At 71.1% G+C, this 57671-nt stretch carries 47 protein-coding genes and 1 pseudogene (1 of these 48 running past the window's edge); 24 read left to right on the top strand and 24 right to left on the bottom strand.

Features of this window, described 5'->3' with window-relative positions:
* The 5 genes and pseudogenes from HHX41_RS33920 to HHX41_RS33940 all read left to right on the top strand — a co-directional run.
* Nucleotides 1-382: pseudogene (locus HHX41_RS33920) on the top strand (ATP-dependent Clp protease ATP-binding subunit); the annotation flags it as partial.
* 9 nt (nt 383-391) lie between these two features.
* Nucleotides 392-973: a hypothetical protein gene (locus HHX41_RS33925; protein WP_182909209.1), complete on the top strand. Its 582-nt coding sequence runs from the start codon at nt 392-394 to the stop codon at nt 971-973.
* A 162-nt stretch (nt 974-1135) separates the two neighbouring features.
* Nucleotides 1136-2221 carry an S-(hydroxymethyl)mycothiol dehydrogenase gene (locus HHX41_RS33930; protein ID WP_182909210.1) on the top strand — a complete coding sequence of 362 codons (1086 nt, stop codon included), beginning with the start codon at nt 1136-1138 and terminating at the stop codon, nt 2219-2221.
* Between the two features lie 91 nt (nt 2222-2312).
* The gene (locus HHX41_RS33935; RefSeq protein ID WP_211591976.1) at nt 2313-3404 is read left to right on the top strand and encodes an aromatic ring-hydroxylating dioxygenase subunit alpha; all 1092 of its coding nucleotides are present in this window, start codon (nt 2313-2315) and stop codon (nt 3402-3404) included.
* Between the two features lie 36 nt (nt 3405-3440).
* Nucleotides 3441-5774: an FdhF/YdeP family oxidoreductase gene (locus tag HHX41_RS33940; protein WP_182909211.1), complete on the top strand. Its 2334-nt coding sequence runs from the start codon at nt 3441-3443 to the stop codon at nt 5772-5774.
* Here HHX41_RS33940 and HHX41_RS33945 read toward each other — a convergent pair.
* On the bottom strand, nt 5752-6528 hold the full coding sequence (locus HHX41_RS33945) for an IclR family transcriptional regulator (RefSeq protein WP_220504662.1): 777 nt from the start codon (nt 6526-6528) through the stop codon (nt 5752-5754). The two genes, HHX41_RS33940 and HHX41_RS33945, sit on opposite strands and share 23 nt — an antisense overlap.
* 158 nt (nt 6529-6686) lie before the next feature.
* Between HHX41_RS33945 and HHX41_RS33950 the strand changes: the two genes are divergently transcribed.
* Nucleotides 6687-7136, top strand: coding sequence for a VOC family protein (locus tag HHX41_RS33950; protein WP_182909212.1), 450 nt, complete (start codon nt 6687-6689; stop codon nt 7134-7136).
* Nucleotides 7137-7304: 168 nt separating this feature from the next.
* On the opposite strand, the gene HHX41_RS33955 is transcribed toward HHX41_RS33950, so the two are convergent.
* Nucleotides 7305-7697 carry a hypothetical protein gene (locus HHX41_RS33955; protein WP_182909213.1) on the bottom strand — a complete coding sequence of 131 codons (393 nt, stop codon included), beginning with the start codon at nt 7695-7697 and terminating at the stop codon, nt 7305-7307.
* A gap of 170 nt (nt 7698-7867) precedes the next feature.
* Nucleotides 7868-8734: a formyltetrahydrofolate deformylase gene (gene purU, locus HHX41_RS33960; RefSeq protein WP_169982181.1), complete on the bottom strand. Its 867-nt coding sequence runs from the start codon at nt 8732-8734 to the stop codon at nt 7868-7870.
* A gap of 109 nt (nt 8735-8843) precedes the next feature.
* Here purU and HHX41_RS33965 point away from each other — a divergent pair, with 109 nt between their 5' ends.
* The 12 genes from HHX41_RS33965 to HHX41_RS34020 all read left to right on the top strand — a co-directional run bounded on the left by HHX41_RS33965 (nt 8844) and on the right by HHX41_RS34020 (nt 24639).
* Entirely contained in the window at nt 8844-9626 is a 783-nt protein-coding gene (locus HHX41_RS33965; RefSeq protein ID WP_182909214.1) for an IclR family transcriptional regulator, read from the top strand.
* Between the two features lie 197 nt (nt 9627-9823).
* Nucleotides 9824-10909: a glycine betaine/L-proline ABC transporter ATP-binding protein gene (locus HHX41_RS33970; protein WP_182909215.1), complete on the top strand. Its 1086-nt coding sequence runs from the start codon at nt 9824-9826 to the stop codon at nt 10907-10909.
* Nucleotides 10909-12888, top strand: coding sequence for a proline/glycine betaine ABC transporter permease (locus HHX41_RS33975; protein WP_182909216.1), 1980 nt, complete (start codon nt 10909-10911; stop codon nt 12886-12888). The genes HHX41_RS33970 and HHX41_RS33975 overlap by 1 nt, the downstream gene beginning before the upstream one ends.
* A 29-nt stretch (nt 12889-12917) precedes the next feature.
* Nucleotides 12918-13892 carry an ABC transporter substrate-binding protein gene (locus HHX41_RS33980; RefSeq protein ID WP_182909217.1) on the top strand — a complete coding sequence of 325 codons (975 nt, stop codon included), beginning with the start codon at nt 12918-12920 and terminating at the stop codon, nt 13890-13892.
* Nucleotides 13893-14135: 243 nt separating this feature from the next.
* On the top strand, nt 14136-16574 hold the full coding sequence (locus HHX41_RS33985) for an FAD-dependent oxidoreductase (RefSeq protein WP_182909218.1): 2439 nt from the start codon (nt 14136-14138) through the stop codon (nt 16572-16574).
* Nucleotides 16575-16600: 26 nt separating this feature from the next.
* Nucleotides 16601-17863 carry a serine hydroxymethyltransferase gene (glyA, locus tag HHX41_RS33990; protein ID WP_182909287.1) on the top strand — a complete coding sequence of 421 codons (1263 nt, stop codon included), beginning with the start codon at nt 16601-16603 and terminating at the stop codon, nt 17861-17863.
* Nucleotides 17860-19107, top strand: coding sequence for a sarcosine oxidase subunit beta family protein (locus HHX41_RS33995; RefSeq protein ID WP_182909219.1), 1248 nt, complete (start codon nt 17860-17862; stop codon nt 19105-19107). Before glyA ends, HHX41_RS33995 begins: the two co-directional genes overlap by 4 nt.
* A 12-nt stretch (nt 19108-19119) precedes the next feature.
* Nucleotides 19120-19398, top strand: a complete 279-nt coding sequence (locus HHX41_RS34000) for a sarcosine oxidase subunit delta (protein ID WP_182909220.1) — start codon at nt 19120-19122, stop codon at nt 19396-19398.
* Nucleotides 19395-22247, top strand: a complete 2853-nt coding sequence (locus HHX41_RS34005; RefSeq protein ID WP_182909221.1) for a 2Fe-2S iron-sulfur cluster-binding protein — start codon at nt 19395-19397, stop codon at nt 22245-22247. The genes HHX41_RS34000 and HHX41_RS34005 overlap by 4 nt, the downstream gene beginning before the upstream one ends.
* A complete protein-coding gene (locus HHX41_RS34010) occupies nt 22240-22839 on the top strand; it encodes a sarcosine oxidase subunit gamma (protein WP_182909222.1) in 600 nt (199 codons plus the stop codon). Before HHX41_RS34005 ends, HHX41_RS34010 begins: the two co-directional genes overlap by 8 nt.
* 87 nt (nt 22840-22926) lie before the next feature.
* Nucleotides 22927-23352 carry an aspartate 1-decarboxylase gene (panD, locus tag HHX41_RS34015; protein WP_182909223.1) on the top strand — a complete coding sequence of 142 codons (426 nt, stop codon included), beginning with the start codon at nt 22927-22929 and terminating at the stop codon, nt 23350-23352.
* Nucleotides 23353-23598: 246 nt separating this feature from the next.
* Nucleotides 23599-24639: a serine protease gene (locus HHX41_RS34020; RefSeq protein WP_182909224.1), complete on the top strand. Its 1041-nt coding sequence runs from the start codon at nt 23599-23601 to the stop codon at nt 24637-24639.
* 67 nt (nt 24640-24706) lie between these two features.
* Here HHX41_RS34020 and HHX41_RS34025 read toward each other — a convergent pair whose 3' ends face one another.
* The 8 genes from HHX41_RS34025 to HHX41_RS34060 form a co-directional block, all read right to left on the bottom strand.
* Nucleotides 24707-25465, bottom strand: a complete 759-nt coding sequence (locus HHX41_RS34025; protein WP_169982168.1) for a ribonuclease HII — start codon at nt 25463-25465, stop codon at nt 24707-24709.
* Nucleotides 25466-25678: 213 nt separating this feature from the next.
* Nucleotides 25679-27436 carry a cellulose binding domain-containing protein gene (locus tag HHX41_RS41315; protein WP_182909225.1) on the bottom strand — a complete coding sequence of 586 codons (1758 nt, stop codon included), beginning with the start codon at nt 27434-27436 and terminating at the stop codon, nt 25679-25681.
* A 63-nt stretch (nt 27437-27499) separates the two neighbouring features.
* Nucleotides 27500-30217 carry a glycoside hydrolase family 9 protein gene (locus HHX41_RS34035; protein ID WP_182909226.1) on the bottom strand — a complete coding sequence of 906 codons (2718 nt, stop codon included), beginning with the start codon at nt 30215-30217 and terminating at the stop codon, nt 27500-27502.
* A gap of 13 nt (nt 30218-30230) precedes the next feature.
* Nucleotides 30231-32975: a glycoside hydrolase family 9 protein gene (locus HHX41_RS34040; protein WP_182909227.1), complete on the bottom strand. Its 2745-nt coding sequence runs from the start codon at nt 32973-32975 to the stop codon at nt 30231-30233.
* A 240-nt stretch (nt 32976-33215) separates the two neighbouring features.
* Complete coding sequence (locus HHX41_RS34045) at nt 33216-33659, bottom strand: DoxX family protein (RefSeq protein ID WP_182909228.1); 444 nt, start codon at nt 33657-33659, stop codon at nt 33216-33218.
* Nucleotides 33660-34248: 589 nt separating this feature from the next.
* Nucleotides 34249-35145, bottom strand: coding sequence for a LysR family transcriptional regulator (locus HHX41_RS34050; protein ID WP_310742309.1), 897 nt, complete (start codon nt 35143-35145; stop codon nt 34249-34251).
* A gap of 17 nt (nt 35146-35162) precedes the next feature.
* Complete coding sequence (locus tag HHX41_RS34055; protein ID WP_182909230.1) at nt 35163-35600, bottom strand: ester cyclase; 438 nt, start codon at nt 35598-35600, stop codon at nt 35163-35165.
* A 148-nt stretch (nt 35601-35748) separates the two neighbouring features.
* Nucleotides 35749-36570, bottom strand: coding sequence for an SAM-dependent methyltransferase (locus HHX41_RS34060; protein WP_182909231.1), 822 nt, complete (start codon nt 36568-36570; stop codon nt 35749-35751).
* Nucleotides 36571-36688: 118 nt separating this feature from the next.
* Between HHX41_RS34060 and HHX41_RS34065 the strand changes: the two genes are divergently transcribed.
* Nucleotides 36689-37594, top strand: coding sequence for a MerR family transcriptional regulator (locus HHX41_RS34065; protein WP_182909232.1), 906 nt, complete (start codon nt 36689-36691; stop codon nt 37592-37594).
* A gap of 425 nt (nt 37595-38019) precedes the next feature.
* Here the strand turns inward: HHX41_RS34065 and HHX41_RS34070 are convergent, their stop codons facing one another.
* On the bottom strand, nt 38020-38529 hold the full coding sequence (locus tag HHX41_RS34070; protein WP_220504663.1) for an SDR family NAD(P)-dependent oxidoreductase: 510 nt from the start codon (nt 38527-38529) through the stop codon (nt 38020-38022).
* Between the two features lie 174 nt (nt 38530-38703).
* Here HHX41_RS34070 and HHX41_RS34075 point away from each other — a divergent pair, with 174 nt between their 5' ends.
* Nucleotides 38704-39045: an MmcQ/YjbR family DNA-binding protein gene (locus HHX41_RS34075; protein ID WP_182909233.1), complete on the top strand. Its 342-nt coding sequence runs from the start codon at nt 38704-38706 to the stop codon at nt 39043-39045.
* Nucleotides 39046-39146: 101 nt separating this feature from the next.
* On the opposite strand, the gene HHX41_RS34080 is transcribed toward HHX41_RS34075, so the two are convergent.
* From HHX41_RS34080 to HHX41_RS34105, 7 genes are all read right to left on the bottom strand, one after another.
* Nucleotides 39147-40373: an MFS transporter gene (locus HHX41_RS34080; RefSeq protein WP_182909234.1), complete on the bottom strand. Its 1227-nt coding sequence runs from the start codon at nt 40371-40373 to the stop codon at nt 39147-39149.
* Between the two features lie 302 nt (nt 40374-40675).
* Nucleotides 40676-40900 carry a tautomerase family protein gene (locus HHX41_RS34085; protein WP_182909235.1) on the bottom strand — a complete coding sequence of 75 codons (225 nt, stop codon included), beginning with the start codon at nt 40898-40900 and terminating at the stop codon, nt 40676-40678.
* 30 nt (nt 40901-40930) lie between these two features.
* Nucleotides 40931-41731: a thioesterase domain-containing protein gene (locus tag HHX41_RS39930; RefSeq protein ID WP_220504664.1), complete on the bottom strand. Its 801-nt coding sequence runs from the start codon at nt 41729-41731 to the stop codon at nt 40931-40933.
* A 14-nt stretch (nt 41732-41745) separates the two neighbouring features.
* Complete coding sequence (locus tag HHX41_RS34090; RefSeq protein ID WP_220504665.1) at nt 41746-44772, bottom strand: amino acid adenylation domain-containing protein; 3027 nt, start codon at nt 44770-44772, stop codon at nt 41746-41748.
* A gap of 180 nt (nt 44773-44952) precedes the next feature.
* A complete protein-coding gene (locus HHX41_RS34095) occupies nt 44953-45699 on the bottom strand; it encodes an arylmalonate decarboxylase (RefSeq protein WP_182909236.1) in 747 nt (248 codons plus the stop codon).
* 1128 nt (nt 45700-46827) lie between these two features.
* Nucleotides 46828-47697, bottom strand: coding sequence for an NAD(P)-dependent oxidoreductase (locus HHX41_RS34100; RefSeq protein ID WP_182909237.1), 870 nt, complete (start codon nt 47695-47697; stop codon nt 46828-46830).
* Between the two features lie 2 nt (nt 47698-47699).
* Nucleotides 47700-48296 carry a TetR/AcrR family transcriptional regulator gene (locus HHX41_RS34105; RefSeq protein WP_182909238.1) on the bottom strand — a complete coding sequence of 199 codons (597 nt, stop codon included), beginning with the start codon at nt 48294-48296 and terminating at the stop codon, nt 47700-47702.
* Nucleotides 48297-48528: 232 nt separating this feature from the next.
* On the opposite strand from HHX41_RS34105, the gene metE reads away from it, so the two are divergent.
* On the top strand, nt 48529-50802 hold the full coding sequence (gene metE / locus HHX41_RS34110) for a 5-methyltetrahydropteroyltriglutamate--homocysteine S-methyltransferase (protein ID WP_182909239.1): 2274 nt from the start codon (nt 48529-48531) through the stop codon (nt 50800-50802).
* Nucleotides 50803-50808: 6 nt separating this feature from the next.
* Here the strand turns inward: metE and HHX41_RS34115 are convergent, their stop codons facing one another.
* Nucleotides 50809-51483 (bottom strand): response regulator transcription factor, encoded by a 675-nt coding sequence (locus HHX41_RS34115; protein ID WP_182909240.1) that lies wholly within the window; start codon nt 51481-51483, stop codon nt 50809-50811.
* Nucleotides 51480-52820: a sensor histidine kinase gene (locus tag HHX41_RS34120; protein ID WP_259401516.1), complete on the bottom strand. Its 1341-nt coding sequence runs from the start codon at nt 52818-52820 to the stop codon at nt 51480-51482. The genes HHX41_RS34115 and HHX41_RS34120 overlap by 4 nt, the downstream gene beginning before the upstream one ends.
* 197 nt (nt 52821-53017) lie before the next feature.
* On the opposite strand from HHX41_RS34120, the gene HHX41_RS34125 reads away from it, so the two are divergent.
* Nucleotides 53018-54025, top strand: coding sequence for a carboxymuconolactone decarboxylase family protein (locus HHX41_RS34125; RefSeq protein ID WP_182909241.1), 1008 nt, complete (start codon nt 53018-53020; stop codon nt 54023-54025).
* 65 nt (nt 54026-54090) lie between these two features.
* Here the strand turns inward: HHX41_RS34125 and HHX41_RS34130 are convergent, their stop codons facing one another.
* The 3 genes from HHX41_RS34130 to HHX41_RS34140 form a co-directional block, all read right to left on the bottom strand.
* The gene (locus HHX41_RS34130; protein ID WP_182909242.1) at nt 54091-54873 is read right to left on the bottom strand and encodes a PhzF family phenazine biosynthesis protein; all 783 of its coding nucleotides are present in this window, start codon (nt 54871-54873) and stop codon (nt 54091-54093) included.
* Between the two features lie 11 nt (nt 54874-54884).
* A complete protein-coding gene (locus HHX41_RS34135) occupies nt 54885-56003 on the bottom strand; it encodes an acetate/propionate family kinase (RefSeq protein WP_182909243.1) in 1119 nt (372 codons plus the stop codon).
* 70 nt (nt 56004-56073) lie between these two features.
* The gene (locus tag HHX41_RS34140; protein ID WP_169982148.1) at nt 56074-56838 is read right to left on the bottom strand and encodes a trans-aconitate 2-methyltransferase; all 765 of its coding nucleotides are present in this window, start codon (nt 56836-56838) and stop codon (nt 56074-56076) included.
* A gap of 103 nt (nt 56839-56941) precedes the next feature.
* Between HHX41_RS34140 and HHX41_RS34145 the strand changes: the two genes are divergently transcribed.
* A complete protein-coding gene (locus tag HHX41_RS34145) occupies nt 56942-57481 on the top strand; it encodes a CGNR zinc finger domain-containing protein (RefSeq protein ID WP_310742306.1) in 540 nt (179 codons plus the stop codon).
* A 72-nt stretch (nt 57482-57553) separates the two neighbouring features.
* On the top strand, nt 57554-57671 hold the 5' end (the start) of the coding sequence (locus HHX41_RS34150; protein WP_259401517.1) for an SDR family NAD(P)-dependent oxidoreductase. 632 nt of this gene lie beyond the right edge of the window; only the first 118 of its 750 coding nucleotides appear in the window; the start codon lies at nt 57554-57556; its stop codon lies off the right edge, out of view.

A 57671-nucleotide genomic window follows, 5' to 3' on the forward strand; every position in this document is an offset into this window, starting at 1 on the left:
GTTCCTCAACCGTGTCGACGACATCGTGGTCTTCCACCAGCTGACGCCCAAGGAGATCATCCAGATCGTGGACCTGATGCTCGCCCAGGTGGCCGAGCGCCTCAAGGACCGCGACATGGGCCTGGAGGTGTCCCCCGCGGCCAAGCAGGTGCTGGCCGACCGCGGGTACGACCCGGTCATGGGCGCCCGGCCGCTGCGCCGGACCATCCAGCGGGAGCTGGAGGACACGCTGTCGGAGAAGATCCTCTACGGCGAGCTGCGGCCCGGCCAGGTCGTCAGGATCGACGTCGAGGGCGAGGGCGACGCGGCCACCTTCACCTTCGCCGGCGAGACCGCGCCCGCCGCCGCCGGCGCGCCCACCTCCGCCGCGTCGAACGGCTGATCTCGGCCGATGGCCGGACAGCAGGCCTTCTGGATCGACGGCCGATCCGACCGCGAACGCGCCCGTGACGGCGTCAGCCACTACTCCGAGCGCGTGCGGGAGAACATCGGCGAGTTCGAGGGGGTGTGGGGGGACATCGCCCCGGTCGCGTTCGCGTGCGCGGCCTGGCGGGTCGCCACCCCACCCCTGAGCTCGCCGGGGCTGGTCCGCTGGCACCGGCGGATCCTGTCCGCCTCCTGCGTGCGCAACGGCTGGGACGGGTCGCTGACGGCACGTGTCACGCTCGTCTCCCCACTGCCCGCGGCGCTCACGGTCTCGCGCGACTGGTGGCGCGATCGCGGCTGGCGTGGCTGGCCGGAGATCTTCGGCCAGTTCGTCGAACCCGCCGAGCAGGACCTCGCGAAGGTCCCCCATCTGCGTCCCACCCTGCTCGTGGACGCCCCCGTGCCCCTCGAAGACCTGCCCGCGACGCCGGACGGGCCCGCGCGCGACCTGGCCGAGACGGCGCACCGCGCGCTCACGGTCCTCGTCCGGGAACTGAACGACCTGCTCGCCCCGATCGTCACCCACCTGGAACAGGACCTCCGCTGAGGTGTTCCCCGCGCCGATCGCGGGGCCGCTCGCTCGCGTCGCGGAACCTCTTTCCCACCCCTTGACAGTGGCCCAGAGCGGCCTCAGTCTGTTGCGCATAGTGCTATGTGTTTCGTCTTGCACAACTCATGCACGCTGACTGATTCGAGGGAAAGAGAGACCATGGCGCACGAAGTCCGCGGGGTCGTCGCGAGGGGCAAGGGACAGCCGGTCAGCCTGGAGACCATCGTCGTCCCCGACCCGGGCCCGGGTGAGGCGCTCGTGGCCGTACAGGCCTGCGGGGTGTGTCACACCGACCTGCACTACCGGGAGGGCGGCATCAACGACGACTTCCCGTTCCTCCTCGGGCACGAGGCGGCCGGCGTGGTCGAAGCTGTCGGCGAGGGCGTGACCGACGTCGCCCCCGGCGACTTCGTCATCCTCAACTGGCGCGCGGTCTGCGGCGCGTGCCGGGCCTGTCTGCGCGGACGCCCGCAGTATTGTTTCGCCACCCACAACGCCACCCGGAAGATGACGCTGGCCGACGGCACCCCGCTGTCCCCGGCGCTCGGGATCGGCGCGTTCGCCGACAAGACTCTTGTCGCGGCCGGCCAGTGCACCAAGGTCGACCCGAGCGCTTCCGCGGTCGCGGTGGGCCTGCTCGGTTGCGGAATCATGGCGGGGCTCGGCGCGGCCATCAACACCGGCGGGGTGACCCGCGGGGACTCTGTCGCCGTCATCGGCTGCGGCGGCGTGGGAGACGCGGCCGTCGCGGGTGCGCACCTGGCCGGCGCCACCACGATCATCGCTGTCGACGTGGACGACACCAAGCTCGACTGGGCCCGCCGCTTCGGCGCCACGCACACCGTCAACTCGCGGGACACCGACGCGGTGGAGGCGATACGCGACCTGACCGGCGGGTTCGGCGCGGACGTCGTGATCGAGGCGGTGGGCCGTCCCGAGACGTACAAGCAGGCCTTCTACGCCCGCGACCTCGCCGGGACGGTCGTGCTGGTCGGCGTGCCGACCCCGGAGATGCGGCTCGAACTGCCGCTGCTCGACGTCTTCGGCCGCGGCGGAGCGCTCAAGTCCTCCTGGTACGGCGACTGCCTGCCCAGCCGGGACTTCCCCATGCTCGTCTCCCTCTACCAGCAGGGACGGCTCGACCTGGACGCGTTCGTCACCGAGACGATCGCGCTCGAGGACGTCGAGGCGGCCTTCGAGAAGATGCACCACGGCGAGGTGCTGCGCTCCGTCGTGGTCCTGTGACCGGCCTCCCCCTGATCATCTCGATCCCCGACGTGCGACGTACGACCTTCAGGAGCGACCAGTGAGCACCACGAGCCTGCCCCCCAGCCTGATGGCCACACTGCCGGGCGAGCACTACACCGATGCCCAGGTCTTCGCGCTGGAGCAGAAGCGCATCTTCGAGTCGATGTGGTTCTGCGCCGTCCGGGCCGCCGACCTGCCCAAGCCCGGGGCGTTCAAGACCGTTCAGGTCGGTTCCGAGAGCATCCTGGTCACGCGGGCGCGGGACAACTCGATCCGCGCGTTCTACAACGTCTGCCGCCACCGCGGCGCCCGGATCTGCACCGAGGAGTCCGGCGAGGTCAAGCGGGCCTTCCAGTGCCCCTACCACGCCTGGACGTACGACCTGGAGGGCAAGCTCATCGCGGCCCCCAACCTCACGAAGATGCCCGACCTCGACCGGGTCGAGTACGGCCTGGTCAACGTGGCGGTGCGGGAGTGGCTGGGCTACGTGTGGGTCTGCCTGGCCGACGAGCCGCCGTCGTTCGAGGACACCGTGCTCGGCGAGGTGCGCACGCGCCTCGGCGACGTGGCGTCCCTCGACAACTACGGCGTGGAGAACCTGGCGCTCGGCCGCCGGATCGTGTACGACGTGAAGGCGAACTGGAAGCTCATCGTCGAGAACTTCATGGAGTGTTACCACTGCGCGACCATCCATCCCGAGCTGACCGAGGTGCTGCCGGAGTTCGCCGACGGCTACGCGGCGCAGTACTACGTGGGCCACGGCGCGCTGTTCGGCGAGGACGTCCAGGGGTTCACGGTCGACGGCTCCGAGGGGCTCGACCGCATCCCGACAATCAGCGAGGATCAGGATCGGCGCTACTACGCCATCACGATCAAGCCGCAGGTGTTCGTCAACATGGTGCCCGACCACGTGATCATCCACCGGATGTTCCCACTCGCGGTGGACCGCACGGTGGTGGAGTGCGACTGGCTGTACCTGCCGGAGGTCGTGGCCGAGGGCAAGGACATCAGCCGGTCGGTGGAGCTGTTCCACCGGGTCAACGAGCAGGACTTCGAGGCCTGCGAGCGCACCCAGCCCTCGATGAGCTCCCGCACGTACGCCAAGGGCGGGGTGCTGGTGCCGAGCGAGCACCACATCGGCCTGTTCCATGATTGGGTGCGTGGCAAGCTCGGCGAGTGAGGTCGCCGGGCTCAGTGAGGTTGGAGGAGATGCGGGGTGACGCGTAAGGCGCCTCGGGAGGACGTCGGAGACGAACGCCTGGAGATCGGCTCGCCCAAAACCTGGGCGGGCGGGGTCCCGGCGGTCGGCCACGCACTCGGCACGGCGTACCGGCAGATGGGCGCGGGGCGGACGATGCTGACCCTGCTGCGGGTCAACCAGAAGTCCGGCTTCGACTGCCCGGGGTGCGCCTGGCCGGAGGGCGACGGCCACCGCAGCCCCGCCGAGTTCTGCGAGAACGGCGCGAAGGCGGTGGCCGAGGAGGCGACGGTCCGCCGGGTCACCCGCGACTTCTTCGCCGAGCACCCGGTGGACGAGCTGGCCCGGCGCAGCGACTACTGGCTGGGCCAGCAGGGCCGGCTCACCGAGCCGATGTACAAGCCGGCCGGCTCGGACCACTACGAGCCGATCTCGTGGGAGGACGCCTTCGGCGTCGTCGCGCGCGAACTGCGCGCGCTCGACCACCCCGGTCAGGCCGTCTTCTACACCTCCGGCCGCACCTCGAACGAGGCCGCCTTCGCCTACCAGCTTCTCGTCCGCCGGTTCGGCACCAACAACCTGCCCGACTGCTCCAACATGTGCCACGAGTCGAGCGGCTCGGCGCTGACCGAGACGCTCGGCATCGGCAAGGGGACGGTGCTGCTGGAGGACCTGCACCGGGCCGACCTGATCTTCGTGGTCGGCCAGAACCCCGGCACCAACCATCCGCGCATGCTCACCGCGCTGGAGCGGGCGAAGCGGGGCGGCGCGCGGATCGTGGCGGTCAACCCGCTGCCGGAGGCCGGGCTGCTGCGGTTCCGGAACCCCCAGCGGCCCTCCGGCCTCGCCGGGACCGGGACGGCGCTGTCCGACCGGTTCCTGCAGATCCGTCTCGGCGGCGACCTGGCGCTGTTCCAGGCGCTGTCGCTGCTCCTGCTGGAGGCCGAGGACGCCGCGCCGGGCACCGTGGTGGACCGCGAGTTCGTCGAGGCGCACACGCACGGCTTCGACGCCTGGGACGAGCACGTGCGCGGGCTCGATTGGGCCGAGGTGCTCGAGGCGACCGGGCTGACCCGCGCCGAGATCGAGGAGACGGCCCGCGACGTGCTGGCCGCCCGCTCGGTCGTGGTCTGCTGGGCGATGGGCCTCACCCAGCACCGCAAGTCGGTCCCGACGATCCGGGAGATCGTCAACTTCCTGCTGCTGCGCGGCAACGTCGGGCGTCCCGGCGCGGGCGTGTGTCCCGTACGCGGGCACTCCAACGTGCAGGGCGACCGGACGATGGGCATCTACGAGAAGCCCAAACGGGAGTTCCTCGACGCGCTGGAGAAGGAGTTCGGCTTCCCGCCGCCGCGCGAGCACGGCCACGACACCGTGGAGGCGATCCGCGCCATGCGCGACGGCGACGCCGAGGTGTTCTTCGCCATGGGCGGCAACTTCGTCTCGGCGACGCCGGACACCGCCGCCACGGAGGCGGCCCTGCGCCGCTGCCGGCTGACCGTGCAGGTGTCGACCAAGCTGAACCGGTCGCATGCCGTGTGCGGCGAGCAGGCCCTCATCCTGCCCACGCTCGGCCGTACCGAGCGGGACGTCCAGGCCGGTGGCGAGCAGTTCGTCACGGTCGAGGACTCGATGGGCATGGTGCACGCCTCGCGCGGCCGGCTGCGCCCGGCGTCGGACGCGCTGCTGTCGGAGGTGGCGATCGTGTGCCGGCTGGCCCGCGAGCTGCTCGGCGACGACCCGCACGTGCCGTGGGCCGAGTTCGAGGCGGGGTACGACGCGATCAGGGAGCGCATCGAGCGGGTGGTGCCCGGGTTCGACGACTTCAACGCGCGGGTGCGCAGGCCGGGCGGCTTCGCGCTGCCGAACGCCCCGCGCGACGAGCGCCGCTTCCCCACGGCCACCGGGAAGGCGAACTTCACGGTGAACACGCTGGAGGTGCTGCGGGTGCCGCGGGGCCGCCTCGTGCTGCAGACCATCCGCAGCCACGACCAGTACAACACGACGATCTACGGCCTGGACGACCGCTACCGCGGCATCAAGAACGGGCGGCGGGTGCTCTTCGTCCACCCCGACGACCTGGCCGAGCGCGGTCTCGCGGACGGCGACATGCTGGACATCGTCAGCGAGTGGCCGGACGGCGAGCGCGTGGCCGAGGGGTTCCGCGCGGTCGCCTATCCGACGGCGCGGGGCTGCTGCGCGGCGTACTTCCCGGAGACGAACGTGCTGGTGCCTCTGGACTCGGTGGCGGAGACGTCGAACACGCCCACGTCCAAGAGCGTCGTCGTACGGCTGCGCCGTGCCGCGGAAGGGGCGGCGGAGGAGACGGTCAGCCACCGAGGCGGTGACTGATCTCCTCGGCTCCCTTGACCAGGACGGGTGCCAGCTCGCGCATGCGCTTCTCACTGAACCGGTAGGTGGGCCCGGACGCGCTGATCGCCGCCACGACCTCTCCGTGGAAGGAGCGGACGGGAGCGGCGAGCGCGTTCAGGCCCACCTCCAGCTCCTCCAGGGACAGGGCGTAGCCGTGCTCGCGCACCTCCGCCAGCTCCCGTTCCAGGTCCTCCACCGAGGTCACCGTGTTCGGTGTGTGGCGCCGCAGGCCGGCCGCGCGCAGCAGGTCCGCGCGGCGCTGCCGCTCCACGCACGCCAGCAGGACCTTGCCGCTCGACGTCGCGTGCAGGGGCGTGAGCTGGCCCACCCAGTTGTGGGCGGTGACGGCGGAGGGGCCGCGCACCTGGTCGAGGTTGACCGCGTAGTGCGAGCGCAGGACGGCGATGTTCACCGTCTCGCCGATCTCCTCGGCCAGTCGCTGGCATACGGGCCGGCTCTGCTGGGTGACGTCCATCCGCATGGAGACGCTGCCGGCGAGACGGACGAGCCCGAAGCCGAGGCGGTACTTGCCGCGGTCCTCGGTCTGCTCGACGAGGCCGCGTGCCTCCAGGGCGCCGAGCAGGCGGAACGCGGTCGACTTGTGGACCTCGATCTCGGCCGCGATCTCGGTGACTCCCGCCTCCCCACGGCCGGCGAGGATCTCCATGATGCTGATCGCGCGATCGACGGACTGCACGCCGCCGCCGTTGGCGGCGGAGGCGTCGTTGCTCATGGCGAGACTGTAGCGCTTCACGCAACGCTGAGCCGGGGCGTAGTGAGATTCCCAGGGAGATCTTCTGGTTGGTCCGACGCGAGCGCCGGCGCCGTTTACCGCACGTGAGGTGGCCGGCGGGCCGGTAATTGTCGGATGGGTCCGGCAGGATCGCTGCCATGGTTTCCTATCAGCTGGTCATCGACTGTGCGGCACCGGAGCGGATGGCCCGGTTCTGGGCGGGCGCGCTGCGGTACACGGCGGAGCCGCCGCCGGGTGGATTCGACACATGGCGGGATTACTGGCGCACTGTCGGAGTGCCGGAGGACGAGCTGGGCGAGGGGGACGGCAGCGACAGCATCGTCGATCCCGAGGGGTACGGGCCGAGGATCTGGTTTCAGCAGGTGCCTGAGGGCAAGGTGGTCAAGAACCGGTTCCACCTGGATGTGAAGGTGGGCGGCAAGCGGGAGGACGTACCGCTGGAGACCCGGAAAGCGCGGGTGGACGCCGAGGTGGAGCGGCTTGTCCAGGCGGGGGCGTCCGTTGTGCGGGTGCTGTCGCAGCCCGGGATCGATCACTATGCGGTAGCGATGGTGGATCCCGAGGGAAACGAGTTCGATGTGGTCTAGCGCCGTACGACGGTCGCGTCGGGGCGCTGGAGGCCCGGTGTGAGCGACAAGCCGTCTCCGGGTTGTGCGGAAACGCTCGGCCGGGAAAATCCCGGCCGAGCGTCCCGAACGGACGCGGTCCCGGTACACCGGGCGCAGCGCTCCGGCCTTTCGGTGCAGGGGAGCGGGTCAGTTCTTGGGCGCCAGGCAGAGCACGTAGCCCGCCTTGCCCCTCTCACCTTCCCAGAAGGACTGGTCCGCCTTCGGGTAGGCCGAGCAGATCTTCCCTTCCTTGTCCGCGTCCCACTCCTGCTCCGTCTTGTCCTCGACGCGGCCTTCGACAGTGAGCGCCGCGGCCGCGTCGGTGCACGAGACGACCTTGAGCTCGTCGGCCGTGGCGCCGGCCATGCAGTCGCCGGCCTTGGCGATCTCGGGAGCTCCGCTCAGCTGCTTGTACGCGAAGCCGCCACCGGCGAGAACGGCGGCGCCGACGGCATAGGCGACGATGCGCTTGCCGAAGACCTTGCCCGCGCCTGCGGCCTTCTGGCCGAATGTCGGGGGCTCCTGGGGGGTTTCCGTCATCATCTGATCCTGTAAAGGGACGACATATGGGGGTACGAACTTACAGTGATCATGTGCCGCCCTTCACGGGAATTGTCATTTTGGGGCCGCATCGAGGTCCGGTGACTCACCGGTCAGGCGGAAAGCGAAAACGCCCCGGCAATGCCATGCCGGGGCCAGTGGAAAGAGATCTAGCGGAAGACGACGGTGCGGTCGCCGTTGAGGAGCACGCGGCTCTCGCTGTGCCAGCGCACGGCCCTGGCCAGCACCTGCGCCTCCACGTCGCGGCCCACGGTGACGAGCTCGCCGGGGTCGAGCGAGTGGTCCACGCGCGCCACGTCCTGTTCGATGATCGGTCCCTCGTCGAGGTCGGCGGTGACGTAGTGCGCGGTGGCGCCGATGAGCTTCACGCCGCGCTCGTGGGCCTGGTGGTACGGCTTGGCGCCCTTGAATCCCGGCAGGAACGAGTGGTGGATGTTGATCGCGCGGCCCTCGAGCCGCTTGCACATGTCGTCGCTGAGGATCTGCATGTAGCGGGCGAGCACGACCAGGTCGGTGCCGAGATCCTCGGCCAGATCGAGGATGCGCTGCTCGGCCTCGGGCTTGGTGTCGGGGGTGACGGGCACGTGGTGGAACGGCACGCCGTAGAACTCGGCCAGTGGTTCGAGGTCCCGGTGGTTGGAGACGATGGCGGGGATCTCGACGTTCAGCGCGCCGACCCGCTGCCGGTAGAGCAGGTCGTTCACGCAGTGGCCGAACCTCGACACGAGCACGAGCGTCCTCGTCGGCGTCACGGCGTCCTTGATCTGCCAGTGCATCTGGAAGGAGTCGCCGACGTAGGAGAAGCCGCGGCGCAGTTCCTCGATGTCGCCGCGGCCCTCGGGCACCCCGAAGTGGACCCGCATGAAGAAATGGCCGTTCGTACGGTCGTTGAACTCCTGGCTCTGCAGGATGTCGCCCGCGTGCTGGACGAGGAAGCCGCTCACCGCGTAGACGATCCCCGGCCGGTCCACGCAGGAGAACGTGAGGACGAACTCGCGACCCGGGCGAGCGGACATGGAGCCTCCTGAGTGCGCGATACGCAACGTGGTGACGTATACGCAACAGAGTGACCCGATGTCCCGGACAGGTCAAGAGCCTTGTGCGTAATCTGCGTAGAGTTGTGCCATGAGCAACGGGCCGGGTGACGGTTCGGCGGTGCAGTCCGTCGACCGCGCACTCACCATCCTGAAGTTGCTCGCCCGGAACGGCGAGCTCGGCGTCAGCGAGATGGCGGCCGTCCTCGGCGTACACAGGTCCACCGCGTTCCGCCTGGTGGCGACGCTGGAGAGCCACGATCTGGTCGAGCAGGACAGCGACCGCGGCAGGTACCGGCTGGGCGTGGGCCTGGTCAGGCTCGCCGGGGCGACCAGTGCCCGGCTCGACCTGGTGCGCGAGAGCCGCGCCGTCACGCCTGCGCTCGCCCGCACGGTGGGGGAGACCGTGAACGTGGCCGTCCTCTCCGGCCGGGAGGCCCTGTACGTCGACCAGGTCGCCGGGCCGTCGGCGCTGCAACTGCACAACTGGGTGGGCCAGCGCATCCCGCTGCACGCGACGTCCAACGGCAAGGTGCTGCTCGCGCACGCGCCGGCCGCGTTGTACGACGAGGTGGTCGCGGCGGGGCTGCCCGGCCTCGCCGCCCGCACCGTCACCGATCCCGGGCTGCTGCGCGCGGAGCTGGCCGAGGTGCGCCGCCGGGGGTACGCGACGGCGGTGGACGAACTGGAGGACGGCCTGAGCGCGGTCGCCGCGCCCATTCTGGGCGCGGACGGCTCCGTCGTCGCCTCGCTCAGCGCGTCCGGTCCGACCTTCCGGATGCCCGAAAAGGCAATCCCCGCCGTAGCGGAGCAGGTCATGGCGGCGGCTGGCGAGGTATCTGCTCGAATGGGCTGGTTTGGGGCGGCAGTGTAAAAAAGGCGCACAAGCCTTGACTGTCCGCGAGTGTCGGGTCGATTCTGTTCCTCGATAAGCAAACAAGTGCGTAATACGCAACTACTGCGCGCTTGCTTTGTCGTGGCGACCGGAAGGCACTGCCTGTGGCGGACCTCTGCATCGGTGGCGCCTGCATCGACGCTGTCGCAGGCGGACGTCAAGGAGTGTGAGGTGTCATGGCCGTATCCTCTGTGGCCGATCACGAGAGTCCGGCGAGCGCGCCGGACGGCGACAGGCCCACGGTCCTCGACGTACGCGGCCTGTGGAAGGTCTTCGGGCAGCGCGCCGACCGGGTCGTCGGCACGCCGCTGGCCACGCTCGGCCGTGCGGAGCTGAAACGGACGACCGGGTGCGTGGCCGCGGTGCGGGACGTCTCCTTCTCGGTGTGCCGGGGTGAGGTCTTCGTCGTCATGGGCCTGTCCGGCTCGGGCAAGTCCACGCTCGTACGCTGCCTGAACCGGCTGGTCGAGCCGACGGCGGGCGAGGTCCTGCTCGACGGTGAGGACGTGCTCGGCTACGCCGGCAAACGCCTGCGCGAGCTGCGCCGCCACCGCTTCGGCATGGTGTTCCAGCACTTCGGCCTGCTGCCGCACCGGCGGGTCCTGGACAACGTGGCCTTCGGCCTGGAGATCAGGGGCGTGAAGAAGGCCGACCGCCTGGCCCGGGCCCAGGAGGTGCTCGAACTGGTGGGCCTCGCCGGGTTCGAGGGCTCCTACCCCGACCAGCTCTCCGGTGGCATGCAGCAGCGGGTCGGCCTGGCCCGCGCCCTCGCCGTGGACCCCGAGGTGCTGTTCTTCGACGAGCCGTTCTCGGCGCTCGACCCGCTGATCCGGCGCGAGATGCAGAACGAGGTCATCCGCCTGCACCACGAGGTGGGCAAGACGATGATCTTCATCACCCACGACCTCGGTGAGGCGCTCAAGCTGGGCGACCGCATCCTCATCATGCGCGACGGCGAACTCGTGCAGACGGGCACCCCGGACGAGGTGGTCGGCGCCCCGGCCGACGACTACGTGCGGGACTTCGTCAGCGACGTCCCCCGGTCCGATGTCCTCACGCTGCGCTGGATCATGCGCGACGCCGCCCCGGGCGACCCTCTCGACGGGCCGGAGCTGAGCCCGGACACCGTCATCCGCGACGCGGCGCGCACGGTCCTGTCCGCCGGGCGACCGGTGAAGGTGGTGCGCGACGGCGACCTGCTCGGCGTGGTCACCCCGGCGGAGGTCCTGGAAGTCATCGCCGGCGCGGGCGGGCAGAGTTGATGGTGGCCCTCAGCGCGCCGGTGACGCGCCGGTTCCCCTCCCGCACGTACGTCACGGGCGCGGTCGTCGTCGCCTGGATCGCGCTGTGGGTGGTGCTGAACGGCCGCGACACCCTCCCGCTGGGCGGCGCGCAGCTCACGCCCCTGCACAACCGGCTCGGCGAGGCCGCCGACGCGATCGACGCGAACCGCGACAGCAATCCGCTGTTCCTCTACTTCGTCAACTACATCCGGCTCTTCCTCGACGCCGCGGTGACGTTCGTCCAGGCACTGATCAGCCAGCCGTCATTCGGCCGCCCCGTGCCGCTCGTCGGCTGGCTCGGGGTGACCGGCGTCGCCACCGCGATCGCCCACCTCTACGGCAACCGCAAGGTCGCCGTGCTGACGGCGGCCGGGTTCGCGTCGTTCGGCCTGCTCGGGCTGTGGGAGGAGAGCATGGACACGCTCGCCCTCACCCTGACGGCCGTCGCGCTGTCGCTCGCGGCCGGCATCCCGCTCGGGATCTGGGCCGGGCTCAGCGACCGCTTCAACCGGATCGTCACGCCGGTGCTGGACTTCATGCAGACCATGCCGACGTTCGTCTACCTGGCCCCGCTCACGCTCTTCTTCCTGATCGGGCCGGCCAGCGCCACCGTCGCGACGATGATCTACGCGGTCCCGCCCGCGATCCGGCTCACCGCCCACGGCATCAGGCAGACCCCGCCGGCCACGCTGGAGGCCGCCGACTCCCTCGGCGCCACCGGCGGCCAGTCGCTGCGCAAGGTGCGGCTGCCGCTGGCCAAGCGGACGATCGTGGTCGGGATCAACCAGACCATCATGGCCGCCCTGTCCATGGCGACGATCGCCGCGCTGATCGACGCGCCCGGCCTCGGCAAGACCGTTCTCAAGGCGCTGCAGACGCTCGACGTGGGCACCGCGTTCAACGCCGGGCTGGCCATCGTGATCATGGCGATCGTGCTCGACCGGGTGACCTCGGCCGCCGGCCGCCGGGTGGAGACCGTCCACCGCGCCGGGCGTTCAGACAGGTCGCGGCTGCGCCGGGTGGAAACCGCGGTGACCGCGGCCGTGGCCGTCATGCTCGTCTACCTCTCCTACACCTACGTCTGGGCCGCGGAGTTCCCCGGCGGGGCGGACCTCGGCTCGTACGTGCGGCGCGGTGCGGACGCCGCCAGCACGTGGGCGCAGGACACGCTGGTGACCTACACGAACGGGCTGAAGAACGTCGTCACCTACGCCCTGCTCAACCCGTTCGAGGCGTTGCTCGGCCGGTCGCCCTGGTGGCTGGTCGCCGTGGTGGCGGTGGCCCTCGCGCTGCTGCTCGCGGGCGTGCGCGCGGCGATCACCGCCGCGGTGGGCTGCGCGCTGCTCGTCGCGCTCGGCCTGTGGCACGACAGCATGGTCACGCTGGCCACCACACTGGTCGCGACCCTCCTCGTGATGGTCCTCGGGGTGATCCTCGGGGTGTGGATGGGGCGCAGCGAGCGGGCCGACCGCGTGCTGCGGCCGGTGCTCGACGCCGGCCAGACCATGCCGGCGTTCGTCTACCTCGTGCCGATCCTCGGACTGTTCGGCGCCACCCGGTTCACCGCCATCATCGCGGCCGTCGTGTTCGCCGCGCCGGTGTCGGTGAAGCTGGTCGCCGAGGGCATCCGCGGGGTGCCGCACACCGCGGTGGAGGCGGCGACGGCCGGCGGCGCGAGCACCTGGCAGCTCATGTCCAAGGTGCAGTTGCCCATGGCCCGCGCCGGGATCACGCTCGCGGCCAGCCAGGGTCTCATCTACGTGCTGTCGATGGTCGTCGTCGGCGGCCTCGTCGGCGCCGGTGCGCTGGGATACGACGTCGTCGCCGGTTTCTCCCAGCACCAGTTGCGCGGCAAGGGCCTAGCCGCGGGGCTCGCGATCGTCGTACTCGGAATCATGCTCGACAGGATCATGCGGGCCGCCGCCGCGCGGGCCGGGAGCCCTCCGGCTTCCCGCTGAACCTGTAACACCCCCACAGGAGGACCAACGTGGCAGTGACAAGGAACTATGGGCCGCGCGCGCTCGCGCTCGTGGCCGGCGCAGGCCTCCTGCTCTCCGGTTGCGGAGGCGCGAAGGTCGGGGAGACGCAGGCGGCCTCCGACGGCAAGGGAGGCTGCGGCACCGTCAACCTGGCGATCAACCCGTGGGTCGGCTACGAGGCCAACGCCGCCGTGATCGCGTACGTGGCGGACAAGGAACTGGGGTGCACGGTCGTCAAGAAGGACCTCAAGGAGGAGGTCGCCTGGCAGGGCTTCGGCACCGGCGAGGTGGACGCCGTCGTGGAGAACTGGGGTCACGACGACCTGAAGAAGAAGTACATCGACGAGCAGAAGACCGCCGTGTCCGCGGGCGTCACCGGTAACAAGGGCGTCATCGGCTGGTTCGTGCCGCCGTGGATGGCGGAGAAGTACCCCGACATCACCGACTGGAAGAACCTCAACAAGTACGCCGACCTGTTCAAGACGTCCGAGTCGGGCGGCAAGGGCCAGATGCTCGACGGCGACCCGTCCTTCGTCACCAACGACGAGGCGCTGGTCAAGAACCTCGACCTGAACTACAAGGTGGTCTACGCCGGCAGTGAGGCGGCTCTGATCACGGCCTTCCGTCAGGCGGAGAAGCAGAAGACGCCGCTGCTCGGCTATTTCTACGACCCGCAGTGGTTCATGTCCGAGGTCAAGCTGGTCAAGGTCGACCTGCCCGAGTACACCGAGGGTTGCGACGCCGACGCCGAGAAGGTGGCCTGCGACTACCCCGTCTACGACCTCGACAAGATCGTGAGCAAGAGGTTCGCCGACTCCGGCAGCCCGGCCTACCAGCTCGTCAAGAACTTCACCTGGACGAACGACGACCAGAACCTCGTGGCCAAGTACATCTCCGAGGACAAGATGTCCGCCGAGGACGCGGCCGCCAAGTGGGTCAAGGACAACCCCGACAAGGTGAAGGCCTGGCTGCCCCAGGGCTGATTCCGGCCTCACCCGCGCGGCCGCTCCTCTCCGGGGACCCGCCCCGCCCCGGGAGAGGGCGCCGTCACCGGAGGTCCCGGCCAGGTCCGGAACCGCACTCCGTGCCCGGTGCCGATCTTCCCCCTGGATCGGCACCGGGCACGGTTTTGTCCTGTTTTTGACGCTTGACACCCGCACTATGAGGCGTCAGGCTTGTTGCGTTAAGCGCATAACGTTGCGAATTATGCAACATCGGAGGTGGGTATGACGGGCCCGCGCGTCGTCATCATCGGAGCAGGCGTCGTCGGTGCGGCGCTCGCCGACGAACTGTCACTCCGAGGCTGGACGGACGTTACGGTGGTCGACCAGGGCCCGGTGCCCGCGACCGGAGGCTCCTCCTCGCACGCGCCGGGACTGGTCTTCCAGATCAACGGCTCGAAGACCATGACCCAGATGGCCCGCTACACCGTCGAGAAGTTCTGCTCGCTCGACCTCGACGGCGAGCCCTGCTTCCTCCAGGTCGGCGGCCTGGAGGTCGCGACCAGCCCGGAGCGGCTCGCCGAACTGCACCGCAGGCACGGCTGGGCCACGTCCTGGGGCGTCGAGTCGCGCCTGCTCACCTCCGCCGAATGCGCCGGGCTCTTCCCCCTGCTCGACCCCGGCGTCGTGCTCGGCGGCCTGCACATCCCCACCGACGGCGTCGCCAAGGCCGTACGCGCGGTCGAGGCGCAGCTCAGGCGGGCCCAGTCCCGTGGCGTACGCGTGCTGGAGCGGCACGAGGTGCTCGACGTCCGCACCGAGGACGGCCGGGTGGCCGGCGTGGTGACCGACCAGGGCGAGATCGCCGCCGACGTCGTGGTCTGCTGCGCCGGCATCTGGGGGCCGAAGGTCGCCGGAATGGTCGGAATGCCGCTGCCGCTGACCCCGCTCGCGCACCAGCTCGCCTGGACCGGCCAGGTGCCCGACCTGGCGGGACGCGAGGAGGAGGCGACGCTGCCGATCCTGCGGCACCAGGACGCCGACCTCTACTACCGCCAGCGGTTCGACGGCGTCGGCATCGGCTACTACGGGCACCGCCCGATGCCGGTCAAGCCCGAGGACCTGCTGTCGGTGGACGAGGCCGAGGTCATGCCGTCGGTGCTCACGTTCACGCCGGAGGACTTCGAGGACGCCTGGAGCGAGACGCAGCGGCTGCTGCCCGGCACCCGGGCCGCGAAGATCGACGAGGGCATCAACGGACTGTTCTCCTTCACCCAGGACCACATGCCCCTCATGGGCGAGTCCCCGGACGTGAAGGGCTTCTGGGTCGCCGAGGCGGTCTGGGTGACCCACTCCGCCGGCGTCGGCAAGGCGATGGCCGAGTGGCTGGTCGACGGCCACTGCTCGTCCTTCGACCTGCACGAGTGCGACGTCAACCGGTTCGAGCCGCACCAGCTCGCCCCCGACTACGTGCTGGCCCGCGACTGCCAGAACTTCGTCGAGGTCTACGACATCATCCACCCGCTCCAGCCGATGGAGGAGCCGCGGCCGCTGCGCCTCAGCCCCTTCCACACCCGCCAGCGCGAGCTGGACGCGTTCTTTCTGGAGGCCGTCGGGTACGAGCGGCCGCAGTGGTACGGCGCCAACGCCCGCCTGCTGGAGGGCCGCGACATCCCCACGCCCGGCGACTGGGCGGCGCGCTACTGGTCGCCGATCGTCGGCGCGGAGGCCCGGGCGTCCCGCGAGTCCGTCGCGCTGTACGACATGACCGCGCTGAAGCGGCTGGAGGTCGCGGGGCCCGGCGCCCTGGCCTTCCTGCAGCGGCTGACGACCGGCCAGATGGACAAGTCGGTCGGCTCGGTGACCTACTGCCTGCTGCTCGACACCGACGGCGGCATCCGCAGCGACGTGACCGTCGCCCGGCTGGGCCGCGACGAGTTCCAGGTCGGCGCCAACGGCAACCTCGACCTCGACTGGTTCCACCGTCACCTGCCCGCGGACGGCTCGGTGATGGTCCGCGACATCACGGCCGGCACCTGCTGCCTCGGCGTCTGGGGGCCCCGCGCCCGCGACCTCGTCCAGCCGCTGACCGACGCCGACTTCTCCAACCAGGGCTTCCGCTACTTCCGCGCGAAGAAGGCGTACATCGGCACGGTGCCGGTCACCGCGCTGCGGCTGTCGTACATCGGCGAGCTGGGCTGGGAGCTCTACACCACCGCCGACCTGGGCGCCAAGCTGTGGGACACGCTCTGGGAGGCGGGGCAGCAGTACGGCGTCATCGCCGGCGGGCGCGGCGCCTTCGCGAGCCTGCGGCTGGAGAAGGGCTACCGGTCCTTCGGCGCCGACATGACCTTCGAGCACGACCCGTACGAGGCGGGGCTCGGCTTCGCGGTGAAGCTCGACAAGGGCGACTTCATCGGCCGCGAGGCCCTGGAGCGGCGCAAGGAGAACGTGCGCCGCCGTCTCGCCTGCCTGACCATCGACGACCCCGCCCAGGTGGTCATGGGCAAGGAGCCGGTGTACGACGGCGAGAGCGCCGTCGGCTACGTCACCAGCGCGGCCTTCGGCTACACGATCGGCAAGGGCATCGCCTATGCCTGGCTGCCCGCCGAGCTGGCCACGCCTGGACGCACGCTGGAGATCGGCTACTTCGACCGGCGGGTGACCGCCGTGGTCGCCGAGGAGCCCCTGTTCGACCCCGCCATGGAACGGCTGCGCAGCTAGTGAGGACTGAAGTGAACGATTCGGTGATGGACGCGCCGCTCGCCGAGACCGACCCGGAGGTGGCGGCGGCGATCGGCGAGGAGACCCGCCGCCAGCGGTCCACCCTGGAGATGATCGCCTCGGAGAACTTCGCGCCGGTCTCGGTGATGCAGGCGCAGGGCTCGGTGCTCACCAACAAGTACGCCGAGGGCTACCCGGGCAGGCGCTACTACGGCGGCTGCGAGCACGTCGACGTGATCGAGCGACTGGCGATCGACCGGGTGAAGGCGCTGTTCGGCGCCGAGGCCGCCAACGTGCAGCCCCACTCGGGGGCGCAGGCCAACGCGGCGGCCATGTCCGCGCTGCTGGAGCCGGGCGACACGATCCTCGGCCTCGACCTCGCGCACGGCGGCCACCTCACCCACGGCATGCGGATCAACTTCTCCGGACGGCTCTACAACGTCGTGGCCTACCACGTGCGCGAGAGCGACAGCCTCGTGGACATGGACGAGGTCGAGCGGCTCGCCCGTGAGCACCGGCCCAAGCTGATCATCGCGGGCTGGTCGGCCTACCCCCGTCACCTCGACTTCGCCGCGTTCCGGCGGATCGCCGACGAGGTCGGGGCGTACCTGATGGTGGACATGGCGCACTTCGCCGGGCTGGTCGCGGCGGGGCTGCACCCGTCGCCGGTCCCGCACGCGCACGTCGTCACCACGACCACGCACAAGACGCTCGGCGGGCCCAGGGGCGGGGTCATCCTGTCCGCCGAGGACCTGGCCAAGAAGATCAACTCGTCGGTGTTCCCGGGTCAGCAGGGCGGCCCGCTGGAGCACGTCATCGCGGCCAAGGCCGTCGCGTTCAAGATCGCGGCGGGGGAGTGGTTCCGCGACCGGCAGCGCCGCACGCTGGAGGGCGCCCGGATCCTCGCCGAGCGGCTGCTCGCCCCCGACGCCGCCGAGGCGGGCGTACGCGTGCTGTCCGGCGGGACGGACGTCCACCTGGTGCTGGCCGACCTGCGCGAGTCCGCACTGGACGGCAGGCAGGCCGAGGACCGGCTCCACGAGGCCGGGATCACGGTCAACCGCAACGCGGTGCCGTTCGACCCCCGGCCCCCGATGGTCACCTCGGGGCTGCGGATCGGCACCCCGGCCCTGGCCACCCGGGGCTTCGCCCGCCCCGAGTTCGAGGAGGTCTCCGACGTGATCGCGCGGGTGCTCCAGCCCGAAGCGGACCTGGCCGCGCTGCGTGCCCGGGTCGAGGCGCTCGCCGCCAAGCACCCCCTCTACCCGGGTGTCGGGGAGGCCCGATGAGCCCCCGCGCTCGCACCACCCGACCACCGGGCGTCGACCTGCCGGACCACCCCGACCGGCTGTGGAGCCCGGCCGAGCCGAAGCGCGCGTACGACGTGGTCATCGTCGGCGGCGGCGGCCACGGCCTGGCCACGGCCTACTACCTGGCCAAGAACCACGGCATCACCGACGTCGCGGTGCTGGAGCGCGGCTGGCTCGCCGGCGGCAACATGGCCCGCAACACCACGATCATCCGGTCCAACTACCTGTGGGACGAGAGCGCGGGCATCTACGAGCACGCGCTGAAGCTGTGGGAGGGGCTGGAGGAGGACCTCGGCTACCCGCTGCTGTTCAGCCAGCGCGGTGTGCTCAACCTCGCCCACAGCCTGCAGGACGTGCGCGACAGCGTGCGCCGGGTCAACGCCAACCGGCTCAACGGCGTGGACGCCGAGTGGCTGACGCCGGAGCAGGTCAAGGAGGTCTGCCCGATCGTCGACATCTCCCCGGACGTGCGCTACCCCGTGCTCGGCGGCACCTACCAGCCGCGGGCCGGCATCGCCAAGCATGACTACGTCGCCTGGGGCTTCGCGAAGGCCGCGGCCGACCTCGGGGTCGACATGATCGAGCACTGCGAGGTGACCGGCCTCGACGTGCGCGACGGCCGGGTGACCGGCGTCCAGACCACGCGCGGCCCCATCGCGGCAGGGAAGGTCGCGCTCGCCGCCGCCGGGCACTCCTCGGTCGTCGCCGGATACGCGGGGGTGTCGCTGCCGCTGCAGAGCCACCCGCTGCAGGCGCTGGTGTCGGAGCTGCTGGAGCCGGTGCACCCCACCGTCGTCATGTCGAACGCGGTCCACGTCTACGTGAGCCAGGCGCACAAGGGCGAGCTGGTCATGGGAGCGGGCATCGACGCGGCGAACTCCTACCGACAGCGGGGCGCGTTCCACGTCATCGAGCGGCAGATGTCGGCCGCGCTGGAGCTGTTCCCGGTCTTCGCGCGGGCGCACGTGCTGCGGACCTGGGGCGGCGTGGTGGACGTGACCCCCGACGCCTCGCCGATCGTCGGGCTCACCCCCGTCGAGGACCTGTACGTCAACTGCGGCTGGGGAACCGGCGGGTTCAAGGCCACCCCGGGCGTCGGCTGGTGCTACGCCCACACGGTCGCCACCGGCGAGCCGCACCCGCTCAACGCCCCCTTCTCCCTCGAGCGGTTCACCACAGGAAAGCTCGTCGACGAGCACGGCGCCGCCGCCGTCGCGCATTAACACGGAGTCGAAATGCTGCTGATTCCCTGCCCGTGGTGCGGGCCGCGGGACGAGGCCGAGTTCCACTACGGGGGGCAGGCCCACGTCGCCTATCCGGAGGACCCGGCCGCCCTGTCCGACGAGGAGTGGGCCCGCTACCTGTTCTTCCGCGACAATCCCAAGGGCCTGTTCGCGGAGCGGTGGAGCCACACCGCCGGGTGCCGCCGCTGGTTCAACGCCGTACGGGACACCGCCACCAACGAGATCCACGCCGTCTACCGCGTGGGCGAGCCGCGGCCGGTGATCGCATGAGTGGACAGCCGTACCGTCGTGAGGGGGCGACCGGGCGGGTCCTGCGCTTCCGGTTCGACGGCCAGGAGTACGAGGGACTGGAGGGCGACACGCTGGCCTCGGCGCTGCTGGCCAACGGCGTGCGCGCGGTGGCGAGCAGCATCAGGCTCGGCCGCCCGCGCGGCGTGTACGCAGCGGGCTGCGAGGAACCGAACGCGCTCGTCCAGATCGAGGAGCCCTTCCCCGAGCCCATGCTCCAGGCGACGACCGTCGAGCTGTACGACGGCCTGGTCGCCACGGGCCTGCCGGGACAGGGCAGGCTGGCCGACCGCCCCGACCCGGCGCGCTACGACGCCGTGCACGCCCACTGCGACGTGCTCGTCGTGGGGGCGGGACCGGCGGGCATCGCCGCCGCGGGCGTGGCCGCGCGGGCCGGCGCCCGGGTGATCCTGGCCGACGAGCGGCCCGAGCCGGGCGGCAGCCTGCTCGGCACGGCCGAGACGCTGGACGGCAGGCCGGGCCGCGAGTGGGCGGCCGGGGAGGTCGCCGCGCTGGCCGCACTGCCGGAGGCGCGCGTGCTGGGCCGCACCACGGTGCTCGGTCACTACGACGACAACTACGTCATTGCGGTGGAGCGCCGGACGAACCACCTGGGCGCCGCGGCCCCCGCCGAGATGGCGCGCGAGCGCGTCTGGCGCATCCGGGCGAAGCGGGTGGTGCTGGCGACCGGCGGCCACGAGCGGTTCGTCGCCTTCGCCGGGAACGACCTGCCCGGCGTGATGCTGGCCGGCGCGGCCCGCACCTACGCGAACCGGCACCGGGTCCTGCCCGGGCGCCGGGCGGTGGTGTTCACCACCAACGACAGCGCCTACGCCGCGGCGCTCGACCTCGCCGACGCCGGGGTGGAGATCGCCGCGATCGCCGACGTACGGCAGGCCCCCGGCGAGGCGTGGGCGGCGCGCTGCGCCGAGCGCGGCATCGAGGTCCTGACCGGTCACGTGGTCACCGCCGCCAGAGGCGAGGGCGAGGTGTCCTCGGTCGAGACCGCTCCGCGCTCGAAAACACAGGGCGCCGGCGGCGAGACCCGGGAGATCCCCGCCGACCTGCTGCTCGTGTCCGGCGGCTGGTCGCCGGTGGTGCACCTGTTCAGCCAGTCGGGCGGCACGCTGCGGTACGACGAGGGGCTGGGCGCGTTCACGCCCGGCGAGGCGCGCCAGGCGGTCGAGGCCGCCGGCTTCGCCCGGGGCGTGACGACGCTGCGCGGCTGCCTGGAGGACGGCGCCGAGGCGGGCCGCCGCGCGCTGTCGGCCGCCGGCCTCGCCGTGCCGTCCGAGATCGCCGTGCCGGCCGTCGGCGAGGAGCCTCCCGCCGCGCCCGCCGAGCACCTGTGGCTCGTGGAGAGCGGCGACTACGGAACGCACTTCGTGGACCTGCAGCGGGACGTCACGGTGGGGGAGGTGCTGCGCGCGGTCGGCGCGGGCCTCAGCTCGGTCGAGCACGTCAAGCGCTACACCACGGCGGGCACGGCGCACGACCAGGGCAAGACGTCCGGGCTGCTGACCAGCGGCGTGGTGGCGCACGCGCTCGGCGTCGAGGTCGCCGAGCTCGGGACCACGACGTTCCGCGCGCCGTACACGCCGGTCTCGTTCGCCGCGCTGGCGGGCCGGGACCGGGGGCCGCTGCACGACCCGGTCCGCGTCACGGCGATGCACGAGTGGCACGTCGCGCGCGGGGCGCTGTTCGAGAACGTCGGCCAGTGGAAGCGGCCCTGGTACTACCCGCGGCCGGGTGAGGACCCGGGTGAGGACATGGAGGCCGCCGTGCTGCGAGAGTGCCGGGCGGCGCGTGAGGACGTCGCGGCGATGGACGCCTCCACGCTCGGGAAGATCGACGTGGTCGGTCCCGACGCGGCCGTGTTCCTCGACCGGCTCTACACGAACATGATGAGCACGCTCAGGGCCGGGTCCATCCGCTACGGCGTGATGTGCCGCGCCGACGGCATGGTCTTCGACGACGGCACCGTCATCCGCCTGGCGGACGACCGCTTCCTCGTCACCACGACCACAGGCAACGCGGCGGCGGTGCTCGACTGGATGGAGGAGTGGCTGCAGACCGAGTGGCCGGACCTGCGGGTGCACTGCACCTCGGTCACCGAGCAGTGGGCGACCGTGGCGCTCGTCGGGCCGCGCTCCCGCGAGGTGCTGGCGCGGCTCGCTCCGGGTCTCGCGGTGGACAACGACAGCTTCCCGTTCATGACCTGGCGGGACACCGAGGTCGCCGGGATCGAGGCACGGGTCTGCCGGATCAGCTTCTCCGGCGAACTGGCCTACGAGATCAACGTGTCCTCCTGGTCGGGGCTCGCCCTGTGGGAGGCCGTCATGGCGTCCGGCGAGGTCACGCCGTACGGGACCGAGACCATGCACGTCCTGCGCGCCGAGAAGGGGTTCCCCATCGTCGGCCAGGACACCGACGGCACGGTCACCCCGCAGGACCTCGGCATGGAGTGGATCGTCTCGAAGAAGAAGGCCGACTTCGTCGGCAAGCGGTCCTTCGCCCGGGCGGACACCTCCAGGCCCGACCGCAAGCACCTGGTCGGCCTGCTGCCCGAGGACCCCGGCGTGCTGCTGCCCGAGGGCGCCCACCTCGTGGCGACGTCGTCGCTGCCCGAGCCTCCGGTGCCGACGCTGGGCTTCGTCACCTCCAGCTACCGCAGTGCCGCGCTCGGCCGTACGTTCGCGCTCGCGCTGGTGAGCGGCGGGCGCGAGCGGGCCGGCGAGCGGCTGTACGCGCCGGTGGGGGCGGACCTGGTGCCCGTCACCGTGACCTCCCACGTCCTGTACGACCCGGAAGGAGCGCGCCGCGATGGCTGAACGCAGGAGTCCGGCCGCGGCGTTCGCGGCCAGGTTCGAGGCGGCGAGCGCGGGCGGCGGCCCGCGCCTGGCCGAGATCCCCTTCCTGACCCAGATCGACCTCCGGGTGGACCCCAAGAGCCCGGCGGCCGAGCGGATCGGGACGGCGATCGGCGTGCCACTGCCGTTGGAGCCGGGCACGGCCGTGCGCGGCGGCGACCTGACCGTGCTGTGGCTGGGGCCGGACGAGTGGCTGCTGCTGGGCCCGGACGGCGCCGCCCCGGGGCTGGTGGAGCGGCTCACCGAGGCGGCGGCCGGCGAGCCCGTGTCGGTCGTCGACGTGTCGGCGCAGCGCACCACCCTGGTGGTCGCCGGGGAGCGGGCGCGGGACGTGCTGGCCCACGGCTGCGCGCTGGACCTGCATCCCCGGGTGTTCGGCCCGGGCCGGTGCGCCCAGACCACGCTGGCCAGGGCGGGCGTTGTCCTGGTCGCCGGCGAGGACGGCTTCCGGATGCTGGTCCGCTCGTCCTTCGCCGCGTACGTCGCGGAGTGGCTGCTCGACGCGTCCCTCGAGTACGTCACGCCCCCGGCCGGAGAGGCCGCTCCGGCCTGACGACGGGCGGTGGTCCTGCCGGGGAGGCACGTGACATACCATCGAGGGCGCTCGTAAGGAGGGCCGTCCGCACCCCGGTGGGAGATCATGTTCCGCACGCTGATGAAGTCGAAGATCCACCGCGCCACCGTCACGCAGGCCGATCTGCACTACGTCGGCTCGGTGACGATCAGCGCGGACCTGATGGCCGAGGCGAACCTCGTCGAGGGTGAGAAGGTCGACATCGTCGACATCGACAACGGCAACCGCCTGTCCACGTACGTCATCGAGGGCCCGGCGGGCTCCGGCGTCATCGGTATCAACGGCGCCGCCGCCCGCCTCATCTCGGTCGGCGACCTCGTGATCATCATCGCGTACGCGCTGGTCGCCGAGGAGGAGGTCAAGGCGCTGAAGCCGCGCGTCGTCTTCGTCGACCGCGACAACAGGCCGATCCACGTGGGCGACGACCCCGCCGCCGTCCCCGACGGCACGGGTTTGGTCCCCGGCGACATCGCCCCGCCCGCCCTTCCCTGACCCGGAGGTCAGCGCGTCTCGCCACTTCCGCCGCGCGGGCAGGAAGCCCGTCTGTCCCGCCTCCGAAGGATGACCTCTATCGGACGGAATCGCCGACAGCGGGGTGGCAAGGTATCTAATTCCGCTTTTGCGGGATCGGTGTTGAGCATTATGATCTTCCGTCTCGTCGGCCGCGCTGATCCGCCGGCCGCTGGTCCAGTCTGACGGGGGCCTCGACGGTCCCGACGACCGAATGGGAGATCGACTATGAGGCGCGCACTGGCGGCGTTGGGCATCGGCGTGGGACTGTTGGGCACCGCGGTCGTTTCCGCTCCGGCTGGGGCCGCGAGCGTGGTGACGGCGCCCCTGGCCTCCGACGTTCCGACCGCTCAGCAGGTCGCGGCGTTCTGGCTGGCCGACGCGGGGGCCAACCTGCAGAACGCCACGCCGTACGCCGTGCAGACCGTGGTCCACGGGGAACGCGCGACCACCGCCGTCGTCGCGGACGGCAGGCCCGGCCTTGTCGCGCCGTCCCAAAACGCGCTCCAGAAGAAGACGAAGACGCCCACGACCTCGGGCAAGGTGTTCTTCGTCGGCGCCGACGGTCAGCCGCACTGGTGCACGGGCACCGCCGTGCAGGCGGCCTACCGCAACGTGGTGGCCACCGCCGGTCACTGCCTGTACGACATCGAGCGCAGTGGCGGCACGCTCGGCAAGTGGGTCTTCGTGCCCGGCTACTCCGGTGGCAAGAACCCGGGGGTGCTGTACGTCGGAAAGCAGGCCGTGGTCCATTACGACTTCGGCGTGTACGGTGACTACGATCGCGACGTCGCCTTCGTGAACGTGTACAACGGTGTCGTCTCGTCGTCCTCCGGCGTGCTGACCGACAGCGGGCGACTGGGCGACAACGTGGGCGGGCAGGGGCTCGCCTACAACCAGCCGACGGCCTCCTCGGTCGACGTCTTCGGCTACCCGGCCGGTCTCAACCCCGACGGGACCCGGCCCTTTGCGGGCAAGACCCTCGAGCGCTCCACCGGATCGACGTTCGCCATGAGGCTCCTCGACCTTCCCGCCGACCAGCCCGTCGGGGTCGACTCCCCCTTCACCGGTGAAGGCTCCCTCGGCTCCTCGTGGCTGTACCGCTACAGCGACGACGCCCGCGTCGGCTATCTCAACGGCGTGACGATCAGCGTCTCCGACACCGACGGCGACAACAGGTACGACACCAGCGTCTCCCCTTACTTCGACGGCGAGGTGCACGGGGTCTACTCCGTAGCCGCCAATCTCTGGACCGGCTCCATCGCGTAGCCGTCCGTTCCACGGCTGCGTCGGCTGCGTCGGCTTCGCGGGAAGCGACAGCGCTCAGGGCGCGGCGTCAGAGGAGGGTCATCTGGCCGGAGCCCGCGAGGGGGTCACGGTGCTTGCGCAGGTGCCGCCACCGGGGCAGGTCGTCGAGGTAGGACCACGACAGGCGGTGGTGAGGTGTCGGGCCCGTCTCCGCCAGCGCCTGCTGGTGGACGGGGGAGGGATAGCCCGCGTTGGCGGCGAAGCCGTACGCCGGGTGCTCCTGGCCGATCTCCGCCATCAGCCGGTCGCGGTGGACCTTGGCCAGCACCGACGCGGCGGCCACCGACACCGAGCGCTGGTCGGCCTTGACCTCGCACCGCACCCGCCACGGCCGGCCGAGGAAGTCGTGCGCGCCGTCGAGGAGCACGACGTCGGGCCGCAGCGGCAGGGCCTCCAGCGCCCGGCACGCGGCCCGGCGCAGCGCCTCGGTCATGCCGACCTCGTCGATCTCCTCCGGGCCCGACTCGCCGTACGCGTGACAGGTGAGCCAGTCGGGCAGGACCGCGGCGAACGCCTCACGCTGCGCCGGGCCGAGCAGCTTGGAGTCGGTCAGCCGGACCGTGCGCTCCCCGCGTCCCGGCAGCTCGGGCGGCGGGCCGAAGGCGGTGACGGCGGCGCAGACCACCGCCGGGCCCGCCCACGCGCCGCGGCCGACCTCGTCCACGCCCGCGATGTGGACCGCCCCCGCGGCACGCAGTTCGTTCTCGATCTCGTATCCGGCCGCCCGCCGTGGCGGGACGGCGGGCACGGAGTCGGCGGGGTCAAGCCCGGGCAAGGCGTCGGTCATCCCGCCATCATTCCAGGAGCCCGCACGCCGATCCCGGCAGTCCAGTCCGAATCGCCGATCTCGTAGATGTCGACCCGCCACGGCAGGTGCGCGCACCGGCCGGCTCCAGCCGGTGGTCATCCCGTGGACGGCCTCGGGCTGTGCCGTCCGGGAGAGAGCGGCCACCGGCGGCCCGGCGGCGCCCACGGGGGGCGGCCGGGCCGCGGGGAGCGGTCAGGACGTCGTACAGGCGGTGCCGTTGAGCGTGAAGGCGATCGGCGTGGGGTTGGCGCCGGTGTAGGTGCCGTTGAAGCCGATATGGACTGACTGACCGGGCTTGATGGTCTTGTTCCAGTCGAGGTTGGCGGCGGTGACGTTCGCTCCGGTCTGGGTCCAGGTGGCCGACCAGCCGGGCGGGGTGATCTTCTGGGTGCCGGGGAAGGCGAACGCCAGGCTCCAGCCGTTGATCGCGGTGGTGCCGGTGTTGGCGATCGTCACGGCCACGGTGAACCCGCCGCCCCAGGTGGTGGGCGCGTACGTCACCCTGCACTCGGCGTCGGACGACGGGGACGGGCTGGGCGAGGATGTCGCGCCGGGCTGCGCGACGGCGGTGTACGGCGCCGAGGGGAGGCTCAGGTTGCCGGCGGCGTCGCGGGCCACGACCTGGAAGGTGTACGACTGGCCGCCTTCGAGGCCGGTGACGATATCGCGGGGAGTGGCGTTCTCGCCCTCGTAGGCGTAGCCGTGGTCGGTCCGCCGGAACAGGTCGTAAAGGGGCGGGACGCCGCTGTTGTCGCTGACGGTGTTCCAGGACAGGAAGACCCCGCCGGGCACGGACATCCCGCTCGAGGCGGTCAGCCCTGTCGGCATGCCGGGAGGCGTGGTGTCGGTCCCCGGGCTCGGGCTGGCGCCGGGGGGCTCCACCATGGCCCGCTGGCGGACCAGGTCGGAGGGCCCGCTCAGGTTGCCCGCGGCGTCCTTCGCCACGACGTAGAACAGGTAGTCGCGTCCGGGAGTGAGGTCGTCCACGACCGCGAGGACCTTGTCGTCGGACTGGTTGAAGATTTGGGCAGGCACCTTGCTGAAGGCGCCGTCGATCCAGGCGTACACGTCGTAGCCGGAGACCGCCACGTTGTCCGTCGAGCGGGTCCACATGAGACCCGCGGCGCCGTTGACATAGACGTCGTACGGCTGCACGCTCCCCGGACGGGTCGGCGGGGTCCGGTCGGCCGGGGACGGGCTGGGTGAAGGCAGGCCGCTCTGGGCGGTCGCGGTGAGCGTGGCCGAGGGCTGGCTGGTGTTGCCGGCGGCGTCCCTGGCCACCACGTAGAACGTGTAGCTCGTGCCGGCGACCAGTCCGTCCGCGGCGTAGAGGGTCATGGTGGTCGAGCCGATCTTGGTGAAGCCGGTGCCCTGCTTCATGTACACGTCGTAGCCCGTGACGCCGGTGTCGTCGGTCGAGGCGTTCCAGCACATCGGCACCGCGTTCGTGAAGTCCGCCCCGCAGACCCGCAGCCCGGTCGGCGCGCTCGGCGGGGTCCGGTCGGCCGGGGACGTCGGGCTGGGCGGGGGAGCGGACGGCGACATGCCGCTGAGATAGTTCGCGGCCTGCGTCACCTCGTTGGACGGCGGGCCGGCGTTCCCGGCCGCGTCCCTGGCGATGACCCGGAACGTGTACAACTGCCCAAGGGTGAGGCCGCTGACGATGGAACCCGTGCTGGCCGTCGTACGTATGGCCGTGAAGACGCCGTCCTGCTTGACCTGGACGTCGTAGCCGGTCACCCCGACGTCGTCGGTCGCGGCGCCCCAGCACAGCGACACACCGATGCCGAGGCCCGACCCGGGCGCGGCGGGCAGCGGGCAGTGGAACAGCGTTCCCGGCACGCTGGGCGGTGTGGTGTCCGCGGTGCCCACGGCAGGCGCGGCGGACGCGGCGAGCGCGAGGCCGGCGCCCAGGATCGCTGCGGCCGGACGGAGACCCTTGACGGGCATGTGGTTCACCTTTCCGATGGGGGCGGCCCGGCGCATCGGGGACGCGCCGGGCCGTCGGCGGGATCAGGAGCAGGTGGTGCCGTTGAGGGTGAAGGCGGTCGGCTTGGGGTTGGCGCCGGTGTAGGTGCCCTGGAAGCCGATCTGGGTGGACTGGCCGGGGTTGATGGCCTTGTTCCAGTCGAGGTTGGTGGCGGTGACGTTGGTTCCGGTCTGGGTCCAGGTGGCCGACCAGCCGGGCGGGCTGATCTTCTGGGTGCCGGGGAAGGTGAACTTCAGGGTCCAGCCGTTGATCGGGGTGGTGCCGGTGTTGGCGATCGTGATGGTCGCGGTGAACCCGCCGCCCCAGTCGTTGGCCGCGTACGTCACCGTGCAGCCGGCGCCGGCCGAGGGAGACGGGCTGGGAGACGGGGACGGGCTGGGCGAGGGGCTGGGTGAGGGCAGGCCGCTCTGGGCGGTCGCGGTGAGCGTGGCCGAGGGCTGGCTGGTGTTGCCGGCGGCGTCCCTGGCCACCACGTAGAACGTGTAGCTCGTGCCGGCGACCAGCCTCTCCGCGACGTAGAGGGTCATCGTCGATGAGCCGATCTTGGTGAAGCCGGCGCCCTGCTTCATGTACACGTCGTAGCCCGCGACCCCGGTGTCGTCGGTCGAGGCGGTCCAGCACATCGGCACCGCGTTCTCGAAGTCCGCCCCGCAGACCCGCAGCCCGGTGGGCGCGCTCGGCGGCGTGGAGTCCACCGGAGACGGCGAGGAGGACGGCGACGGGCTGGGGGAGGGGGACGGCGAAGGCGAGGGGGACGGCGAAGGCGACGGGGAGGCGGTGCCGCCGGGTGGGGTGCCCCAGACCAGCGTGTTCCCGTCGTACACCGGCACGTGGGAGGCCGCCGACGCCGACCAGTCGTTGGCCGGGTCCCAGGCCGCGCCGTTCGGCACCGAGATCCGCAACTGCGTGCCCCGCTTGTAGAGCTGCGCGTCGCCGGGGTAGATCGGCTTGCCGGTGCAGTCCACTTCGGCGTAGTAGGTGCGCTCCCCGGCGGACGCCGGCCCGCTGACCGTGCAGCCGTTGCTGTCGCCGCCGGTCACCTTCACCTGCGAGATCGAGGTGGAGCCGTCCAGTGTGAAGTAGTAACGCGCCTTGCCCGACTGGAGCACGCGCGGTGGCCAGTTCGACGTGTTGGTGATGGTGACGGTCATGGACGTGCCGTCCACGCCGGTGTAGATGTTGCCGGTCTCGGCGCGGATCTCCTGGTACTTCTCCTCCGGCGCGGGGAAGCCCGCCACCGGCGTCCCGCCGTACTCCTTCGCGAAGCGCGCGAGCACGTTGGTGATGCCGGAGTTGTAGTCGATCGCCACCTCGTTGCGGACGTAGTCCGTACGGCTGTCGGTGTAGGCGTCGGCCTGGTCGGGGCCGCCGGCGAGCGCGCCGTACAGGACGTGCAGGTTCGGGCCGGTGGTGTCGCTCATGTAGCCGAGGTACTGGCCGCTGGCCGCGCGATGGTGCACGTGCGTGGGCGGGTTGGTCCCGAAGCCGACCATGTAGCTGGAACGGCGGGGATTGTCCCCGAGCGCGTAGTCGACCTGCCGTTTGGCGAAGTCGTGGTAGCGCGCGTAGAGCGGGTCGCCGGGCCCGAGATGGTCGGCGTAGACCAGGGCCACCCAGGCGGTGTTCAGCGCCATGCGCAGCGAGGCCCAGTTGAAGATGTAGGCGAGGCCGCCGGGGGTGACCGGCCCCTTCTTGCCCTTGTATCCGGCCGTCCAGTAGTCGAGGTAGCGCCGGACGTCGTCCGTGTACTTCTGCTCACCGGTGAGCGTCGCCATCAGGGCGTAGACGCCGTACTCCTTGTCGTTCCACCCCAGCCCGAAGGTGTACGCGGGCACGGTGGTGCCGCCCGCGCCCTGGCCCACGTCGGGCTCGCTGCCCATCTTCGGGTAGAACTCGCGGGCCTTGTCCAGGTAACTGCCGGTGCCGGTGGCCCGGTAGAGCCACACGGCCGCCCAGGCCAGCTCGTCCCAGTACATCTTGGTCGCGCCCGGATGGTCGGCGGCGCCCTCCCAGGTCGAGTTGTAGTAGCCGGAGATGCCCGGCACGCAGCTCGTGTACGCCGTGTCCTGGCCGTTCGTGCCCTTGGTCGTGTCGGCGAACGTGAACAGTTGCCTGGCGTGGGTCAGCAGCGTGTCCGCGTACGCCGGGTCGGTCTGGCGGAAGGCCATCGAGGAGGCCGCCATCGCGGCGGCGGTCTCGGCGACGACGTCGGTGCCCTTGCAGGTCGGCGTGATCTTGTAGACGGGCCGCGACATGCCCTTGATGTCGATCACCTCGGGCGGGCCCCAGTACGCGTGGTCCACGCTGCCGTCGCCCACCTGGACGTACAACGTCTCCGGTTCGGGGTGGGCGGCGATCAGGTAGTCGGTGGCCCACTTCAGGTTGTTCAGCATGGGCGTGAGCTGGGTGCCGTACCCAGACCGGTTCTCGACCACCCCCCAGGCCAGCATCGTCGTGGTGAACGCCATCGGGAAGCCGAACTTGACGTGGTCGCCCGCGTCGTACCAGCCGCCGGACAGGTCCACCCCGGCCGCCTTGCCGTCGTTGAGCGTGCGGTCGCCGCGCCACTCGACGCGGCTCCAGTCGGGCTTCCTGCCCGACTGCTGCGCCTCGTAGAAGTAGATCGACTTCTGCAGGGCCTCGGTGTAGTTGTACGACCCCGCGGCCTGCGCGGGCGTGGACCCGGGCACGAGCAGGGCGGCCAGCACCGCGGTCACCCCGCCCAGGGACAGCAGTCTCATCGAAGGCCTCGTCTCAGGAGCAGGTGGTTCCGTTGAGGGTGAAGGCGGTCGGCTTGGGGTTGGCGCCGGTGTAGGTGCCCTGGAAGCCGATCTGGGTGGACTGGCCGGGGTTGATGGCCTTGTTCCAGTCGAGGTTGGTGGCGGTGACGTTGGTTCCGGTCTGGGTCCAGGTGGCCGACCAGCCGGGTGGGCTGATCTTCTGGGTGCCGGGGAAGGTGAACTTCAGGGTCCAGCCGTTGATCGGGGTGGTGCCGGTGTTGGCGATCGTGATGGTCGCGGTGAACCCGCCGCCCCAGTCGTTGGCCGCGTACGTCACCGTGCAGCCGGCGCCGGCCGAGGGAGACGGGCTGGGAGACGGGGACGGGCTGGGCGAGGGGGACGGGCTCGGTGAGGGGCTGGGTGAGGGCAGGCCGCTCTGGGCGGTCGCGGTCAGCGTGGCCGAGGGCTGGCTGGTGTTGCCGGCCGCGTCCCTGGCCACCACGTAGAACGTGTACTGGTCCCCGGGCCTCAGGCCGCCCGCGTAGTAGATCCTTTGCGTGGTCGACCCGAACTTGACGAATCCGGTGCCCTGCTGGATGTAGACGTCGTATTCGACGTATCCGGAGTCGTCGGTCGAGGCGTTCCAGCACATGGGGACCGCGCCCTGGAAGTGGTAATCGCACACGTGCAGATTCGTGGGCTGGGTCGGCGGCGTGGTGTCCTGCGGGGAAGGCGAGGCGGATGGGGATGCCGAGGGCGAGGCCGAGGGGGAGATCGACGGCGAGACGCCGGGCGAGGGCTCGGCGCCGGGCGGCGTGCCCCAGATGAGGCGGCCGTCGTTGCCGTACAGGGTCATGTGGTCCGCGCCCTTGGCCGACCAGTCGTTGGACGGGTCCCAGGCCGCGCCGTCGGCCACGCCGACGCGCAGCTGCACCTCGCGGCGGAACTCCGACTGGCCGCCCGGGAAGATGAGCGTCCCGGTGCAGTCGACCTCGGCGTAGTAGGTGCGCCCCTCCAGCAGGTGCGGCCCGGTGGGCTGCTTGCACTGCGTGTAGGACGTGCTCACCGTGACCTGGCTCGCCGTGGTCGAGCCGTCGAGGGTGAAGTAGTAGCGGAACTTCGCCTTGTCGAGCACGGTCGCCGGCCAGGCCGACTTGTTGATGACGAACGTCTTGGCCGCCGTCTCCCGGGTCGTGTGGGTGATCGTCGGCTCCAGATAGAACTCGGGGCCGTCGGGCGTCTCGCGCGGCAGCGTGGCCAGGGGGGAGCCGCCGTACTTGCCGTAGAGGACGGCGAGCGAGCTGGTTATGCCGGAGTTGAAGTCGAGCGCGACCTCGTTCTTCACGTAGTCGCCGCGGCTGTCGGTGTAGGCGTCGGCGCCGTCCGGGCCGCCCACGAGGGCGCCGTACAGGACGTGCCTGCTGACGGCGGGCTCGCTGTCGGGGCCGCCGTTGGTCCAGGCGCCGTGCGCGCCGCGGTGGTGCGGGTTGCGCGGCGGGTTGGTCCCGAAGCCGATCATGTAGCTGGAGCGGCGCGGGTTGTCGCCGAGCGCGTAGTCGACCTGGCGCTTGCCGAAGTCGTGGTAGCGCGTGTAGAGCGGGTCACCGGAGCCGAGGAAGTCGGCGTACCTCATCGCGACGAAGGCCGTGTTGGCGGCCATGCGCAGCGAGGCCCAGTAGAAGATGTAGGCGAGGCCACCCGGGGTGACCGTGCCCTTCTTGCCCTTGTAGCCGACCGTCCAGTAGTCGAGGTAGCGCCGGACGTCGTCCGCGTACTTCTGCTCGCCGGTCAGCTCGGCCATCTGCTCGTAGACGGCGTACTGCTTGTCGTTCCAGCCGAAGCCGAAGTTGAACACCGGCACCTGTACGCCGTTGCTCCCCGGGTCCTCCTGCGTGCCCATCTTGGGGTAGAACTCGCGGGCCCGGGAGAGGTAGCTCGCGGTGCCGGTGGCCCGGTAGAGCCAGACGGAGGCCCAGGCCAGCTCGTCCCAGTACATCTTCGTGGCACCCTCGACCTGGCCGCCCTCGCCGGTGGAGTTGTAGAAGCCCTGCGCGGCGCTGACGCAGTTCACGTACGCCGTGTCGCGGCCGTTCGTGCCCTTGGTCGTGTCGGCGAACGTGAACAGCTGCTTGGCGTGGGTGAGCAGCGTGTCGGCGTACGCCGGGTCGGTCGGCCGGAAGACGACCGACGAGGCGGCCATCGCGGCGGCGGTCTCGGCGGCGACGTCGGTGCCCGGGCACGACGCGGTGATCTTGTAGACCGGTCGCTTGTGGCCCTTGGCCTCGACGGTCTCCGGCGCGCCCCAGTAGGAGTGGTCCTCGCCGCCGTCGCCGACCTGCACGTACAGGACGTTCGGCTCGGGATGGGCGTGGATGAAGTAGTCGTTCGACTGCCGGAGCGTGCGCAGCAGGTACGGCAACTGGCCCGAGCGCTCGTACGCCGCCCGGTAGTCCGCGCCGCCCCACGCCAGGGTGGTGGTCATGGACGCCATCGGGAAGCCGAACTTCACGTGGTCGCCGGCGTCGTAGAAGCCGCCCGACAGGTCCACCCCCGCGGACTTCCCGTCGTTGACGGTCGAGTCGGCCCGCCAGGTCACCCGGTTGCCGGACGGCAGGTGCCCCGATTCCTGCGCCTCGTAGAAGAGGAACGACTTCTGCAGCGCCTCCCCGTAATTGAAGGAGGCGGCCGAGACGGGGGTGGAGGTCGCGGTGACGGCCAGCAGGGCGCCGGCCAGTGCGGTCGCCGTGCTCGCGCTCAGCAGCCGTCGCGGTAGTCGCATCACGTGCCCCTCGGAAGGACGACGGGCCGGCCCCGTGCGTGCGGGGCCGCCCCGGAACGGGCGGGACGATCTCGGGAGGGCTCCCGCCCGGATGGTGCGTACGCGAGGTAGCGCGATCCAAGCACGCTCCGGTCACGGACCCGTACGGCCAGGTCAGAGCGGCCGGGGGCATGTCGCGGAGCTGAAACTTTCAGCTCGCCGCCCGCCGGCGGGGACGACGGCGGGCGGCGGCTCGGCCGGCTACGCCTGCACCGGGGCGGGCGAGTATGCCTCGACGTCGTGGTGCCGCATCCGGTGGATCAGCGTGTCGAGCGCCCAGGCGCCGGGCCCGAAGACGGCGATGAGGAAGAACGACCAGCAGAACATGGCCGCCGCCTCGCCGCCGTTCAGGAGCGGGAACAGGTTCTGCGGCGCGTGGACCACGAAGTAGGCGTACGCCATCGAGCCCGAGCAGAGCAGCGCGCTGACACGGGTGAGCAGCCCGGCGAGGACGAGCGTCCCGAACACCAGCTGGATGGCCGCCGCCCACCAGCTCGGCCACGTGCCGAACGCCACGGCATGGCCGGTTCCGCGGTTGCCGCCCAGCACGCCGAAGATCGTCGCCGCGCCGTGGCAGACGAACAGCAGCCCCGTCACGATGCGGAACAGCGAGAGGACTGGTTCGCGGATCTGGTCCGATTTCATGTGATCACCTTCTTGTCGTGCCTGCCGGGAGGGCCTCGCCGCGTACGCGCGATCGCGCTGCGGGCAGGCCCATGAGAACGCGCCGGAAAAGCGGAAACCGGCGGAAGGGAAAGAGGAACTCCGGCCGTCGCCTATCGATAGTCAGAGTTCAGTAAACCGGCCGTCATTTCCGCCGTCCCGTGGCTCACATTGTCGGCGAATTGGACGTCCGGCGGCAGGAAGCCGCGCGGTCCTGCGCCAAAAGGCGCGGATTTCCTGGTCAAAGCCTGGAACGAGCAGCATCGTCGTTGATGGTGCGGTGTTTCGCCCATGGACCACGGTGGCCGCGACTCGCTTATTCAACGGTGAATACGCGTGGGGCGGCGTAGCCCCAAGATTGCTTATAGGGGTACCCCTAGTCAAGACTTCAAGTAATTCTCCGTCAGGTTGTTGCCACGTGGCGTCGGCGGACGCGTGACGGCACCCCGGTCACCTGCCGCTTCTTCTGACGGGCGGTCCGCCTAATTCCGGGAGACCGCGTGAAACTTTCTCGCGGATCCCCTTCCGTGCTGCGACTGTCACCGTCCGTCATCGCGGGGGTGCGCGCGGGCTACCTCGTCCACAGGCACTCCTGCGCTGTCCGTACGAGTGCCATCAACCCGGGCGACAGCCGTTCGCCCCGCCAGGCGAGCGCGTAGGTCAGGCGGAGGTCGCCCGCGTCCAGGGGGACGAAGGCGACATCGTCCCTGCGGACGGACGTGACGACCAGGAGCGGAGTGGGCAGCAGGCCGACGCCGGCCGCGACCAGGTCGAGCGCGGCGGCGAAGTCGTCGATCTCGTCGGCCACCACGTGCTGCCGGTGCGGCCCGAGGCGGGCGGCCAGCCGTGCCCATACCCCGCCGGGCGGGCGTTCGCGCGGCATCAGCACGCGATGCCGCGCGAGCCGCTCGGGCTGCAGGCGGGGCAGGCCGGCGAGCGGGTCTCCGGCCGGTACGGCCAGGTGACCGACGGGCACGTGGAAACGGGCGACCGTGGTCAGCTCCCGCGGGAAGGGCGCCGCGAGGATGGCCGCGGTCACCTCGCCGGCGGCGAGGGCCGCGACGGCGGCGGCGCGGCCGGCCGGGCGCAGCTCCACCTCGGCCGGAGGATCGCGGCGCGCCATCCGGCGGGCGATCCGCGCCGCGAGGCCGCCGGTGAGCGGGGGATAGGCCAGGCGGACACCGTCGCCCTCCGGTGCCGCGAGCCGTCTCGCCTCGGCCGAGAAGGCGGCCGCCGACTCCAGCAACGCCTCGGCGTACGGCAGCAGCGCCTTCCCGGCCGGCGACAGGTGGACCTCCCGGCTCGTCCGCTCGAACAGGCGGACCCCGAGCGCGCGCTCGAGACGGCCGACGGCCTGGCTCGCGGCGGGCTGGGAGACGCCCAGCTCGGCGGCGGCGCGGGAGAAGCTGAGATGCCGGGCGACGACGGAGAAGCAGCCGATGTCGCGCAGCGGCGGGCCGGAGTCCACGCTCAAGTATGGGGAGATCAGACGGCCCGGCGCAGACGCAGGTCGCAGCCCGTCTGGCGGTAGAACGCCAACTGGTCGTAGTAGACCCGCCCGCTGGCGAACACGCCGTCGTCGCCCATCGTGTAGGCGCCCGCCGCCGGGAAAACCACGCGGCGGCCGGTGCCCGTGATCTCCGTGCCGCCCGGCAGCAGCAGCACGCCGGTGTGGGTGCCGCTGAACGTCCACTCCACGACGATGGTGTCGTCGAGGACGGTTCGTGTGGTGGTCTCGTTGTGCATGTCGGGGAACGCCGTGAAGAGCTGCCGGAAGTACCACCCGATCTGCTCGTGACCCTCCATCACCCCCGCGGGCGTGACGAAGACGGCGTCCGTGCCGAAGCAGCGGAGCACCCGCTCCTCGTCCTGGGAGCTGATCGCGTCCGTGAGCGCGTCGAGCAACGCGCTGATCTCGCCCATCCGCCTCCCGTTTCCCGTCCGGGAACTCCTACCCGTGGCGACGGGTTTCGACGCCGGGGCGCGGCGCCCGGGGCTCACGTGGGGGCTCAGGGCTCACGCGGTCGACGTGGGAGCGGGGTCGGCATGGGAGCGGGGTCGGCATGGGGGTTCAGGGCCTGCGGGCGACTCCGCACAGCGCGTCGACCTCGGGCGCCTCCCCGAACTGGCTGGGCTCGGGCCGCCACCGCGACACCGACACCACACCCGGCTCCAGCAGCGTGAGACCGTCGAAGAAGCGAGCGAACTGCTCGGGCGTCCGCAGCCGGTAGGGGTCGCCGCCCTCGGCGCGGATGCGCTCGGCCTCGTCGGCCGCCTCGGGCGCGACGACCTTCGTGCCGTCCTCGAACACCAGATGACTGCCGGACGGCAGGGCGTCCATGAGGTGACGCACGATCCCGTACGCCTCCTCGTCGTCGAGCACCTGGCCCATGATGCCCAGCAGCATGAGCGCCACCGGCTCGCCGAAGTCGAGCGTCTTCGACGCGGCCCGCAGGATCTTGTCCGGTTCGCGTACGTCGGCCTCGATGTAGTCGGTCACGCCGGGCGGGCTGCTGGTCAGCAGGGCGTTGGCGTGCACCAGCACCAGGGGGTCGTTGTCGACGTACACGACCCGCGACTCCGGCGCCACCCGCTGGGCCACCTGGTGCGTGTTGTCGGCGGTCGGCAGGCCGGTGCCGATGTCGAGGAACTGCCGGATGCCGACCTCGCCCGCCAGGTGCCGTACGGCCCGGCCGAGGAAGCCCCGCGACTGCCGGGCGATGTCCACGATGCCGGGGTACGCCTGCCGGATCTGCCCGCCGAGTTCGCGGTCGACGGTGAAGTGGTCCTTGCCGCCCAGGAAGTAGTTCCAGATGCGTGCCGAGTGGGGCACGCTCGTGTCGAGCTTGGGACGGTGCTCCTCGCCGGGACCGTCCGCCGGTACTTCGCTCACCCGGTCCTCCTGCCGTCAGTTGATCACCCCACACCTTAGATACTCGGGCGTGCGCCGCGAAAGCCGTACGGGCCGGGGGCTTGAGTCTCCAGCCGCTGGACGGTCCACACTCGGGCTTATGGACGACGAGGGGCTGTTCACCATCGGACGGCTCTCCCGCCGCACCGGGCTGCCGGTGCGCACGATCCGGTACTGGTCGGACGTCGGCGCGCTGCCGCCGGCCGGGCGGAGCGAGGGAGGCTACCGGCTCTACGACGCGGGCGCCGTGGCCCGGCTGGAGCTCGTCAAGACGCTGCGCGAGCTCGGCCTCGGCCTCGACGACGTACGCAGAGTGCTGGAGCGGAGGGTCACCCTGGCCGAGGTCGCCGCCGTCCACGTCAGCGCACTGGACGCGCAGATCCGCACCCTGCGGCTCCGGCGTGCGGTGCTCAGCGCCGTCGCGAGGCGGCGGTCCGGCACGGAGGAGATGAAACGGTTGAACGACCTGGCACGGCTGTCCGCCGAGGAACGGCGGCGAATCATCGAGGACTTCGTGGACGAGGTCTTCGGCGGCCTGGACGCCGATCCCGAGCTGCGGCGCAGGCTGCGGCACACCGAGATCGATCTTCCGGACGACCCCACGCCCGAGCAGGCGGACGCCTGGGTGGAGCTCGCCGGGCTCGTACGCGACCCGGGCTTCCGGCGGCGCATGCGCGACATGGTGGAGCAGAACACTCGCGGTCGGGCGGGACAGGAGCCGGGGGCCTTCATGTGGTTCGCCAAGAAGGTCGCCTGGATCGCCGGGGAGGCGCGCGAGAACGGCGTGCGCCCGGAATCGCCCGAGGCCGCCGAGGTCGTCGCCCGCCTGCTCGGCGACATGGACGCCGCCGGCCGGGCGGCCGTCAGGGAGCGCCTGGAGGCCGGCCTGTTCGCCGGGGCCGAGCGCTACCGGCATCTCATGGCCGTGATCAACGGCCGGGAGCCCAAGCCGTCCCACGCGAACGACTTCGCCTGGCTTCTCGAGGCCCTCCGCGCCCATCCCTGAGGCTGGGAGTGCGGATCTGATCCCGTCCGGGTCCGCCGCGCGCCTTCGCAGCGTGCCATCCGCGCCGGCGGCGAGAGCCGGCCCCGCCGAGGCGTGCCGCCACGCTTCGGCGTAGGCCGATTATCGAGCCGACAAGGTCTACCACGGCCTGGCCGACCCGGCGCGTACGCCGCGGGCGCGGTCATCCGGGGGCAGGCCGACGGCTGGACCGTGGAGCAGGCCGGCCGCGCGCGGGACATGCTCTTCCTCGCCGTCCCCATGTTCCTGGCCGCCGCCCGGCGCAGCATGTTCGCCGTGATCCCGTAGCGGCCGAGTTCGGCGGCGGCCGACATGGTGTAGTTCTCCTGGGCCGCCTTGGCCGCGCCGTAGGACACCTCCTCGGGGAATCCCGCAGGCCCGCCGGAGGTGAGCCCGACGATCCGCCCTCACGTGGCGCCGCGCCGCACGTGGCGGCGGGCGAACTCCGCGATCAGCAGGGCCGGTGCGCGCACGTCCACGGCGAACTGCCGGTCGTGAGAGTCGGCGTCCACGGGGCGCAGCGCCCGCCCAAAGCGGTCCCGGGCGTCGGGAAGGAAGGTGTCGGCCAGCCAGCCGCTGGCATTGTTGACTAGGATCTCGACCGGGCCGAAGGCCGCCTCCGCCCGGTCGAACAGCCCGCCGACCGCGTCGGCGCCTGCGAGGTCGGCCTCCACGTGTTCGGCCCGGCCGCCCTCCCGCCGGATCCGGGTCACGACCTCCTGGGCGTCCCGCGCCCGCAGCCTCCCGTACGCCTCGGGGAAGGCCGGATCACCGGCGTGCTCGGCGGGATCGAGGCGCTTGTAGGCGAGGAGGACCGCCACCCCGCAGGCGGCGAGCGCGACCGCCGTGGCCGCGCCGATGCCCTGGTTGGCCCCGGTGACCAGTGCCACCCGGCCCGTCAGTCGAGGATCGATCACCGCCAGAAGTCTGGCACTCGCCGAGCGACCCGGGCCACGGATTTCCCCGGGCGGTCGTCCGCGACGGGACCCCGACCGGAATGTCGGTGGCCGTGGCTAGGGTTCGTCCGTGACGATGTTCGATCTCTCATGGCCGGCTACGACGGGGTCCGTCCGCTTCGAGGAAGGCGTCTGATGGTCACGGTCGACGACGTACGGCGGGTCGCGCTGGCACTGCCCCGCACCGAGGAGGCACTGGTGCGCGACCATGTGAAGTTCCGGGTCAGAGGCATCGTGTACGCCTCCGTCTCCCCGGACGAGACCCTGATGGGCTTCGGGTTCCCCAAGGAGGAGCGGGCCGCCCTCGTGGCCTCCGAGCCGGAGAAGTTCCTCATGCCCCGTCCCTCGGACGAGCGCTACCACTGGGTCAGGGTCAGGATGGCGGCCATCGACGAGGCCGAGATGCGGGAGCTCGTCGTCGACGCCTGGCGGATGGTCGTGCCCAAACGGGTGGCCGCCGCGTACGAGGCCGGCTGACCGCGGAGCCCCGTCGCATCGGCGAGCCATGCGGTGCCGAACAACGGCGCCGGTGACGGCGCATGGCGTGGTCACCTCCCTGATTGCCGGCCAGCTGGCCGCTACGCCGCCGTCACCCGGTGGCCGGGCCTGAAACCGTGGCTTCGCGCAGCCCAGACGAGCACGAACGCGATGAGAGCCAGGACTGACAGCGTCCAGGGGAACGACGCCGGTCCAGCCGTCTCCAGCAGGACGCCGCCGACCGCGCCTCCTCCTGCGACGGCGAGGTTGAAGATCGTGACCAGCATCGACTGCGCGACGTCCGCTCCGTCGCCCGCGGTGTCGGCGATCGCCGTCTGCAGCAGGGTGGGGGCGCCGCCGAACGTCAGGCCCCACGCGACGACTCCCACGACGATCGCAGCCGGAACCTGGCTGCCGACTCCCAGCACCACAGCGGAGACGGCGAAGCCCGCGAGGCTGGCCAGGGTGAGGGCGCGGAGCCTGCGGTCGACGAACATGCCGGTGATCCAGATTCCCGCGATGGCGGAGGCGCCGAAGAGCAGAAGCATGAGATCGACCCGGTTGCCCAGGCCGGCGTTGCCCAGGAACGGCGCGATATAGGTGTACAGGATGTTGTGCGCCAGGATCCAGAAGAAGATCACGCCCAGCACCGAGCGGATACCCGGGGTCATGAAGATCTCCCGGATGGGCCGGCGGTTCTCGGCGGTCTGCCCGGGGAAGTCGGGAACCGCGATCAGGATCCAGCCGATGAGGACGAGCGCCAAGGCGGACATGATCCAGAAGACGCCGCGCCAGTCGAACATCGAGCCCAGCCAGGTGCCCAGCGGAACTCCGGCGGTCAGCGCTATCGGCTGGCCCACCCCGACGACGGCCAGTGCACGTCCCTGCAGATGCGGCGGCACCATGCGCCGGGCGTATCCGGCGAGCACACCCCAGACCACGCCGGCCGCCATGCCCGCGACGAATCGCGCGGCCAGAGTCACCGCGTAGTCGCCCGACAGTGCCGTCACCGCGTTGAAGACGAGCAGACCTCCGACGGCGAGCAGCAGGAGCGGTCGTCTGCGCCAGCTGCGGGTGGCGGCGATGACGGGGATCGCCGCCAGCACGGAACCGATCGCGTAGAGGGTGATGAACTGACCCGCCAGTGCTTCTGAGATGGTGAGGCCTCGTCCGATCTGCGGGAGCAGTCCCGCGGGCATCGTCTCGGTGACGATCGCGAGGAAGCCCGCCGTTGTGAAGGCCAGCAGACCCAGCACGGGAAGCCGGGCGGAAAGCGTGGCCTGCCCGGGAGACAAGGTGATCGCTTCACCAGTGTTAGAGCTGTTCATGGGTTCTCCGTCTTTCGCTGTCGGGGCACGGCAGAGTCAGCGGGCGGGCCCGCCCGATTCGTCACCGGCGGCACAGACGCGGGATGTCGTGGCGGTCACCGCGTCGGCGCGGGCACGACCCAGGGCGCGGCGGCTCCGGTCAGGAAGGCCCGGAGCGGATTCACCCCGGCGTGCCGGCCGATCCTCGCGGTTGGTCGTGGCGCCCGGCGCGCCCTGAAGCCGGGGCGGCCGAGCCGGCGCGACGCGTTCGCAGTCGCCGTGCCGGCCGCCCCGGCCAGGAGGCGCCAGGTGATGCGACGGACTCAGTAGTCCGGCGTTTTGCAGAGCAGATGGGCGCGGTCCCGAATCTCAGGCCCGTACACCTTTTCCTGCCATTCCTCCGGGTCGATCGGTTCCAGGGCGATGGAGACCGCGCCTGCCTCGCATCCCAGTGCGTTCTCGAGAGCCTGCGTGATCGTGGTCATGAGGGCGGTCTGCTGCTCAGGGGTCATGGTGACGGGGAAATGCTTGATGTTGACGTGTGGCACGCCCTTCTCCTTCTTCGTGTGGCAGGCGCGTCAGACCGCTTCCCGCCGTAGGACGTCCGCCCGCATCCTCTCGCCGATGAGGTAGGCCAGCTCCTTCACGCCCGGGTCCTTGAGCAGGCCGTAGTGGTCGGACTCCAGATCGACGACTACCGGTGGGTTGGCCAGGGATGTGATGCAGCCCTCGAGAAAGGAGTAGTCGTCGCCTCTGGCCTTGAAGACCGTGATGGGGGCGGACACCTGCTTCTCCACCAGTTCGTGGAAGGTGTACTCGAAGCTGTAGGTCAGGCGGACGATGCTGATGATGCGCTCCACCAGGCCGCGGTCGAGTTCGCCGTATCGGCTCAGGATGAAATCCGTGAAGGTCCGCTTGTTCTTTGTCGCCCGCAGGCACTCTTCCAGGACAGGCCCGTTGATGGTGCCGGCGAAGACGGAGAACAGGATCGTCACGAACGCCCGGTCGCGATAGATGTCCTCTCCGGTGGCGGTCAGGTCGGCCGCCTCCCTCAGCACCGGCGAGCCCGGGGCGATCAGGAACAGGTGATCCACCGTTTCGCCGGACCGCTCGAGCTGGTAGGCGGTCTCGAAGGCGACCCTGGCGCCGAAGGAATACCCCCACAGCGTGTACGGGCCGACAGGTTGAACCCGTCTGATGCTGTCGGCGTCCGCCGCGGCCATCTCGCCGATCGTCGCGTAGGGCGTCTCGCCCTCGTTGATGCCCTTCGCCTGGATACCGTAGAACGGCCGTGACCCATCGATGCTCTTCGCCAGCGTCCGGAGGTTCATCGGATAGCCGCCGAGGCCGGGCCAGCAGAATATCGGACGGTGCTCCATATCAATGCTCCGTTTCAGCTTCGCAGCGCCACCAGGCGCGATACCGGGGCTACCTCGTCGGAGTCGATCCTGCGGGCCAGCCCTTCTATCGTCGATTCCTCGAATATCGTTTGAAGCGGGAGTGAGACGTTGCAGGAACGATTGATCTCCTGAATGAGGACTACGGCGAGCAGGGAATTGCCGCCCCATTCGAAGAACTCGTCGCGCACTGACACGTCGTCCGACTTCATCACCTTGGCCCATGCCCGGGCGACCCGTTCCTCGGTTCTCGTCCTGGGGGCCACCACGACCCGCTCGGCGGTGCCGAAGTCCAGCTCGACCGTCCGTTCGAGGGCGTTGACATCGACCTTGCCGTTGGCCGAGAGCGGAAGCCGGTCGAGGATGAGGACCCGGCCGGGGACCATGTAGTCGGGCAGGAAACCCGCGATGTCCTGCTTGATCAGCTCTGCGGGCCCCTTGGTGTGGACCGCGTCCTCCTTCATGCCCTCGCTGGTGATCTGCTCCCGGCTCACCCGCCCGCCCAGGAAGAAGTAGGAGGGACCCGTCGCCTGGCCGCAGCCGTCCAGAATCGCCGTTATCCGTTTCGCGGAGAGCAGGTCGTTTCCGGTCTTCGAGCTGTAGCCGGAGGACATGAACCCGAAACCGAGATCGTTCATCTGGAGGACCTGGAGCCGCCTGCCGAGGTCGATGTACGCGGACCATTCCCGGGTGGACCTGCTGATGAGGGAGATGCCGATGCCCGCGCGTTCGTAGACCTGCTGGTTGATCGCGATCACGTGTTTCTTGAGGATCAGGTCCGGCGAGACGAGAACGAACTCACCCGCCTCGTACTTGTACTGTCCGGGGGTCATGTCGGTGACTCCTCCGGGGAGCACCTGGACGTATGTGTCGACGGGTCCCGGGCCGCACCTTTCCGCATACGGGACCACGTCGAAAGTGCCGAGGTAGTGGTGTCCGTCGCCGCATTCCAAGTGATTCATCACCGAGGGCTCGTATGCCCCCGCGCCGATGCCCATGCCGAACTGCGGAAGCACTTCGTCGAACAGGCCGAGCATGTGCCCCGTCTCGAACTCGAGGACTTCCAGGACGTTGTTCCTGTAGACGGACTCGATCGCCGGCCGCTTGCCGACGAAATGCAGCCTGAGCCCTCCCTCCCCGGTCTCCCGCGCGGGCTGGATGAGAACCAGCTGATGGCGAGCCGGATGATAGTAGTAATAACCGGGCTGGAAATCGCCGGTACCGCGGATCTCCACGTAGAGCTGGGTCGCGTACAGGGCTCCGGGGGATGCGTAGCCGTATTTGGGCAGCAGTCTTTCCTGACTGTGGAACTGCCCGAAGTACCGGAGCAGCTCTCCCACCTGCGGGCGGGTCAGAACGGTGGGCGCCGCCGGCTGCGGGGTCCCCACCGCTCTTTCGAGCAGTCGACGGATGTCTGACCGGCTGATCGGGCCGCCCTCGAAGAACCGGTACGTCTTGCGTGCGAACACCCGGCGCCGCTGCTCCGAGGTCGGTGAGCCGCCGGGCATGTCCACGACCCTCTTGCCGGCGAGCTCCCGATCCTCGCGAAGACCGAGGTTCGCCAGTTGGGCCCTGACCTGGACCCGGCTCTCCTTGGACTGGTGGTGCGCGCCATGGTTGCCCTGGTCCATGAGGGCGGCTTCCCGCGGGTTGAGCTCCACGCAGGCGACCAGGCTCTGGTGACCGGTCTGGGGGCTGGTTCGCACCAGCACCGCCGCGCTCTTCACCCAATCGTGGTTCTCTATCGCCGACCGCACCTCGTCGAGCTCGACGCGGTAGCCCCTCAACTTGACCTGGTTGTCGGCGCGGCCGACGAACTGCGCCGCACCGTCCTCGCTCCATCTGGCCAGATCACCCGTCCGGTACAACCGGATGGTCTCGCCGTCCCCGCCGAGCGGAAGGTCGACGAAGCGTTCCGCCGTCTGGTCGGGACGGTGCAGGTAGCCCCGTGCCACCTGGATTCCGCCGATGTAGAGCTCACCGGTTCCGCCGGCGGGGACGGGCGATCGTTCCTCGTCGAGGATGTGGAAGCTCGTACCGTGGGCCGGTCTTCCGATCGGTATCACGCTCGGCTCGTCCTGAGCCGTCCGGGCGTTCACCACATACGACGATGCGTTGATGGTGCACTCCGTGGGCCCGTACAGGTTGACGAGCTCGCAGCCGGGCAGCACTTCGAGGCACCGAAGCGCGAGTTTCTTCGACAGTGCCTCGCCACCGCTGAAGACCTGCTGCAGGGACGTGCATCGCTGGAACAGCTCGTCGTCGACCAGCGCCTGCAGCAACGTCGGAACGCACTGCAGGGTGGTCACGCCGTGGAAGGCGATCGTCTCGATCAGCCCTGCCGGGTCGCGGTACACATCCGGTGGACCCATGACGACCCGGCTGCCGCACGCCACGGCGAGGATCTCCCACTGCGCCGCGTCGAAACTCATCGGCGTCTTCCGCAGGACGGTCTTCTCCTCGTCGATGCCATGAATGCTCTTCAGCCACGACATCTGGCTGACGATGCTGCGGTGCTCCACCGCCACACCCTTCGGGCGGCCGGTGGTCCCGGAGGTGTAGATGACGTAGGCGAGGCTCTCCCCGCCGAAGCCGTCCGGATGATCCTGCCGTTCGAGCTCCGCCGGGCTCTCCTGCGGATCAGCGGACCCGGGCGCGTCGTCGAGGGCGACGACACGCACACCGGGCAGGATGAGATCCGTCAGGCGTTCACGCAGGTGAGGCTGCGTGAGGACGACCGTGGATCGCGAATCCTCGATCATGTACCGGATCCGGTCCTCCGGATACTCCGGCGCGAGCGGCAGATAGCCGCAGCCGGCCAACAGGATGCCCCAGGTGCCGACCGCCATCTCGATGGACGGCTCGACGAATATGCCGACGACGTCGTCGGCCGTCACGCCGAGCGCGCGCAGGCGCCCGGCGAGGCGAGCGCTCCGGAGGGCCAGTTCCCTGTAGGTCAGGGCCCAGCCCTCCCCGGTGACCGCCACATCCTGTGGACGTTTCGCCACCTGCTCCCAGAACATGTCGGGCAGTGTTTCGGCCCCCGCACCGGTCGGCGTCGGGTGGCGATCCCCGTCAGATGAAGGTTTCCCGTTCCTCGTCACGTTGCTTGTGCCCATCGCTTCCAGCCCCCTGAATCCTGGAATTCGGCTGTTCACACGGTGATTCGCTGCATCGCCGTGCGTGACCGCACCGCTGGGTCTCTAGTGCTCCGACAGAAGAGAGCCGACGCCGTGAACGCGGTCGGCTATGCCGTTCTGCCGGAGGGCATGCCAGTAGAGGACCGTGTTGTTGGAGATGACCGGCTTGTCGATCCAGGCTTCGGCGATCGCAGCCAGGCGCATCATGGCCACGTTCGTGCCGACCTGAACGATGGCCTCGACATCCGGTCCGTCGACTTCCTTGATCGCGTCTCGGAGTTGCTTCTCGGACACGTGGGCGATCTTCGCCGGGCTGGGGCTGCCGAGCCCCTGGATCCTCACCAGGTCGTATCCGCTGTCCGTGAAGAACCGGCTCACAGAGTCGTCACCCACCGGCAGGTACGGAGTGATGACCGCGATCCTGCGAACTCTGTAAGTCTCCAGCGCGGCCCGGATCGCATCGGGACTCATCGTGACGTGGAGGCCGCCGGCGGCCGACCGCATCGACTCCAGGACGCGGTCGTGGCTGTCCGGTCCGTCCCAGTAGCTCTCCGGTGAGACACCGATGATCAGGCAGTCCGGATTACAGGTGACGACGCTCTCGATCGCGGGGTGGGTCGACTTCCTGATGCTGTGCATCACGTGGTCGAAGCCCGGCTCGTCGACCATCGAGTCGTCGCCGATCAGCATCCGGCTCACGTGGTTGGTCACTCCTGCGGGCCTCAGTGCGTCCATTTCGGGCTGTGCCGAGGTGTTCGTCGAGGGAATGACGACGGCCACCCTCAGACGAGGTCCAAGAGAGTCGGTCATGTTGTGCTCCTTTCAGTCGGCCCAGGGCCGGAGAGTGCACGGCGTTCACACCATGCGTGGCCATGAGAGGGTCGCTTGCGGGGGCTTCGCGGCGGCGGGAAACAGCTTCCCGGAGGCAGGCCGCCGTGGGACGGGGACGCTCCCGCCGTACGAATCGCATTTCGGCAGGGGCGTTCAGCCCTCGGTACAGGGTTTTCCGCGTCTACCGGCGGCGGACCGTCGCGCTCATGATGCGGCCGCGCATACGGTCACGGTTCGTGCGAATGGAAGTGTGACGGACACGGACGGCCGCAGCGCCGTGACGTCCCCACCTGGACCAGGAACGGGACGCACCGGCCCGGCGTAGGCCGGGCGGACGCCGGCCGGCGGACAGCGCGACCGCGACGTCCCGTCCCGCGGCTACCGCCTGTGCCGCGGATCTGCCGAGGTGTTCGAGCGGCGCCGATGTGTCACGCGGCGCCGGGTGGACCACCGGTCACGCCAGACAACGTCACGGCGAGCCCCCGCCGCCGTGCCTAGTGGCCTGCCTGTCATGCTGAGTGTGCTCCTCACTGATCAAGCGGTGGGGTAGGTCGGAAAGCCCCGTCCGCGGCTCGAGCGACAGGCTCGGCAGGAAACCGCCTCTCTCATGGAGACGGCGAAAACCCCCGGCGGCTTCGGAGCCGCATTCTCTCGGCCCCCGTCCGTCTTTACCGAGCCAGCGGGCGCCTGACGTCCTTTTGAGCCCCCGTGCTCATTCCGTCGAGAACGAGTCAATCATGGCGCAATGGACCGGGTCAACCATTTAAGGTTAACGCCGGAATTCGAGTGCACATCCGGCGGAATAAGGACTTCCGCTAAGTCTGTATGGGTCATCTCATTCGACTTCGGATATACGCTGCGTGCGCGGCCGATCACTTGTGACCGTGATCGTGTCGCTCGTCGCACGGCTTCCGCGGTTCATTTCGAACGGTGCTGTGAGAATGACAACACCGGAGGCCGGCGACAATCGTCGCCGGCCTCCGGTGTCGTGCTTGAACGAGTGAATAATGGTGAACAAAAGCGCCGTCGTAAATGACGGGAATCGGGCCCGGAAATGCGAACAGAAGAGGCCGCGGGACGCATCCCGCCGGGTCTCGGCGGCGGCCGTTATGCCGAGGCGGCCGGACTGGCGGCGAAGCCGGCGAAGTAGCCGGCCACCATGTCGTCGTCCCCGTGTCCCTGCGCTTCGGCCCGGCGGAACCGTTCACCGGCCGCCTCGGCCAGGTCCACCGCGATCCCGGCGGTCGCGGCGGCCTCGGCGATGAGCCGGGTGTCCTTCTCGGCGTTGCGCACGGTGAAGCTGGGAGAGTAGTCCCCGCTGATCACGGCCTTCATCTTCGCCTGGAGGTAGGGGCTGTCCATCGGCCCCCCTGTGATCACCTGGCCGAACAGCGCCGGATCCACGCCAAGTCCTTCGGCCAGGGCGAGCGCCTCGGCCAGCACGGAGGTCAGTGCGATTCCGAAGCCGACCGTCGTGAGCTTGAGCCGGGTGGCCGCTCCCACTTCCCCCACCCACAGCGTCTTGCTGCCGATCGCGGAGAAGACGGGGGTGAGGCGCTCGTCAGCGGGTCCGGCGGCGAGGACGACCAGGGTCCCCGCCTCCGCCGGTTGCCGGGTGCCCTGCACGGGCGCGTCGACGAACACGAGTCCGTGCGACCTGGCGAAGGCGTCGAGACGTTCGATGGCGGCCACACCGACCGTGCTCATCTGCGCCCACACCTGTCCGGCCCGCAGCCCGGGAGCGGCGGCGGCCATGGCCTCGCCGACCGCGTCGCCGTCGGTCAGCATGGTGATCACGACATCCGCGCCGGATACGGCCTCGGCCGGGTCCGAGGCGACGAAGGCGCCGTCGCTCCGCAGCGGCAGCGCCTTCTCCTCGGTCCTGTTCCACACCCTTACCTCAAGGCCGGCCTTGGCCAGGTTGCGCGCCATTGCCGCGCCCATGATCCCCGTGCCCAGCAGTGCGACGGTGGCCATAGTCAACCTCTTTCTTTATTGAACAGTACAGATAGCACCAGGTCGACCACCGCCACCAGCCGGCGCCGGTCGGCTCCGGCCTTGCCCTGGACGCGCAACCCCTGAATCGTCGTCATGACGAGGTCGGCCATCGCGGTCACGTCGGCGTCCGGAGGCAACTCGCCGCGCTCGCGGGCGCGGCGCAGCACGGCGGTTATGGACATGGCGTTCCGGTCGAGCGCCTCGCCGACCACGCGACCGGCCACCAGATCGTGCGGCAGTCGCTCGGTCGCGGTGTTGGTGATCAGGCAACCGCGCCGCTCCGGATCGCAGACCGTCTCTTCCACCAGCCAAATGAGCAGGTCGCGGAGGACTTCGCGGGCCGGGGCCGCGCTCGCCAGGCGGGTGGCGATGTCGGATGTGGCCTGCGCGGCGTAGCGGCGTAGCGCGGCCTCGTAGAGACCGTCCTTGCTGCCGAAGGCCGCATACAGCGAGCCGCGGCCGATCCCGGTGGCCTCGACCAGGTCCTGGACCGATGCCGCGGCGTATCCCTTGCGCCAGAAGACGTCCACCGCGCGGTCGAGCACCGTGTCGGTGTCGAACTCCCTCGCCCGTGCCATGCGCCCATCTTATTGCTTCTGTGGAACGAAAGGTCAAGTATCGCGGTGCGTCCCGTGGCGACCGGACGGTTCATTTCCGGACTGACGCGAAGTCCCGCGCCCGCTTATGGATGCCGGCGGTTCAGCAGGGTGACGGTGAGCTGATCCATAAGCACGGGCAATGGATCGGGTCGGGAGCGGGTCCGGCGCGGGGAGGATGCGGGGCGTCCTGCCTGACGAACGAGGAGTCGTGATGACGTCGTCTTTTCCCGCGTCGACCGTGCTGGGGTATCCGAGGATCGGCCCCGATCGGGAGTTGAAGCGGGCGCTGGAGTCGTACTGGGAGCAGCGCACGAGCCGGGGAGATCTGGAGAGTACGGCGCGGCGTCTGCGGGAGGACTCCTGGCGGCGGCTCGCCGCGCTGGGCCTGGAGGGGCTGCCGTCGAACACGTTCTCCTACTACGACCAGGTCCTCGACACGGCGGTGCTCCTGGGCGCGGTGCCCGAGCGTTACCGGCAGGACGACGACCTGGCGACCTACTTCGCGATGGCCCGTGGCGCCGAGGGAATCCCCCCGCTGCGCATGACCAAGTGGTTCGACACCAACTACCACTACATCGTCCCGGAGATCGGCCCGGAGACGGTCTTCTCCCTCGACGCGGCCAAGCCGCTGGCCGAGGTGCGCGAGGCTCGGGCGCTGGGGCTGGAGACCCGGCCGGTGGTGGTCGGGCCGGTGACGTTCCTGCTGCTGGCGCAGGCCACGCCTGGCAGCCCCGGCGGGTTCGCCCCGCTCGACCGGCTGGACGACGTCGTCGAGGTGTACGCGCGGCTGCTCGCCGAACTGGCCGCGGAGGGCGTCGGCTGGGTGCAGTTGGACGAGCCCGCCCTGGTCGCCGACCGCACCCCCGCCGAGCTGGCCGCGGTCGAGGCGGCCTACGGACGGCTGGGACGGTTGGAGAACCGGCCCGCGCTGCTGGTCGCCTCCTACTTCGGGGACCTAGGCGACGCGCTGCCGGTGCTGGCCGCGACGCCGGTCGAGGCCGTCGCCCTGGACCTCGTCCGGGGCACGGCACACGGCGTGGACGCGCTGGCCGGCAAGACGGTCGTCGCCGGTGTGGTGTCGGGCCGCGACGTGTGGCGGACCGACCGGGACCGGGCGCTGGCCACGCTGCTCGCCGTACGGGAGCGCGCCGGCCGGGTGGCGGTGGGCACGTCGTGCTCGCTGCTGCACGTGCCGTACGACGTGGAGCGGGAGACCGGCCTCGATCCCGCGCTGCGGGAGCGGCTGGCGTTCGCCGAGCAGAAGGTCGCCGAGGTGGTCGAGCTGGCGGACCTGCTCGCCGCCGCACCCCGCCGTCATGCACCCCGCCGTCATGCACCCGGCCGTCATGCACCCGGCCTTTATGCACCCCGCCGTCATGTGCCCGGACAGCCCGCGGCCCAGGGCCGTCCGCACGCGTCCGGACGCCGGACCGCGCAGGGCCGCGCTCCCTACCCCGTACGGGCGGCCGCGCAGGCCGAGCACCTCAAGCTGCCGATTCTCCCGGTCACCACGATCGGCTCGTTCCCCCAGACGGGCGAACTGCGCCGCGCCAGGGCCGCGCTGGCGGCCGGGGAGATCGGCGAGGCGGCGTACGAGGGCATGCTCCGCACGGAGATCGAGCGGGTGATCGCACTGCAGGAGCGGCTCGGGCTGGACGTCCTCGTGCACGGCGAGGCCGAGCGCAACGACATGGTGCAGTATTTCGCCGAGCACCTCGACGGCTTCGCCGTCACCCGGCACGGCTGGGTTCAGTCGTACGGCTCGCGCTGCACCCGCCCGCCCATCCTGCACGGCGACGTACGGCGGCCCGAGCCGATCACCGTCCGCTGGGCGCGGTACGCGCAGTCGCTCACGAGCAAGCCGGTCAAGGGCATGCTCACCGGCCCGGTGACGATCGTGGCGTGGTCGTTCGTCCGCGACGACCTGCCGCTGCGCGAGGTGGTCCTCCAGGTCGCCGACGCCGTGCGGGAGGAGGTGGGCGACCTCGAGGAGGCGGGCATCCGCGTCATCCAGGTCGACGAGCCGGCCCTGCGGGAACTGGTGCCGCTGCGGCGTGCCGAGCAGGACGCGTACCTGGAGTGGGCCGTCGCGGCCTACCGATGGGCCACCTCGGGCGCGGATGAGTGCACGCAGATCCACACGCACCTGTGCTACTCGGACGCCGACCAGATCCTCGCCGCGATCGACGCCCTCGACGCCGACGTCACGAGCATCGAGTCGGCACGCTCGCGGGGGCGGCTGCTCGGGGCGGTCGGCGACTTCTCCCGGGGGCTCGGACCGGGGGTGTACGACATCCACTCGCCGCGCGTCCCGGGCGCCGACGAGGTGGAGGGCCTGCTCACGGAGGCGCTGCGGGCGGTGCCCGCCGAGCGGCTCTGGGTGAACCCGGACTGCGGGCTGAAGACCCGCTCGTACGAGCAGGTCGAGGCCGCGCTCGCAGGCGTCGTCGAATCGGCCGCCCGCCTGCGTGCGCGGCACGCCTGAGCACGCTCAGCGGGGCTTGACGGAACCCCGGGCGACCACCAGGCCGGATTCGTAGGCGAAGACGACGAGCTGGGCGCGGTCCCGCGCGCCCAGCTTCGTCATCGCCCTGCTGACGTGGGTCTTGGCGGTGAACGGGCTGATCACCATGTGCGCGGCGATCTCCTCGTTGGTGAGGCCGCGCGCGACCAGGGCGACGACCTCCCGTTCGCGGTTCGTGAGCTCCCCGAGGGCGGCCGTCGGCACGGCGTCCGGCGGGCGGGAGACGTACTCGCTGATCAGCGTCCGGGTGACGGCCGGGGACAGCAGGGCGTCGCCGCGCGCCGCGACCCTGATCGCCTGGAGGAGCTCCACGGGTTCGGTGTCCTTGAGCAGGAACCCGCTCGCGCCCGCCCGCAGCGCGTCGAACACGTACCGGTCGAGCCCGTAGTTGGTCAGCATCACTACGCGCGTCGCGCTCAGGCGGGGGTCGGCGGCGATGCGGCGGGTCGTCTCGATGCCGTCCATGACGGGCATCTGGATGTCCACGAGCGCGACGTCGGGCACGTGCCGCTCGGCCAGCGCAAGGCCCTGGCCGCCGTCGCCCGCCTCGCCGACCACCTCGATGCCCTCCTCGGCGTCGAGCAGCGCCCGGAACCCGGCCCGGATGAGCGCCTGGTCGTCCACGAGCAGCACTCTGATCACGTCGCACCCTCCTCGACCGCGAGCACGCCGTCGCCGAACCCGGTCGCCGCGGCCGTGAGCGGCAGCTCGGCGTGGACGGTGAAACCGCCCTCCGGCCCCGGACCGGCCTGGAGCCGCCCGCCGAGCGCGGACACCCGCTCCCGCATGCCGGTGAGGCCGACGCCCGTGCCGGCCGCGCCGGGCCGCTCCGGGCCGGCCGGCACGTCGGGCAGGCCGCGGCCGTCGTCCTCGACGCGTACGACGAGGGCGCCGGGCCGGTAGCCGACGTGCACGGACGCCGAGGCGGGGCCCGCGTGCCGCGCCACGTTGGTGAGCGCCTCCTGCACGATCCGGTAGGCGGCCAGGTCGACCTCGGGCGGCAGGGCGCAGGGCGTGCCGGTGACCGCCAGCGTCGCGGGCACGCCCGCCGATCGCGCCCGCTCGACCAGCTCGCCGATCCGGTCGGCCCGGGCCGTGCCGGGGGCGTCGTCGGCGCCGGGTTCGCGCAGCACCTCCAGCGTCGCGCGCAGCTCCCGCATGGCGTCGGCGCTCGCGTCCTGGATGGCCAGCAGCGCGGGCGGCAGGTCCTCTCCCCGCTTGCGCGCCAGATGGACGGCCACCCCGGCCTGCACCTTGATGATGGAGATGCTGTGGGTGAGCGAGTCGTGCAGCTCCCTGGCGATGCGCAGCCGCTCCTCGCCGGCCCGGCGCAGCGCGGCCTCCTCGCGGGTGCGCTCCGCCTCGATGGCGCGCTGCTCGGCCTGGCGCAGGTAGGCCCGCCGCTGCCGGGAGACGACCCCCGCCACGTTGGCGGCGACGAACCAGCCGAGCAGCAGGCCGACCCGGTCCACCACCTCGCGCGGGGTCCGTGTGCCGAGGTCCGACAGCTCCACCAGCAGGACACCGGCGAGGTAGACCGCGCTCGCCGACGCCGCCCACACGCGCCGGCCGGCGTTCGCGGCGGAGAAGACGGTGATCATCACGGGGAAGGCGGTCGCGGTCTCGGGGGGCACCCGCACGGCGTAGGCCAGCATGCAGGCCGCCGAGACGACGAGCGCGGTCACCGGCGCCGTCCGTCGAACGGCCAGGGCGGCGGACCCGCCCACCAGGAGCAGGTAGCCCACCACCCCCACCCGCGCCGGGCCGCTCGGCGCGCCGGGCAGCAGAGTCCCGCCCGCGAGCAGCGCCGCCATGACGCCCGCGATCGCGGCGTCCGCGGCGTACGTCCCGGACAGGCGCCGCGCACCTGTCCTGCTGTCCGGCGGAGCCGGTGCGACCACGTCGGTGCCAGGGGACGCCTTCTGATCCGGGGAGACGGGTGGGCCGGGGGAGGCCTGCCGTCCGCGATCGCCGTCCATGTGCGAAGCGTAAACCGTGACCGATTCGCGCCGCCTCCTCCCGGCGGACCGGTCCCGCACTACTCCCGCCGGAGTACGGCGGCCGCCTCCCGCCGTGCCGGGGAGCGGCGTGGAACGCCTTCCGCCGTACGACGACCGGGACGGCGGCGACCGGCAGGATCGGGCCGCATGACAGCACGACCGATGGGGAGGCCAGGATGCCCACGCCATACCGCTACGTGACCCCGGTGCCCAGGCAGGCGGCGACCGGCAGGGTGGCCGAGGTCTACGACCAGATCGCCCGGGATTTCGGCATGGCCCGCCTGCCGCTGTTCATGACGCTGTCTCCGGCTCCGGACGTGCTGGCGCCCACCTGGGCCGTGCTGCGCGAGTCGCTGCTCGCCGGGCAGGCTCCGAGGACGGCCAAGGAGGTCGTCGCCGCCGGGGTCTCTCTCGCCAACAAGTGCCCGTTCTGCGTGGACGCGCACACCGTGCTCCTGCACGCGACCGGCGAGCACCGGCTCGCCGAGACCGTGGCGCGCGGGGAGACACCGTCCGATCCGGAGCACGCGCGGCTGTTCGCCTGGGCCACCGGCACGGCGACGGCCGGACAGGCGCCGCCGTGCCCGCCGGATCAGGCGGCCGAGCACGTCGGCACGGCCCTCGCCTTCCACTTCATCAACCGGATGGTGTCGTCGCTGCTGACCGGCGATCTCCTGCCGGCCGGCCTGCAGCGGTCCCGGCTCGTCCGCAACCTGGGCGGCAGGGCTCTGGCCAGGACGGTACGCCGCAGCCTGCCGCCGGGCGAGGCGCTGCCCCTGCTGCGGGGGCTGCCGTCGGGCAGGGTCCCGGCATGGGGGGCGGGCACGCCGGCCGGGACGGCGTTCGCCGCGTTGCACGCCACGGCGGGGGAGGGGGCCTCCCTCCTGGGCGGCACGGCCAGGGAGGCGGTCGTGGAGGCCGTCGCGGCCTGGGGCGGCGCGCACCCAGCTCTGTCCGGCTGGCCGTCCGGCCCGCTTGCGCAGGTCGCGCCCGCGGAGCGACCGGCGGCCCGGCTCGCGTTGCTGGCCGCCCTCGCGCCGTACCGGGTGACCGACGCCGACGTCGCCGCCTGGCGGGAGGCCGGGGGCGGCCGGTCCGACGCCGACCTCGTGCGGCTGCTGGCACTCGGGGCGATCATCGCCGTGTGGCGGATCGAGGCCGCCCTCGCCGTGGCGACCTCCTGACGCCGAGGGGCGCTCGTCCCCTGGGCCCAGCCCTGCGTACGGTCAGAGCGTGACCGGAAGGGAGGTCAGACCTCCAGCTCGCCGGACCAGACGGTCACCGCCTGCCCGGCGAGTTCGACCCGGTCGCCGCGCAGGGTCGTGCGCACGGTACCGCCGCGCTGCGACAGCTGTTCCCCGACGAGGGTGTGCCGGCCGAGTCTGCCCGACCAGTACGGCGCGAGCACGCAGTGGGCCGAGCCGGTGACCGGGTCCTCCGGCACGCCCACCCGGGGCCCGAAGAACCGGGAGACGTAGTCGGCGGAGGTGCCCTCGCCGGACGCCGTCACGATGACGCCTCTGGCCTCGACCTCGGCCAGCCGCGCCATGTCGGGGTCGACGGCGCGCACCTCGTCGGCCGACCCGACCTCGACCAGGACGTCGAACCGGCTGCGCCCGGTCCACAGGGGTGTGAGCCCGAGGGCCTCGGCGAGGCCGTCCGGGGGCGGGCACGACGTGGCCGGATTCGCCGGGAAGTCCATCGTGATCAGGCCGTCGCCCGCCTGCTCGGTGGCGAGCACGCCGCTCTTCGTGGCGAACTCCAGCCGCCCGGACTCGCCCAGGGAGTAGAGGACGTGCGCGGTGGCCAGGGTGGCGTGCCCGCACAGCGCGACCTCGACCGCCGGGGTGAACCAGCGCAGCGAGCGCGGCCCGTCGTCCTGCGCCAGCACGAAGGCCGTCTCCGAATGGCGCATCTCGGCGGCCACCGCCTGCATCCACTCGTCCGGCACGGTCTCGTCGAGGAGGCAGACCGCGGCGGGATTGCCCCGGAACGGCCGGTCGGTGAAGGAGTCCACGGTGAAGACGCGCATGTCCGCGGATTCTACGGCCGTGCGGCATCACCGGCGGCACGGCCGAGCGCGGCGAGGGTCTCCCGGGCGACCTGGAGCTCCTCGCGGGGCCGTACGACCAGGACCGGCACGCGGGCGCCCGGCGGGCTGACGACGCGGTCCCGGTCGGCGTCGGTCACGGCGGGCGGCTCGACGCCGAGCAGCGACAGCCTGGCGCACACCGCCTCGCGCACCTCCGGCTGGTCCCAGCCGATCTCGCCGGTGAACACGAGCGCGTCGAGCCGGTCGAGGGCGGCGGTCGCGGCGGCGATCTCCCGGCTCACCCGGTAGGCGAACACGTCGAGCGCCAGCGCGGCGGCCTCGCCGGTCGAGGCGACCAGGTCACGGGTGTCGCCGGACAGGCCGCCGGAGAGCCCGAGCAGGCCGGAGTCGTGCTCCAGCCCGTCGCGCAGCTCCTCCAGCGTGAGGCGTGAACCGGACAGCAGCCACAGGAGCATGCCGGGATCGACGCTGCCCGACCGCGTGCTCATCGGCACGCCCTCCAGCGGCGTGAACCCCATCGAGGTGTCCACGCTCCGGCCGTTCCGTACGGCGCAGACCGAGCACCCGCCGCCGAGATGCGTGAGGACCAGATCGACCTCTTCGGCGGGCCGCCCGAGCAGCTCGGCCGCCCGCCGGGCCGCCCAGGCGTACGACAGCCCGTGGAAGCCGTAGCGGCGCAGGCCCCACCGGCGCCGCCACTCGGCGGGCAGGGCGTAGGTCGCGGCGGCGGCGGGCAGCCCCGCGTGGAAGGCGGTGTCGGGACACAGCACGTGTGGCACCGACGGCAGCACCCGCCGGGCCGCCTCCACCAGCGCGAGCGCGGGCGGCACGTGCAGTGGCGCGAGGTCGGCGTACCCGCGCACGGCCTTCACCACGTCGTCGTCGGCGACCACCGGCGCGCGGACGGCCTCGCCGCCGTGGACGAGCCGGTGACCGACGGCGGTCACCTCGGCGTCCGCCCCGGACAGGAAGTCCGACAGCGTACGCTCCGCGGCGGCGGGGTCCGGGCCGTGCTCGCTGTGCTCGGTCCGCAGCACGCGGCCGTCCCGTACCAGATGCAGCTGCAGGCTGCTGGAGCCGGCGTTGACGGTGAGCACGACCGGTTTCATGGCGTCCGTCTCCCCGGGGATCCGGCGGGCAAACCCGGGGCGGCCCGTCGGCCAGAGGTCCCTGCGGGGATTACGGGCGTACGCCGCAGAGCAGGCGGTTGTGGCCGCGCTGCCACAGCGTCCCGATCTCGGCGAAGCCCGCCGAGCGGAGGGCCTCGACGTGGGTGGACAGGTGGAGCGACTCCGAACCGTGGTGCGAGGCGGTGGCCGGCCGGGGCGCCGCGACACCCGCGAGGTCGGGGTCGGCGGTGATCGCGTCCCACCACTGGCGCCAGTCTTCGGGGCGGCCGCCGGCGAAGCGCCGCCGCTCCTCGCTCTCGTGCACGGCCTGCTCCAGGCGCGCCAGCGTGGGAGTGGTGTCCTCGGAGACCAGGTGGTCGCCGTTGAGGAACAGCCCGCCCGGCCGCAGCACGGTCGCGAGCTCGGCGTACACGGCCCGCAGGTCGGGCTCGGCCAGCCAGTGCAGGGCGGTCGTGCTCACCGCCGCGTCCGCCGGGCGGCCGAGGCCGAGCGCCTGGCTCCACCCCGGTTCGCGCAGGTCCAGGTCGGCGAAGCGCAGGCCGTCGCGCTCGCCGTACGCCGCCCGGCCGAGCGACAACAGCAGGGGGTCGGCGTCGACCGCGACGACCGTGGCCCGGGGCAGACGGTCCAGCAGCCGGGCCGAGAGCGAGCCGGGGCCGCAGCCGAGGTCGATCACCAGGGGGTCCGGGCGGCCAACGCCCGCCTCGACCGCGTCGATGAGCGCGGTGAAGCGCTCCTCCCGGTCGGGGAGGTAGCCCTCCTGCTGGCGGTCCCAGCGGTCGATCCACCGGGTGGCGACGTCCAGAGTGAGCATGCCGGTCTCCTTGTAACTGGCGTGTATGCTTTCGGCAGTTACAAACGTAGAACGCAAGGGCGTAACTGGTCAAGTGAATTTCAACAGTCACACTGATGCTGTCGTGTCGGTCGCCGTGGGCCTGGTCAACACGCTGACCGCCGGTGAGGCACGGGGCCGGCCGTACGAGCCGCCCACGGGTGAGGCGCGGGCCGCCGCGGTCGCGGACATCCTCGCGAGCGGCGACAGACGGGCGCCCGAGGTCGCCGAGACGGAGGCGGGCGCGCTCGCGGAGGTCGCGGGGCGGCTGCGCGGCGTGTTCGAGGCGGTGACGCGTGACGACGTGGACGCGGCGGCGCTCGCCGTGAACGCTCTGCTGGCGGAGACGGACGCGCGCCCGCATCTCGACCGGCACGACGGGGAGCCCTGGCACCTGCACTTCCACGGCGCGGGCGGCACCCTGGCCGGCAACTACGCCGCCAGTTGCGCGACCGGCCTCGCCGTGGTGCTCGGCAGCGAGCTGCACGACCGGCTCGGCGTGTGCACCGCGCCGCACTGCGACCGCGTCTACGTGGACACCTCCCGCAACGGCACCCGGCGCTTCTGCTCCACGGCCTGCCAGAACCGGGTGAAGACCGCCGCATTCCGGGCACGCGGCGCCTGAGCGTCCGGCCCGCGAACGCCAGGTCCGATCGCCGCCGGACCTCCCGCCGCCGTTCCCGCCATGCTCGACACCATGAACGAGATCAACGACATGAACGGTAAGGCGGCGCTGGTCACCGGGGGTGGCCGGGGCATCGGCGCGGCCGTCGCCCTGAAGCTGGCCGAGCGCGGCGCGGACGTGGCGCTGACCT

The sequence above is a fragment of the Microbispora sp. H13382 genome (assembly GCF_014161445.1).
In the GTDB taxonomy this organism is placed as follows: Bacteria; Actinomycetota; Actinomycetes; order Streptosporangiales; family Streptosporangiaceae; genus Microbispora.

What these genes read in the sequence shown, in the direction of transcription:
- HHX41_RS33975 (WP_182909216.1), top strand. Translation starts at nt 10,909, where the DNA reads ATGGTGGCCCTCAGCGCGCCGGTGACGCGCCGGTTCCCCTCCCGCACG.
- HHX41_RS33985 (WP_182909218.1), top strand. Translation starts at nt 14,136, where the DNA reads ATGACGGGCCCGCGCGTCGTCATCATCGGAGCAGGCGTCGTCGGTGCG.
- HHX41_RS33955 (WP_182909213.1), bottom strand. Translation starts at nt 7,697, where the DNA reads ATGACGGAAACCCCCCAGGAGCCCCCGACATTCGGCCAGAAGGCCGCA.
- HHX41_RS34040 (WP_182909227.1), bottom strand. Translation starts at nt 32,975, where the DNA reads ATGCGACTACCGCGACGGCTGCTGAGCGCGAGCACGGCGACCGCACTG.
- HHX41_RS34135 (WP_182909243.1), bottom strand. Translation starts at nt 56,003, where the DNA reads ATGAAACCGGTCGTGCTCACCGTCAACGCCGGCTCCAGCAGCCTGCAG.
- HHX41_RS34020 (WP_182909224.1), top strand. Translation starts at nt 23,599, where the DNA reads ATGAGGCGCGCACTGGCGGCGTTGGGCATCGGCGTGGGACTGTTGGGC.
- HHX41_RS33930 (WP_182909210.1), top strand. Translation starts at nt 1,136, where the DNA reads ATGGCGCACGAAGTCCGCGGGGTCGTCGCGAGGGGCAAGGGACAGCCG.
- HHX41_RS34090 (WP_220504665.1), bottom strand. Translation starts at nt 44,772, where the DNA reads ATGTTCTGGGAGCAGGTGGCGAAACGTCCACAGGATGTGGCGGTCACC.
- purU (WP_169982181.1), bottom strand. Translation starts at nt 8,734, where the DNA reads ATGTCCGCTCGCCCGGGTCGCGAGTTCGTCCTCACGTTCTCCTGCGTG.
- HHX41_RS34100 (WP_182909237.1), bottom strand. Translation starts at nt 47,697, where the DNA reads ATGGCCACCGTCGCACTGCTGGGCACGGGGATCATGGGCGCGGCAATG.
- glyA (WP_182909287.1), top strand. Translation starts at nt 16,601, where the DNA reads ATGGACGCGCCGCTCGCCGAGACCGACCCGGAGGTGGCGGCGGCGATC.
- HHX41_RS34075 (WP_182909233.1), top strand. Translation starts at nt 38,704, where the DNA reads ATGGTCACGGTCGACGACGTACGGCGGGTCGCGCTGGCACTGCCCCGC.
- HHX41_RS34065 (WP_182909232.1), top strand. Translation starts at nt 36,689, where the DNA reads ATGGACGACGAGGGGCTGTTCACCATCGGACGGCTCTCCCGCCGCACC.
- HHX41_RS34080 (WP_182909234.1), bottom strand. Translation starts at nt 40,373, where the DNA reads ATGAACAGCTCTAACACTGGTGAAGCGATCACCTTGTCTCCCGGGCAG.
- HHX41_RS33935 (WP_211591976.1), top strand. Translation starts at nt 2,313, where the DNA reads ATGGCCACACTGCCGGGCGAGCACTACACCGATGCCCAGGTCTTCGCG.
- HHX41_RS33965 (WP_182909214.1), top strand. Translation starts at nt 8,844, where the DNA reads ATGAGCAACGGGCCGGGTGACGGTTCGGCGGTGCAGTCCGTCGACCGC.
- HHX41_RS34105 (WP_182909238.1), bottom strand. Translation starts at nt 48,296, where the DNA reads ATGGCACGGGCGAGGGAGTTCGACACCGACACGGTGCTCGACCGCGCG.
- HHX41_RS41315 (WP_182909225.1), bottom strand. Translation starts at nt 27,436, where the DNA reads ATGCCCGTCAAGGGTCTCCGTCCGGCCGCAGCGATCCTGGGCGCCGGC.
- HHX41_RS33925 (WP_182909209.1), top strand. Translation starts at nt 392, where the DNA reads ATGGCCGGACAGCAGGCCTTCTGGATCGACGGCCGATCCGACCGCGAA.
- HHX41_RS34130 (WP_182909242.1), bottom strand. Translation starts at nt 54,873, where the DNA reads ATGCGCGTCTTCACCGTGGACTCCTTCACCGACCGGCCGTTCCGGGGC.
- HHX41_RS33995 (WP_182909219.1), top strand. Translation starts at nt 17,860, where the DNA reads ATGAGCCCCCGCGCTCGCACCACCCGACCACCGGGCGTCGACCTGCCG.
- HHX41_RS34010 (WP_182909222.1), top strand. Translation starts at nt 22,240, where the DNA reads ATGGCTGAACGCAGGAGTCCGGCCGCGGCGTTCGCGGCCAGGTTCGAG.
- HHX41_RS34025 (WP_169982168.1), bottom strand. Translation starts at nt 25,465, where the DNA reads ATGACCGACGCCTTGCCCGGGCTTGACCCCGCCGACTCCGTGCCCGCC.
- HHX41_RS34125 (WP_182909241.1), top strand. Translation starts at nt 53,018, where the DNA reads ATGCCCACGCCATACCGCTACGTGACCCCGGTGCCCAGGCAGGCGGCG.
- HHX41_RS33970 (WP_182909215.1), top strand. Translation starts at nt 9,824, where the DNA reads ATGGCCGTATCCTCTGTGGCCGATCACGAGAGTCCGGCGAGCGCGCCG.
- HHX41_RS39930 (WP_220504664.1), bottom strand. Translation starts at nt 41,731, where the DNA reads ATGGAGCACCGTCCGATATTCTGCTGGCCCGGCCTCGGCGGCTATCCG.
- metE (WP_182909239.1), top strand. Translation starts at nt 48,529, where the DNA reads ATGACGTCGTCTTTTCCCGCGTCGACCGTGCTGGGGTATCCGAGGATC.
- HHX41_RS33950 (WP_182909212.1), top strand. Translation starts at nt 6,687, where the DNA reads ATGGTTTCCTATCAGCTGGTCATCGACTGTGCGGCACCGGAGCGGATG.
- HHX41_RS34035 (WP_182909226.1), bottom strand. Translation starts at nt 30,217, where the DNA reads ATGAGACTGCTGTCCCTGGGCGGGGTGACCGCGGTGCTGGCCGCCCTG.
- panD (WP_182909223.1), top strand. Translation starts at nt 22,927, where the DNA reads ATGTTCCGCACGCTGATGAAGTCGAAGATCCACCGCGCCACCGTCACG.
- HHX41_RS34000 (WP_182909220.1), top strand. Translation starts at nt 19,120, where the DNA reads ATGCTGCTGATTCCCTGCCCGTGGTGCGGGCCGCGGGACGAGGCCGAG.
- HHX41_RS34045 (WP_182909228.1), bottom strand. Translation starts at nt 33,659, where the DNA reads ATGAAATCGGACCAGATCCGCGAACCAGTCCTCTCGCTGTTCCGCATC.
- HHX41_RS34120 (WP_259401516.1), bottom strand. Translation starts at nt 52,820, where the DNA reads ATGGACGGCGATCGCGGACGGCAGGCCTCCCCCGGCCCACCCGTCTCC.
- HHX41_RS34005 (WP_182909221.1), top strand. Translation starts at nt 19,395, where the DNA reads ATGAGTGGACAGCCGTACCGTCGTGAGGGGGCGACCGGGCGGGTCCTG.
- HHX41_RS33945 (WP_220504662.1), bottom strand. Translation starts at nt 6,528, where the DNA reads ATGAGCAACGACGCCTCCGCCGCCAACGGCGGCGGCGTGCAGTCCGTC.
- HHX41_RS34095 (WP_182909236.1), bottom strand. Translation starts at nt 45,699, where the DNA reads ATGACCGACTCTCTTGGACCTCGTCTGAGGGTGGCCGTCGTCATTCCC.
- HHX41_RS34140 (WP_169982148.1), bottom strand. Translation starts at nt 56,838, where the DNA reads ATGCTCACTCTGGACGTCGCCACCCGGTGGATCGACCGCTGGGACCGC.
- HHX41_RS34055 (WP_182909230.1), bottom strand. Translation starts at nt 35,600, where the DNA reads ATGGGCGAGATCAGCGCGTTGCTCGACGCGCTCACGGACGCGATCAGC.